Below are 57,671 nucleotides of genomic sequence, written 5' to 3'. Positions count from 1 at the left end.
CCAGGGCCGCCTGGTCGCCGGACTCCAGGCGGCCCACCAGCTCGCGCACCGAGCCGAGGTCGCCGAGGAGGGCGTCCTGGCCCGCGTACACCTCCAGGCAGCCCCGCCCGCCGCAGCGGCAGCCGGGCCCGTCGGGCACGACCACGACGTGGCCCAGCTCGCCGGCCAGCCCGTACGTGCCTTTGAACACGCCGCCCTGCACCACGAGGCCGGCGCCGATGCCGATCTCGCCGGAGACGTAGAGGAAGTCGCTCTCCCGGGGCCCGAACCACAGCTCGCCGAGCGCCGCCAGGTTGGCCTCGTTGTCGATCTCGAACGGCACGTCCACGAGGTCCGACACGCGGACGTCACGCCAGCCGAGGTGCGGCGCGCTGCGCAGCATGCCGCCCTCGACCAGGCCGGGGACGGCGAGCGCGGCGCCGATGACGCGCAGTCCTGCGGCGGCCGCCTCGGCGGTGGTCTCCTTGGCCAGGGCGCGCAGGCTCTCCAGGATGGCGGCGGGGTCGGAGTTGCGGTTGTCGGCGGGGATGATGCGCCGCAGCCGGACCGTACGGGTGAGGTCGACCACGCAGGCGGCGAGGTAGTCGATGTTGATCTCCAGCCCGAGCGCGGCCACCCGGTGCCCGCTGAGGCTGACCGCCACGCCGGGACGCCCCCGCTCCCCGGCCCGCACGGCGCCGCTCTCAGCCACCGCGCCCGCCTCAAGGAGGTCGGCGACCAGGCTGGATACGGTGGTCTTCGTGAGCCCGGTCCGCTCAGCGAGCGATGCCCGGGTGTGAGGTCCTGATCGGTGAATGGTCGCCAGCACTACGGCCAGGTTACGGGCGCGCATGGAATCATGCCTGACCCCTCTTGACGACACGGCATCCACCTCCTCAGGATAAGTACAGATTATGGACTAAAAGTTACAGGGGCCCGAAAATGACCGCATCCTTCACGCCGACTCCCGACGACCGCTTCACCTTCGGCCTGTGGACCGTGGGCTGGCAGGCCCGCGACCCGTTCGGCGACGCCTCCCGGCCGGCGCTCGACCCGGTGGAGAGCGTCCACCGCCTCCATGAGCTCGGCGCGTACGGCGTCACGTTCCACGACGACGACCTGCTCGCCGTCGAGTCCGACCGCGACAAGGCCGTCGCCGCGTTCAGGAAGGCCATCGACGAGACCGGCATGAAGGTCCCGATGGCCACCACGAACCTCTTCACCCACCCGGTCTTCAAGGACGGCGCCTTCACCAGCAACGACCGCGACGTCCGCCGCTACGCGCTGCGCAAGGTCATGCGCAACCTCGACCTCGCCGCCTCGCTGGGCGCGAAGACGTACGTGTGCTGGGGCGGGCGCGAGGGCGCCGAGTCCGACGCCGCCAAGGACGTCAAGGCCGCCATGGACCGCTACAAGGAGGGCCTGGACCTCCTCTGCCAGTACGTCATCGACAAGGGCTACGACATCCGCTTCGCCCTGGAGCCGAAGCCGAACGAGCCGCGCGGTGACATCCTCCTGCCCACGATCGGCCACGCCCTGGCGCTGATCAACGAGCTGGAGCACCCTGAGATGGTGGGCCTCAACCCGGAGGTCGGCCACGAGCAGATGGCCGGGCTCAACTTCGTGCACGGCATCAGCCAGGCGCTGTGGCACGGCAAGCTCTTCCACATCGACCTCAACGGCCAGCACGGCCCGAAGTACGACCAGGACCTGATCTTCGGCCACGGTGACCTGAAGAGCGCGTTCTTCCTGGTCGACCTGCTGGAGAACGGCGGCTACGACGGCCCCCGCCACTTCGACTACAAGCCGCTGCGCACCGAGGACCCGCAGGACGTGTGGGACTCGGCGGCGGCGAACATGCGCACGTACCTGATCCTCAAGGAGAAGTCGCGCGCCTTCCGCGCCGACCCCGAGGTCCAGGAGGCGATCAGGGCATCGCGCGTCGACGAGCTGGCCAAGCCCACGCTCGCCGAGGGCGAGACCTGGCAGGACCTCGCCAAGGACGACTTCGACGTGGAGGAGGCGGCCGCCCGCGGCTTCCACTTCACCCGGCTCAACCAGCTCGCGCTCGAGCACCTCCTGGGGGTACGCGGATGAGCGGACCGATCAGCGTCCAGCTCTACACGGTCAGGGAGGCGCTGGCCGCCGACCGCGACGGCACGCTGCGCCGGGTCGCCGAGGCCGGCTACCGGGCCGTCGAGCCGTACGACCCGCTGAACGACCCGAAGGGCTTCCGCGCCGTCGCCGACGACCTGGGGCTGAGCGTGTCGGGCACGCACGCGGGCGCGGTGCTCCAGCGTGAGCCCGCCGAGGTGTTCGAAGCGGTCGCCACCATCGGCACGGACAAGGTGATCGTGCCGGCCGGCATCGCGCCCGAGGAGTTCACCACCCGCGACGGCATCGCCAGGGCCGCCGACCTGCTCAACGATCTGGCCGTGCAGGCCGCGCGGCACGGCATGCGGATCGGCTACCACAACCACTGGTGGGAGCTGGAGCCGAAGGTGGACGGCCGGCACGCCATCGAGGTGCTGGCCGACCTGCTGGCGCCCGAGGTGTTCCTGGAGATCGACACCTACTGGGCGGCCGTGGGCGGCGCCGACGTGCCCGCGCTGCTCGGCCGCCTGGCGGACCGCGTGATCGCGCTGCACGTCAAGGACGGCCCGGTGGTCAAGGGCGAGCCGCACACCGCGGTGGGCGCGGGCGCCATGCCGGTGCCCGAGATCCTCGCCGCCGCCCCCGACGCCCGGCGCGTGGTCGAGCTCGACGAGTGCGCGACCGACGTCTTCGCCGCCCTGGCGGAGAGCCACACGTACCTCACCTCCCTGGAGGGGCATTGAGCAACGGCCCGGTCGGCGTCGCGCTCGTCGGCGCCGGTGTGATCAGCGGCCAGTACCTACGCAACCTCACCTCCTTCCCCGACGTGCGCGTGCTCGCCGTCGCGGACATCGACACCGGCAGGGCCGCCGAGGTGGCCCGCGAGCACGGCGTCGAGGTGTCCGGCACCCTCGCCGACGCCCTGGCGATCCCCGAGGTGGAGATCGTCGTCAACCTCACCGTCCCGTCCGCGCACGCGGCCGTCGCGCTGGAGAGCCTGCGCGCCGGCAAGCACGTGTACGGCGAGAAGCCGATGGCGATGACCACCGACGAGGCCGCCAAGGTCATGGCCGAGGCGGCCGACCAGGGGCTGCGGGTGGGCGGCGCCCCCGACACGTTCCTGGGCGCGGGCCTGCAGTCGGCCCTGCACGCGATCGCCTCGGGACTGATCGGCAAGCCCGTCGCGGTCACCGCGGCCACGCAGAGCCTCGGGCCGGAGTCCTGGCACCCCAGCCCTGAGTTCTTCTACCAGCCGGGCGGCGGACCGCTGTTCGACCTCGGGCCCTACTACCTGACCGCGCTGGTCTCGCTGCTCGGTCCCGTCGTCCGGGTGGCGGCGGGCACGCGCAGGGCCCGCGACCAGCGCGAGGTGGGCTCGGGGCCCAAGGCGGGCAAGCTGTTCCCGGTGGACGTGCCCACCCACGTCAACGCCCTGCTGGACTTCCCCGGCACGGCGACGGCGTCGGCCACGTTCAGCTTCGACTCGGCGATCAACCGGCGGATGATCGAGGTGATCGGCTCCGAGGGCGCGCTCTCGCTGCCCGATCCCAACACGTTCGAGGGCCCGCTGCTGGTCCGCGGGCTGCGCGACGCCGACTGGCGGGAGCTGCCGATCACCGGCACGACCGCCGGGCGCGGCATCGGCGTGCTCGACATGGCGAGGTCGCTGCGCGCCGGCACGCCGCACCGCGCGTCGGGCGAGCTGACCTACCACGTGCTCGAACTCATGGCGGCCATCACGGAGTCGGGCGAGCGGGCGGAGTTCCGCGACATCGGCTCCGCCCCGGACGCCCCCGAGCCGCTGCCTGACGGCTGGGACCCGCACGCCGCGACGTTGTGAGAGGAATCCCCTTGAGGAGACCGGGCACGATTACCATGAGTAATCGTCCGGTCACAATAACCTCAAGGGGATCCCCATGCGTGTCCTGATCCAGCTTCGGCCCGCCCCCGACGTCGTCGCGTCGGTGATGGACTCCGGTGTCCGCAGCGCGGCGGCCGACGTCGCCGGTGACCTGCCAGGAGTCCTCATCGACCCGGCGTACGAGCCGGTCGCCGTCCCCCGCCCGCTCTCGCTCTCGCCCCACCAGCGCATGCAGTTCTCGCTCGCACCCGAGGACGCCTCGGTGCTGGTCAGGGGCGAGATCTCCGACGGCGAGCTGGCCACCCGCTCGGCGCTGCTGTCCTCCTCCGTACGCGAGGTCGCCGGCATCTTCGCCGACCCCTACATCCAGCCCAACCCCACCTGCGGCGGCGACGGCCCGGTCGGCGACTGGGCGGAGGTCAGGCGGCTGCTGCACGTCCAGGACCTGTGGTCGGCCGGCCACGACGGCGCGGGCGTGACGGTCGCGGTCGTGGACGGCGGCGTCAACACCGACCACGTCGCCGCCCGCATCGGCCACGACGTGACGCTCGACGCGCACCGGAGCTGGAGCCCGCCCGGCGTGCCCGCGCGGCCGGGCCGCCACCCGGTGGGCCACGGCTCGATGTGCGCGTTCGACGTGCTGCTCGCCGCGCCCAAGGCGACCCTGATCGACATCCCCGTCCTGCTCAGCCGGCGCGAGGGCGGCACGCTCGCCGACGGGCTGCTGTCGGACGCCGTGGCCGCCTACGCCCACCTCGACCGTATGCTGCGGGCCATGCCGGCCGAGTCCAGGTCGCTGGTGGTCAGCAACAGCTGGGGGCTGTTCTCGCCCGACATGGACTTCCCGCCGGGACACCCGGGCAACTACTCCGACAACCCGGCCCACCCGTTCAACCTGATCGTGGGCAGCCTGGAGGCGGCGGGCGCCGACATCCTGTTCTCGGCGGGCAACTGCGGGCGCGAGTGCCCCGACGGGCGCTGCGGCTACCCCGACCGGCCCATCACCGGCGCCAACTCGCATCCGTCGGTGCTGTCGGTCGGCGGCGTGGACACGCGGGGCGAGCGGGTCGGCTACTCCTCCCAGGGTCCTGGCCGGCTGTCGGAGCGCAAGCCCGACCTGTGCGCCTACACGCACTTCGCCGGGTCGGAGGCGGTCGGCCCGGCCGACACCGGCACCTCGGCGGCCTGCCCTGTCGCGGCCGGCGTGGTGGCCGCCGTCAGGACCGGGCGTCCGTCGGCCGAGCTGACGCCCGCCCAGCTCCGTACGCTGCTCCACCGCACCGCCGACGACCGCAGCACGGTCGGCTTCGACCACGACTACGGCTTCGGCGTCATCGACCCGCCCGCCGTGCTCGCCGCGCTCGCCCGCCACAACCGCACGCGCGCGGCCTGACATGGCCATCATCCAGATCCGCCTGCCGCCCGAGTCCACCCTCGACGACGCGCTGCGCCTGCTCGGCCTGTCCGACGACGACGCCGACGCCGACTTCGGGCTCGTGGCGGTCGCTCCCGGCCGCCACGTGCTGCGGGTCACCGAGGAGGCGGCCAGGCGGGTCAGTCACGAGCTGGCCGAGGTCTTCGCCGACCCCCGCATCGAGCCGCACGACCCCGGCTGATCTCGTAACGCGTTGGCTTCACCCGCGCCGACCCGCGACAATGCTGCGATGGCTGACAGTAAGGAGACCGACTGGGTCTCCAGGTTCGCGGACGAGGTGATCTCCGAGGCGGAGCGGCGCGCCCCGGGCCGGCCCATCGTCTGCGCCTCGGGGCTGAGCCCGTCCGGCCCGATCCACCTGGGCAACCTGCGCGAGATCATGACGCCCCACCTGGTCGCCGACGAGATCAGGCGGCGCGGCCACGCGTGCGTCCACCTGCTGTCGTGGGACGACTACGACCGCTTCCGCAGGGTGCCCGCGGGCATCGACCCGTCGTGGGCCGAGCACATCGGCAAACCGCTGACCTCGGTGCCCGCACCGCCCGGCAGCCCCCACGCCTCCTGGGCCGAGCACTTCAAGGCTCCGCTGAGCGAGGCGCTGGCCGAACTCGGCGTCGAGGTGCACGCCATCAGCCAGACCGAGCAGTACACGTCGGGGGCCTACCGCGAGCAGATCCTGCTGGCCGTACGCGAGCGGGCCAGGATCGACGCCGTGCTCTCCCGCTACCGCACCAAAGAGGGCGAGCCGCCGCGCGGCGGCGACTACTTCCCGTACAAGCCCTACTGCGACCTGTGCGGGCGCGACCTCACCACGGTCACCAACTACGACGACGAGACCACCGAGCTGGCCTACACCTGCGAGTGCGGCTTCGGCGAGACCGTGCGGCTGGCCGAGCACGACCGGGGCAAGCTGGTGTGGAAGGTCGACTGGCCGATGCGGTGGGCGTACGAGGGGGTCGTCTTCGAGCCGTCGGGAGTCGACCACCACTCGCCGGGGTCGGCGTGGGTCGTGGGCGGGCAACTCGTGCGCGAGGTGTTCGGCGGGCAGCAGCCCATCGGCCCCATGTACGCCTTCGTCGGCATCTCCGGCATGGCCAAGATGAGCAGCTCGAAGGGCGACGTGCCGACGCCGTCCGACGCGCTGCGCATCATGGAGGCGCCGGTGCTGCGCTGGCTGTACGCCCGCCGCAAGCCCGCCCAGTCCTTCAAGATCGCCTTCGACCACGAGATCCAGCGGCTCTATGACGAGTGGGACGCGCTGGGCCGCAAGGTCGCGGGCGGGCAGGCGCAGCCGGCTGAGCTGGCGGCGTACAACAGGGCCGTGTCCACCGCGGCGGGCTCGCTGTCCCCCACGCCCCACCCGGTCGCCTACCGCACGCTTGCCTCGGTGCTCGACATCACCACCGGCCACGCCGAGCAGACCCTGCGCATCCTGCGCGACCTCGACGGCGTCGAGACGCTGGACGCGGCGCGGCCCAGGCTCGACCGGGCGCAGCGCTGGGTGGACGAGCACCTGCCCGCCGACTCGCGCACGCGCGTGCGCGAGTCGCCCGACCAGGAGCTGCTCGACTCGCTCGGCGCCGACGACCGCGAGGCGCTGCGGCTGCTGGCCGACGGCCTCGACGACTGGACGCTCGACGGCCTGACCGACCTGGTTTACGGCGTGCCGAAGCTCCAGGCGGGCCTGCCGGCCGACGCGAAGGCGACGCCCGAGCTCAAGGCGGCCCAGCGGGCCTTCTTCGCGCTGCTCTACAAGCTGCTGGTCGGCCGCGACACCGGTCCCAGGCTGCCGACGCTGCTGATGGCGGTGGGCGCCGACCGGGTGCGCAAGCTGGTGGGCGCTTGAAGGGCGTCGTCGTGATCACCGGGGTCTCGGCCGCGGGCAAGTCCACCGTGGCCCAGGCCCTGGCCGAGCGGCTGCCGCGCGCCGCGCACGTACGCGGTGACGTGTTCCGCCGGATGGTGGTCGGCGGGCGCGCCGAGATGACGCCGGAGGCCGGCGACGAAGCGGTGCGCCAGCTCCGGCTGCGTTATCGTCTGGCGGCTACCACAGCCGACATGTATTTCGACGCCGGATTTACGGCAATTGTTCAAGATGTGATTATCGGCGGCGATTTGCAGCGATTCACGGAAATGATCCGTTCGCGGCCGCTGTATGTGATCGTACTAGCGCCCGATCCGGCCGCCGTCGCGCGCCGCGAGGCCGCCCGCGCCAAGTCCGGATACGGCGGCGGCTGGACGATAACCCAGCTGGACGCCGCTCTCCGGGAGGAGACCCCGCGCATCGGCCTATGGCTGGACACCTCCTGTCAAACGGTCGAGGAGACCGTCGATGAAATCATTTTTCGGGCCAAAGAAGGACGAATTGCCGACCCGCAGGAATAACCGCGATCTATGCAAGGCATTGGCAAGTGACTTGCATGTGTCCGGGGCAATCTTGGGTCCATGAACAAGCAGCCTTTCGCCGCGAGCGTCAGTGTCATCGTCCCCGCGATGAACGAGGCCGAGAACCTTCCTCACGTCTTCGCCACGCTGCCCGACTGGATCGACGAGGTGATCCTGGTCGACGGCAACTCGACCGACGACACCGTCGCCGTCGCGCGCAGGCTGCGCCCCGGTCTCCGGGTCGTCGTCCAGACCCGGCGCGGCAAGGGCAACGCACTCATCGAGGGCTTCCAGGCCGCCCGCGGCGACATCATCGTCATGATCGACGCCGACGGCTCCACCGACGGCAGGGAGATCCGCTCCTTCGTCGCCACCCTCATCAACGGCGCCGACTTCGCCAAGGGCTCCAGGTACGCCCCTGGTGGCGGCTCGGACGACCTCAGCCCGATTCGCTCCCTCGGCAACAGGTTCCTCACCGGCATCACCAACGTGCTCTACGGCACCCGCTACACCGACCTCTGCTACGGCTACAACGCCTTCTGGCGGCGCCACCTGGAGGTGCTCGACCTCGACTGCGACGGCTTCGAGATCGAGACCCTGATGAACGTCCGCGCCGCCCAGGCCGGCCTGGTCATCCGCGAGGTCCCGAGCCGCGAGCGCTCCCGCATCCACGGCACCAGCAACCTGCACGCCGTCCGCGACGGCTGGCGGGTGCTGCGGACCATCTGGCGCGAGCGTTCGCGCGGCTCCGCCGTCACCGCGCACACCCAGGTGGCGCTGGCCAAATGAGGAGTGACATCCTCGGACGATGCGCTACATAGTCATCGGAGCAGGAGCGGTCGGTGGCACCATCGGCGCCCGCCTGTTCCAAGGCGGGCACGAGGTCGTCCTCATCGCGCGCGGAGCCCACTACGAGGCTCTCAAGCGTGACGGCCTGCGCCTGCTCACCCCCGACAGCACCGAGACCCTGCCCGTGCCCGCCGCCGACGGTCCCGTGCCGACCCGCGGCGGCGACGTGCTCATCGTGGCCACCAAGTCGCAGGACACCGTCGCGGCGCTGGCCCCGTGGCCGTCCGACCTGCCCGTGGTCTGCGCCCAGAACGGCGTCGCCAACGAACGCATGGCGCTGCGGCGCTTCGAGCGGGTCTACGGCATGTGCGTGTGGCTGCCGGCCCAGATCCCCGCGCCGGGGACCATCGCGGCGCACGCGTACCCCTACTCGGGGATGCTGCACGTCGGGCGCTATCCCCAGGGTGTGGACGAGCTCGGCGAGCAGATCGTCACCGACCTCGGCAAGCACGGCCTGGTGGCGCACGCGTCCGACGACGTCATGCGCTGGAAATACCTCAAGCTCCTCGGCAACCTGGGCAACGCCGTCGAGGCGCTGGTCGGCCACGCGCCCGGCATGGCCGAACTGGTCGAGCTGGCGCGGGCCGAGGCGCGTACGGTGCTCGACCGGGCCGGCATCGCCTACCGCACGCCCGAGGACGAGGCCGCGGTCCGCGGCCACAAGGTGGACGCCAGGCCCATCGAGGGCGTCGAGCGCGGCGGCGGGTCGTCCTGGCAGAGCCTGGCCAGGGGCAGCGGCTCGATCGAGGCCGACTACCTCAACGGCGAGATCGTGCTGATCGGCCGCGAACACGGCGTGCCCGCGCCGGTCAACGAGACGCTGCGGCGGGAGGCCAACCGGGTCGCGCGCGAGCGGCTCGCTCCAGGCTCGATGACGCCGGAGCAGGTGCGCACGCTCATCGACGCGCGTTCCGCATCCTGATTCCGCTGAACTCCAGGGTGCTGGCCGTCACCTCGTTCCAGAACGGCCAGAGGTTGTCCAGCACCCTGAGCTGGATGCCCGCCTCCTCATGCAGCTCGAACAGGTCACCCACCTGCTCGGGCGGGCCGAGCGGCGTCACGGGGACCGTCGAGACCATGGCGTGCGGCGGGTCGCCGATGGGCTCGAAGGTGCCGGCGGGCAGCCGGTAGGCGTAGAGGCGGACGTCCATGATCGCCTTGAGCCAGGCGTACTCGACGGCGTGCACGCGCGGCCCGCAGCCCGCGCCGAGGATGCGCAGCGCGTCGTGCTCGGTGGTGCGCGGTCCCGTCCAGGCCATCGCCCGCGGGCAGGCGCGCGGGAACCAGTAGTCGGGGCAGCGGTCGTGGCCGACCGCCCACACGTAGGGCTCGCTCTGCCGGCTCGTCGGCGCGACATGCGGCTCGAACCTGTCGATCGCCGGGTCCTCCGAGAAGTGCAGGACCTCCCCTGGCGCTGGTCTCATGAACGTCATCTTCGCGCATACCCCGCCGATCTCCGGGCAGTGGAGAGCCTCTCTTTCCGACAAGGGGTGAGTTGGATGATCGTGTTGGGACTGCTCCTGATCCTGCTCGCCGGTGCCGCCTTCGCCCTGGTGCTCTTCGAGCAGAGCTCCAGGTACATCCTGTTCGGCTACACCTTCGAGTTCGGCCACGTCGAGATGTTCCTCGCGGGGGCCGCCGCCACGGCGCTCCTGCTGGTGGGTCTGTGGCTGATGGGCTCGGGTTCGCGCAGGACGGCCCGGCAGCGGCGCCGGCTGCGCAGCGCCAGGGCCGAGGCCTCCGACCGGGTGGCCCGGCTGGAGGACGAGAAGCGCGACCTGGAACGGCGGCTCGAGCGCGAGCACACGACGACCAAGGGCGACCACCTGGTCGCCGGTCGTGCCGAGGAACGCCGCTAGTCAGGCGTCTGGTCAGGCGCCTGGTCAGGCGTCGGCGTGCGGGCGCGAGGGCAGCAGCCTGCCCTCGCGCCGGCCCGCGCCTCCGGCACCTCGAAACCGAGCATCGTGAGCATCGTGCCGGGCGAGAGCGGCCCGAGCAGACCCAGCGTGAAGGCCGGAACGCCGAAGACGCCGATGGTCCAGCCGGAGAAAGATCGCGGAAGACGCCCGGAAATCCTCTCAAAGGGGGGTGTAATCTGCGAGGCGGTCTCATCATGCACCCGGAGGTCGCATGCCCCCCACGCGTGGCCGCCCCATCACCGTCAAGCTGCTCGTCCTCCTGCTCGTCCCCCTGCTGTCCCTGGTGGGGCTGTGGGCGTTCGCGGCCGGCCTGACCGGCGGCGACGGCCTGCGCCTGCTGGCCGCCAAGGACATGTCGGACAACCTCACCGGCCCGTCCGTGCAGGTCAACGTCGCGCTGCAGAACGAGCGGCTGCTGTCCGTCGGGCTCATGATGAACGGGCGCGGCTCCGACGCGCTGGTCGAGCAGCGCCGCGCCACCGACCAGGCGATCACGCGGTTCCAGACGTCGGCCGCGCGCGTCCGCGACCTGCCGCCCGAGATGCTCGACCAGCTCAGCGCGCTCAACGTCAGGCTTGCCCAGATCATCGACATCCGCCGCCAGGTGGACGCCTCCGTCGTCGAGCCCATCGACGTCATCGACGGCTACAGCGAGATCGCCGACGCCTCCTTCCGCCTGTACGACAGCATGATCCTGGTCCCCGACATGACGCTGTACCAGCAGGCCAAGGCGCTGATCACGATGGGCGAGGCCACCGAGGTGCTCTCCCGCGAGCGGGCGGTGATCGCGGCCGTGCTGGCCAGGGGCCGGGTGGACGGGCGCGAGCGGGAGGCGTTCACCGGCATGGTGGCGACCAGGCGGCTGCTCCACACGCAGGCGATGTCGTACCTGGACGGGGGGTTGCGGGCGTCGTACGAGCGGCTGGCGGCCTCGCCGGTCTACAAGGAGTGGCTGGAGGTCGAGGACGCCGTCAAGGACCAGTCGCCGAAGGACGGCCTGCCCGCGGCGGCGGCCACCTGGCCCATCGACGGCGAGAACCTGTGGGCCGCGGTCCAGCGCAACCAGACCGCGTCCACCAAGACGCTGGCCGATCGGGTGACGCCGGACGCGGTCGGCATGCTCATCAAGATCGGCGTGGCGGCCGGCGCCGGCCTCCTCGCGGTCGTCGCCTCGATCCTGATCTCGCTGCGCTTCCGCAGGCGGCTGGTCCGCGAGCTGGCCGCGCTGCGCGACGCCGCCACCGAGCTGGCCGAGGTGCGCCTGGCCGGGCTGGTCAAGCGGCTGCGGACGAACACCGAGCCGCCCACTGCCGAGGAGGTCGCGCCCCTCCAGGTGGAGGCGGACACCACGGAGGTCCGCGACATCGTGCAGGCGTTCAACGACGTGCAGGCCACCGCCGTGGAGGCCGCCGTGGACCAGGCCAGGCTGCGCCACGGCGTCAGCCAGGTCTTCGTGAACCTGGCCCGCCGCAACCAGTCGCTGCTGCACCGCCAGCTCCTGCAGCTCGACAGCATGGAGCGGGCCGAGGAGGCGCCGGAGACGCTGTCCGACCTGTTCAAGCTCGACCACCTCACCACCCGCATGCGCCGCCACGCCGAGAGCCTCATCATCCTGTCCGACCAGACGCCAGGCCGCGGCTGGCGCAACCCCGTGTCGGTGCACGACGTGCTGCGCGCCGCCGTCGCCGAGGTCGAGGAGTACGAGCGGGTCGAGGTGCTCCAGCCGCCGCCCGTCGCGCTCATCGGCTCGGTCGTCACCGACGTGGCCCACCTGATGGCCGAGCTGATCGAGAACGCCACCCTCTTCTCACCGCCCCGGACCCGCGTGGACGTGCGCAGCGCGCTCAGCCCGCACGGCATGGTGGTGGAGGTGGAGGACCGGGGGCTCGGGCTGCCCAGGGTCGAGCTCGACGAGCTCAACGACCGGCTGACCAACACCCCCGAGTTCGACCTCGCGCAGAGCGACCGGCTCGGCCTGTTCGTGGTGTCCCGGCTGGCGGCCAGGCACGGCATCAAGGTCCGGCTGGTGTCCTCACCGTACGGCGGCCTGACCGCCACGGTGGCGCTGCCGTCGTCGCTCCTCGCGGACCAGCCGGCCATGGCCGGCCGCTGACCTTCCGTGGGAGCGGCCCTTCCGAGGGTGCGGCCCGGCGTTCCAAGCGGCGTCAGAGGCGGTGGAACGGCTCGCTGAAGTGGGCCGTGGCGAGGATCGCCTGCTCCGCCCTGAGCCCGGCGAGCACGTCGGCGCGGGTGCGCGCGGCCGTCTCCTGGTCCTCGTCGTAGAGGTAGCGGATCGCGGGATCGGCGAGCTGCACCGGATGCAGGACCAGGTCGCCGGTCATGGCCAGCTCTCCCGCGCGGGCGATCTGGTGCCCGGGAGTGTGGCCAGGCGTGGCGTGCACGTGGACGCCCGGCGCGACCTCGGTGTCACCCTCGACGACGTGGAGCTGGTCCTTGAGCGGGGTGACGACCTCGTCGAGCATGCGGCCCGCGGCGGCGTCCAGCTCGGCCCGCTGGAGCACGTGGCGCGCGTTCTCGAACACCGGCCTGCCCTCGGCGACCGTGCCGGAGGCGTGGTCGCTGTGCAGGTGGGTGATGATGACCGTGCCGATCTCGGCGGGCGTGACGCCCGCGGCGGCCAGCTCGCCGCTCAGCGTGCCGGGGACCGGCGCCCAGCCGGAGGCCGGGGAGTCCGCGGCGCCGATGCCGGTGTCGACCAGGGTCAGCCGGTCGGCGGCGTCGCGCAGCAGATAGCAGTGGAAGTGCAGGACCCAGGGCTCGTCGGGAAGCCCGGAGCCGGGGAACAGCTCGGCCGGCGGGCGGCGGATCGACGGCCCCATTGGCCCGACGGCGTCGCAGAGGGGTGTGACCTCGACGCCGGAGCCGGTGATGATCGGTTGGTGCGGCATCCGCCCAGACTAGGCGGCGACGGGCTGCCGGGGAACGTACTCGTTCTCGATGTCGGCGGCGTAGACGGCGCGGCGGCAGTTGGCGCAGCGGTAGATGATCGGGCCCTCGTCGAGCTCGTGGTGGCACCGCGGGCAGCGGCTGACGGTCTTCATGGTGCTCCCCCAAGGAGTTTCTTCGTATGTGCCTATGGAACCCTCATCGAGTTGCAGGGATCCTGCATGCCACTTGACACGATGACGCTGCGCCGATGGGGGCTCTGTGCCGTTCGATACACCGGCTGCGGTAATTTCCCTCGCGGGCCGGTGCTACGAAGAACATTGTCACTCGCCAGAGACTTCCGCGCGGGCGAAGACACGAGAACGACCCCGGAATAGCCCAACAGGGCTAGGCGTTGTATGAACCAGATCGTGTGGTATGTTCCCACCAAGCGTTGAGCTTCAGCTCCGCTTCGATCTCTCTCGACTCGGGCTTCGCCCGTTCTCTTCCGGTTTCCACTGGACGGCGGCGGCCCGCTCTTTCACGACCGCCGATCGTGACGCACGATCCGGCGCATCTCCCTCAAAGGGGCCCACCATGTCTGTGCACACCATTCCCGAGCAGCGTTCGTCCGCTCAGGTCCGCCTTGTGAGCGGCCTGCTGGACGTACGCGACAAATCCGCTTTCATCAGGGCGGCTCACCTGCCGGGACCCGGCGACGTCCGCGTCCCGCCCGAGAAGCTCCGCCAGTACGACCTGCGCCCCGGCGACCACGTCACCGCGCGCTTCGCCGGCAACAAGCTGGTCGGCGTCGAGTCGGTCAACGGCCTGTCCGGCTGGCACGACAGGCCCGCCTTCGGCGCCCTCACCCCTATCCACCCCACCGAACGGCTGAGCATCGAGACCGAGTCGCTCAGCACCCGCGTCATCGACCTGTTCGCCCCCATCGGCAAGGGGCAGCGCGGCCTCATCGTGGCCCCGCCCAAGGCCGGCAAGACGATGGTCATGCAGGCCCTGGCCGCCGGGATCGCCCGCAACCACCCCGAGGTGCACCTGATGGTGCTGCTGGTGGGCGAGCGGCCCGAGGAGGTCACCGACATGCGCGCCCGCATCGACGGCGAGGTCTACGCCTCCACCTTCGACCACCCCGACCGCGACCACACGGCGCTCGCCGAGCTGGTCATCGAGCGGGCCAAGCGGCTCGTCGAGGCGGGCCAGGACGTGGTGGTGCTGCTCGACTCCCTGACCCGGCTCGGGCGGGCGTACAACAACGTGGCGCCCAACGGCGGCCGCGTGCTGACGGGCGGCATCGACGCCCGCGCGCTCTATCCGCCGAAGCGCTTCTTCGGCGCCGCGCGCAACGTCGAGGGCGGCGGCTCGCTCACCATCATCGCCACCGCGCTCGTGGACACCGGCTCCCGCATGGACAACAGCCTGTACGAGGAGTTCAAGGGCACCGGCAACATGGAGCTGCACCTGACCCGCGAGCTGGCCGAGCGGCGGCTGTTCCCCGCCGTCGACCTCGACGCCTCGGGCACCCGCCGCGAGGAGATCCTCCTGCACGACCAGGAGCGGCAGATCGTCTGGCGGCTGCGCCGCTCGCTGTCGGCGATGGAGCGGACCCGCAAGATGGAGGTGCTGGTGGAGCGGCTGCGCTCGACGCCCTCCAACGCCGCCTTCCTCCTGGAAGCCGCCGCCGCCTGAGCGTGCACCAGAATGGCCGCATGCTCGCCGACATCGTCGAACACCTCATCTGCCCCGTCTGCCGAGCCGACCTCCGGCTGGACGGCCCCGCCCTGCGCTGCGCGGCCGGGCACTCCTTCGACGTGGCGCGGCAGGGATACGTGAGCCTGCTGGTCGGATCGCGGCCGCCGGGCACCGCCGACAGCGCCGCCATGGTGGCGGCCAGAGCCGATTTCCTGGACAAAGGCCACTATGCGCCGCTCGCGGACGCGGTCGCCGATGCCGTCCGCAGCCGAATCGTTCCAGCAGAACATGAGTCCTCTACCGAAACGAATGACGGCGCGGAGTTGAGGGCGTACCGTGGGGCGGGAGTGGAGGCCGGTGACGGCACGGGGCCAGGAGGTCCCGGGCAGGAGCCGGACATCGTCGACGACCGTGGCGTGGTGGGCAGGATCTCGCCGGTGGTGGTCGACGCAGGCACGGGCACCGGGCACTATCTGGCGGCCGTGCTCAATGCGATGAACGATGGCATCGGGATGGCGTTCGATGTGTCGAAGCACGCTGTACGCCGGGCGGCGCGGGTGCATCCCAGGGCAGGGGCGTTCGTGGCCGACGTGTGGTGCCCGCTTCCGATCAGGAGCGGGGTGGCCGATGTGGTGATCAACGTGTTCGCGCCCAGGAACGGGCCCGAATTCCGGCGCATCCTGCGTCCCGGCGGCGCGGCGGTGGTCGTCACTCCGGCGCCGCATCACCTGAGTCCGCTGGTCGAGCAGCTGGGGCTGCTCTCGGTGGATGAGGAGAAGGAGCGCAGGGTGGCACGCAGCCTGGAGGGTTTCGTGGAGGTCGACCGGCGCTCGATCGAGTTCGAGATGGAGCTGGGGCATGGTGACATCGCCCAGGTCGTCGGCATGGGCCCGAACGCGTGGCATAACGAGCCGGCCACCCTCGATGCGCGAATCGCCGCATTTGTGGCGAAGAATGTCGCCACGGGAAAACAGCGCGTAGTAACCCGTGCGGCGTTTCAGCTGTCTATCTTCGAACCGGCGCCCCGATCAAGACCTGTTTCTTGACGGGCCTGTGCGACTGGTGTTACTGATGGGGCATTTAGTCCGAAATTCCCCCACATTATCGGAGAATTTCCCCGGCACAGGCGCAATACTGGACGACATCCCACGCCCCGGGGCGCGGGACATCAATGGGAGGGGGCGCACCGGATGAAGGCGGAGGAACGCTGGCAGGCCAGGTTCCGGGCGTCGCGCATGACGCTGCCGTCCTGGGCGCGCCAGGCCCCGAACCGCTCCATCTACCGCTCCAACGCCACCGGCAAGTGGGAGGTCTACGCCTGGGACCGTGTCGCCGGCACCACCCGCCAGGTCACCGACCAGCCCAAGGGCACCGCGTACGCGGCCATCGACCCGACCGGGCAGTGGATCTACTGGTTCGCCGACACCGACGGTGACGAGCTCGGCGGATGGTGGCGCCAGCCGTTCACCGGCGGCCAGGGCGAGCCGGTCGCGACCGACCTGGAGCCGGGCCAGCCCAGCGGCATCGCGCTGTCCACCACCGGCGCCGCCGCCATCAGCCTGGCCAGCGGCGACAGGTTCCGCGTCCACCTCGTACGCCCAGGCGCGCCCACTGAGACCCTGTACGAGCACACCGAGGCCGCCTGGGTGGCCGCCATGTCGCTCGACGGTTCCCTCATCGCCATCAACCACGGCGAGTACGGCGACTTCCGCCACCCCGCGCTGCGCGTCATACGCCAGGACGGCCGCGTGGTCGGCGAGCTGCACGACGGTCCAGGCAAGGGCGTGGTCGGCCTGAGCTTCGCCCCCGTCGTCGGCGACCGCCGCCTGCTGGCCCTGCACGAGCGCCGCCGACGCAACGAGCCCCTCGTCTGGGACCCGGCGACCGGCGAGCAGCGCGAGATCTGGCTGCGCGACTCGGGCGAGCTGTCGGCCGAGTGGTACGACGACGGCCGCGGCCTGCTCATCCTGCGCGACGACCGCGCCCGCACCTACCTGCACCGCTACGACCTCAGAGGCGGCGGGCTGACCCTCATCGAGACGCCGCACGGCGTGATCGAGGAGGCCGCGCCGAGGCCCGGCGGCCACGTCGAATACTCCTGGTCGAGCGCCTCGCGCCCGCCGGTCATCCGCTCGACCAGCGGCCAGGTCGTGCTCAACGCCGGCGGCCCGCCCGCGCCGCCGAGCGTGCCCGTCGAGGACATCGACGTCGAGGGCGAGGGCGGGCGCATCCACGCGCTGGTGTCCAGGCCGGAGACCGGCACGGCCCCCTACCCCGCGGTGTTCCTGCTGCACAGCGGGCCGACCTCGCACGACCGCGACGAGTTCTCGCCCGAGGTCGCGGCCTGGGTGGACGCCGGGTTCGCGGTGGTGCGGGTCAACTACCGCGGCTCCACCGGCTACGGCTCCGACTGGCGCGACGCGCTGCACGGCGACGTCGGACACATCGAGCTGGCCGACGTGGCGGCCGTGCGCGAGTGGGTGGTCGATCACGGCATCGTGGACGGCACGCGTACGGTGCTGGCCGGCACGTCCTGGGGCGGCTACCTCGCGCTGCTCGGCCTCGGCACCCAGCCCGGCCTGTGGGCGTGCGGCATCGCCGCGGTGCCGATCGCCTGCCACCAGACGTCGTACGAGGACGAGGCCGAGAGCCTGCGCGCCTACCACCGCGCGCTGCTGGGCGGCTCGCCCGACGAGCAGCCCGAGCGGTACGCGGCCAGCTCCCCGATCACGTACGTCGACCAGATCAAGGCCCCGCTGCTGATCCTGGCCGGCGAGAACGACACGCGCTGCCCGCTGCGCCAGATCGAGAAGTACGTGGCGAGGCTGGCCGAGCACGGCCGCGAGCACGAGGTCTACACCTACGACGCCATCCGCGGCTCGCTGGTCGTCTCCGAGCGCATCGCGCAGACGGCCCTGCAGCTCGACTTCGCGCGCAAGCACGTCGGGTGCCCCTGACGAGAGGGCGGCTTGACCTCTGGTCAGGGAACATGTCAGCATCACGGCACCCTGTTACCCGGCTGGAGAACGTACGTGAGCAGCAAGAACCCGGGCCCGCCATGATCGGGCAGGCGCTAGCGGGCGCGCAGCACCACGATCGCGAGGTCGTCGGCGCTCGGCTCGGAGGCGAACTCGGCCGCGCCCCTGCGGATGCGCTCGGCCACCGCCCTGGCCGACAGGCCCGCACACTCGGCCAGCATCTTGGCCAGGCCGCCGTCGTCGTCGAGCAGCCGCCCGCCGGAGCGGCGCTCGGTCACCCCGTCGGTCACGGCCAGCAACACGTCACCGGGGTCGAGCCGCACGGTGTCGGCCTCGAACATGACCTCGTGGAAGACCCCGAGCAGCGACTGCGGGGTGGTGACCGCCTCGACCTTGCCGCTCGGCTTGAGCCGCAGCGCCTCGGGATGGCCGGCCGAGACCAGGCGCACCTCCAGGCCGCCGTCGGCCACCGGCGTGATGTCGCCGTGCAGCAGCGTGAGGAACCGCGCCCGCTCGCCCTCCTCCAGGATCGCCTGGTTGAGCCGGCCGAGCACGGCGGCCACGCCGTAACCCTCTCTCGCCAGCAGCCGCAGCGTGTGGCGGGCCAGGCCGGTGACGGCGGCGGCCTCTGGGCCCGTGCCGCACACGTCGCCGATCGCGAAGCGCCAGGAGTCGTCGCCGGCCTTGAACAGGTCGTAGAAGTCGCCGCCGACCTCGTTGGCCTCGCCGGCGGGCTCGTAGATGACGCCGTAGTCGAGGCCGGGCACCTCGGGCTCGTTGGGCGGCAGCAGGCTGCGCTGCAGCGCCCGGTTGGCGGCGGCCTGCTGGGCGTAGAGGCGGGCGTTGTCCATGGCCAGCGCAGCGCGCCTGCCGATGTCGTCGGCGAACTGGATGACCTCGTCGGGGAAGCGGTCGGGGCGGCCGAGGCACATCATGCCGAGGCTGCGGCCGCGGGCCATCAGCGGCACCGCCAGCACCTGCCACTCGGCGAGGTGGATGGTGGAGGTGACCCTGGTGTCGGCGGCGGCGACGTCCATCTCCGTGAGCTGCTCGCGCAGGCCGTCGATGCGCGCCTCGTCGGCGTGCCACAGATAGACCGGGCGCGGCGGCGCGTTGTTGTCGGAGGTGTAGACGGCGCACCAGTTGGCCAGCCGCGGCACCACGACCTGGGCGATGATGGCCGGCACCATGTCGGGGTCGAGCGTGCCGGCGAGCAGGTCGCTGGCGTCGGCGAGGAAGCCCAGCCAGTGGGGCCCTCTGCTGCTCTCCTCCATCCATTCGGCTGCCATGCTGTCCGTGGAGCCAGGTAGCGTGAGCCTTGCCCAGTGGACACGGGAATCGCCCGCAAAGGTGACTCCCCACTCCTCGACGTGCACGGAAGGAGCCTTCGGATCACCTTGGGAGAGGTTTCGCTGCCGCAGCTCGACCTGGACTGCGTCCCCGAAATGCTTCCAAATCACCTCAAACGGCTCGTCAGCGGCCTGCGCGGTAAGATCTCCGGCGACCTGCTCGGCGGTGTGGAGCATGCCGCCAGTGGCCCACGCGGTCATCACCTCGCGCGTGAACCTCATCGCAGCCGTCACAGCGGCCTCGCCGGGCGCGAACGTCGCAGCGAGCACCGCATGGGGAGAAGCAGTCATCCTCACGTGCCTACCACACTTCCCGCTGACTTGGGGTAAATCCAAGGACAGGACTACGAGCTACTCATCGTGACAGACTTGAATCACTCGCCGGAGCCAGCCGCGAGTGAAGGAGGCCCCATGACCACGGCCAAGGCCGAGCCAAGCCCGGAGGAGAGGACGTACACCGAGTCGGATCTCGTGCCCATCCTGGAGACTCTGTTCTCTTGGCGTGACGGCGACTTCCGGCGTCGGGTTCCTCATGCTCCTCCCGGCATCCTGAGCGAGGTGCGGCTGCTGCTCAACGAAGTGGCCGACCGTCGCGAACACCTGGCCAACGAGCTGACCCGCGTACGTAAAGAAGTGGTCAAGGAGGGCCGCTTCGGCGAGCGGCTGTCGCCCGGGCCCGGCGTCGGCGCATGGGCGGAGAGCGTCGAGTCGGTCAACCAGCTCATCGACGCCCTCGTGAGCCCGGTGAGCGGCGCGGCCGACGTCATCGACGCGGTCGCCAAGGGTGACCTGTCGCGCCGCATCGACCTCGACAGGTCGGCGCGCGGCGAGGTGCGCCGGCTGGGCAAGGCCATCAACGGCATGGTCGACCAGCTCGCGTTGTTCAACTCCGAGGTCACCCGCGTGGCGCGCGAGGCCGGCACCGAGGGCCGCCTGGGCGGCAGCGCCAACCTGCGCGGCATGTCGGGCAGCTGGCGCGACCTGACGGAAGCGGTCAACACGATGTCCTCGCGCGTGGCGGCGCAGGTGCGCGACATCGCCGTGGTGACCACCGCCGTGGCCAAGGGCGACCTGAGCCGTAAGGTGACGGTCGACGCCGTGGGCGAGATGTTCGAGCTGAAGAACACCGTCAACACGATGGTCGACCAGCTCTCCGGCTTCGCGGAAGAGGTCACCCGAGTCGCCCGCGAGGTCGGCACCGAGGGCCAGCTGGGCGGCCAGGCGCAGGTGACCGGCGTGTCCGGCGTCTGGAAAGACCTCACCGACAACGTCAACTTCATGGCCAACAACCTCACCTCGCAGGTGCGCAGCATCGCGACGGTGGCGACGGCCGTGGCCCAGGGCAACCTGTCGAAGAAGATCACCGTCGACGCCCAGGGCGAGATCCTGCAGCTGAAGGACACCCTCAACACGATGGTGGACCAGCTGTCGTCCTTCGCCGACGAGGTCACCCGAGTCGCCCGGGAAGTGGGCACCGAAGGCAAGCTGGGCGGCCGGGCCGAGGTCAAGGGCGTGTCGGGGGTCTGGAAGGACCTCACCGACAACGTCAACTCCATGGCGGCCAACCTGACGTACCAGGTGCGCAACATCGCCCAGGTCACCACCGCGGTCGCCAACGGCGACCTCACCCGCAAGATCGACGTCGACGCGCAGGGCGAGATCCTCGAGCTCAAGTCCACCATGAACACGATGGTCGAGCAGCTGTCGTCGTTCGCGTCCGAGGTCACCCGAGTCGCCCGCGAGGTCGGCACGGAAGGACAGCTGGGCGGGCAGGCACAGGTAAGAGGTGTGTCGGGGGTCTGGAAGGACCTCACCGAGAACGTCAACTCGATGGCCAACAACCTCACCTCCCAGGTACGCCAGATCGCCGCGGTGTCCTCGGCGGTGGCGCAGGGCAACCTGTCGAAGAAGATCACCGTCGACGCCCAGGGCGAGATGCTCCAGCTCAAGGACACCCTCAACACGATGGTGGACCAGCTGTCGTCGTTCGCCGACGAGGTGACCCGTGTCGCCCGTGAGGTGGGCACGGAAGGCCAGCTCGGCGGCCAGGCGAGGGTGAAGGGCGTGTCGGGCGTCTGGAAGGACCTCACCGACAACGTCAACTCGATGGCCAACAACCTGACGTACCAGGTGCGCAACATCGCCGAGGTGACCACCGCGGTCGCCAACGGCGACCTGACCCGCCGCATCGACGTCAACGCCCAGGGCGAGATCCTCGCGCTCAAGACCACCGTCAATCGCATGGTCGACCAGCTGTCGTCGTTCGCCTCCGAGGTCACCCGAGTCGCCCGCGAGGTGGGCACCGAGGGCCAGCTCGGCGGCCAGGCCCGCGTCGAGGGCGTCGAGGGCACGTGGAAGCGCCTCACCGAGAGCGTCAACGAGCTGGCGGGCAGCCTCACCACCCAGATCCGCGCCATCGCCACCGTGACCAGCGCCGTCGCCCGCGGCGACCTGACCCGCTCGATCGCCATCGAGGCGCAGGGCGAGCTGGCCGAGCTCAAGGACAACATCAACTCCATGGTGGGCAGCCTGCGCGAGACCACGCAGGCCAACCAGGAGCAAGACTGGCTCAAGTCGAACCTGGCCCGCATCTCCCGGCTCATGCAGGGCCACCGCGACCTGCTCGAAGTGGCCAAGCTGACGATGAGCGAGCTGACCCCGCTGGTCTCGGCCCGCTACGGCGCCTTCTACAGCATCGATCCCGAGGGCGACCACGAGCTGATCCTCATCGGCGGCTACGGCGTACGCCCCGACCGGGGGCCGCGCCGGCGCTTCGCCATCGGCGAGGGCATCGTCGGGCAGGCCGCGGCCGAGGGCCGGCACATCGTGCTCGACGACGTGCCGCCGGAGTTCATCACCATCGACAGCGGGCTCAGCCGCTCCACGCCGGCGCAGATCGTGGTGCTGCCGATCCTCTTCGAGAACCGCGTGCTCGGCGTGCTCGAGCTGGCCTCGTTCACGCCGTTCGGCGAGGTGCACCTCGACTTCCTGACGCAGCTCGTCGAGACCATCGGCGTCACGATGAACACGATCATCGCCAACTCCCGCACGGAAGACCTGCTCACCGAGTCGCAGCGGCTCACCCGCGAGCTGCAGGAACGCTCCGACGAGCTGCAGCGCCAGCAGGAGGAGCTGCGCAGGTCAAACGCCGAGCTGGAGGACAAGGCGGCGCTGCTGGCCAAGCAGAACCGCGCCATCGAGATCCAGAACTTCCAGATCGAGCAGGCCCGCCGCACGCTGGAGGAGCGCGCCGAGCAGCTCGCGGTCTCCTCGCGCTACAAGTCCGAGTTCCTCGCGAACATGTCGCACGAGCTGCGCACGCCGCTCAACAGCCTGCTGGTGCTGGCCAAGCTGCTCACCGAGAACGCCGAAGGCAACCTCACCTCCCAGCAGGTCGAGTTCGCCCGCACGATCCACAGCGCGGGCTCGGCGCTGCTGCAGCTCATCAACGACATGCTCGACCTGTCGAAGGTCGAGGCCGGCCGGATGGACATCCACCCGATCCAGGTCTCGCTGCCGAAGATGGTCGACCTGCTGGAGGCCGCGTTCGCGCCGCTGGCCCAGGACAAGGGGCTGGCCTTCCACGTGGAGGTCGAGCCCGACGTGCCGCAGGAGCTGCGCGCCGACGAGCAGCGGCTGCAGCAGGTGCTGCGCAACCTGCTGTCCAACGCGGTCAAGTTCACCCCGCGCGGCGAGGTGAAGCTGCGCGTCTCCACGCCGCCGCCCGGCGTGCAGTTCGACGACGACACGCTGCACGACGCCGACGACCTGCTCGCGTTCCAGGTCATCGACACCGGCATCGGCATCGCGCCCGACAAGCGCGACGTCATCTTCGAGGCGTTCCGGCAGGCCGACGGCACCACCAGCCGCAAATACGGCGGCACCGGCCTCGGCCTGGCCATCTGCCGCGACATCGCGCGGCTGCTCGGCGGCGAGATCCACGTCGACAGCGAGCTGGGCAAGGGCAGCACGTTCACGCTCTACCTGCCCGCCTCCTACACCGGCCCGCTGGCCGCCACCGACGGAGGCTCCGCCTCGCGGCGCCAGCTCATGACGCCGCCGTCGGAGGAGGTGCCCACCGCCGCCGCCACGCCCGAGCCGCCGCTGCCGCTCGACCTGCCGATGCCCGAGCTGGTCGAGCCGCCCGTCGAGACGCCCAGCCAGTGGCAGGGCGACGACCCGCTCAACGGTGCGAAGATCCTCATCGTCGACGACGACATCCGCAACGTCTTCGCGCTGACCAGCGTGCTGGAACGACACGGCTCCACGGTGGTCTACGCTGAAAACGGACGGGAAGGCATCGAACAGCTCGAACGGAACGAGGACGTCGCGCTCGTGCTGATGGACATCATGATGCCGGAGATGGACGGCTGGGCCACGACCTCCGCCATCCGCCGCATGCCGCAGTTCGCCGACCTGCCGATCATCGCGCTGACCGCCAAGGTCATGCGCGGCGACCGGGAGAAGTCCATCGCGTCCGGCGCGTCCGACTACGTGCCCAAGCCCGTCGACGTCGACCGTCTGCTCGAACGCCTGCGCGGCTGGCTCAGCCGAGGGCGTGGCAGCACCTCAGACGCGTCCGCAGCACCATCCGAAGGGTCGTGATCGATGCCGGAGCGTGCCAAGATCCTCCTCGTCGATGACCGCGAGGAGAACCTGATCGCCCTCGAAGCCATCCTCAGCTCGCTCGACCTGGTGCCGGTGCGCGCCAGATCGGGCGAGGAGGCGCTGAAAGCGCTGCTCAACACCGAGTTCGCGCTGATCCTGCTGGACGTACGGATGCCCGGCATGGACGGTTTCGAGACGGCCGCCCACATCAAGCGGCGTGAGCGTACCCGGAACATCCCGATCATCTTCCTCACCGTCGTCGACAGCGCGCCCGACTACGCCTTCCGCGGCTACGCGGCGGGCGCCGTCGACTACCTCACCAAACCGTTCGACCCGTGGGTGCTGCGGGCGAAGGTCTCGGTGTTCACCGAGCTGTACAACATGAACAAGCGGCTCGCCGAGCAGGCCACGCTCCTGCGCGACCGCCTCAGCGGCGAGCTGCCTCCGGGCGCCGGTGATCAGGCGTCGGTGCTGCCCGAGCTGTCGCGGCGGCTGACGGCCGTCGAGGACGAGCTGGCGAGGGTGCGCGAGCTGGCCCGCAAGTCACAGGATCCCGCGCTGGCCGTGCCGCTGGCCGATCTCGCCGAGCGCGTGACCCGCCTGCGCGCCGGCTTCGACGCCCTGTCCTGATCTCTCACCGCCGCGGCGGTGAGAGATCACTGGCGGGCGCGTTCCAAAGCGTCCCAGAAGCCGCGCCGCAGCGCGTGGCGTACCTCGTCGTGCAGCAGGAAGTCGATCGGCAGCGACGAGCCCTGGAGCAGGCGGGCCTCAAGGTCGGACGGCATGCGAGGCTTGCGGGCGAGGACCGCCTCTAGCCAGAGTGCGGGGGCGTCGCGGGCGACGGACTCGCCGAAGTCGTGGCCCTCCCTGTGGGCGGCCTTGACGGCGTCGGCCAGCGTGGTCGCGCCCGCCGTGGCGGCGGGCGGGGCGACCGGCGCGGGCTGGGGGCCGGTGTAGGGGCCGAGCTGCGCGGGCTGGTAGGAGCCGCTCGACTGCCCGGCCTGCTGCTGGTAACCGGTGCTCGACTGGCCGGCCTGGCTCGGCTGCTGGTACGACGTGCTCGACTGGCTCGGCTGCTGGTAGCTGGTGCTCGACTGGCTCTGCTGCTGGTAGCTCGTGCTCGGCTGGGCGGGGAACTGGCCGGTGCCGTTGCCGCCCGACTGCGGCTGCGCCTGGATGGGCCCGGTGGCGGGCGCGGGCGCGGGCGGCTGCTCGGGCTGGTAGTTCGCGTACGTCGGCAGCACCGGCGGCGACTGCTGCTGCCCGCGCCCTGACGAGGACCCGCTGGAGGAGGCGGCCTGGCCGCTCGACGAGGACCCGGCCGCGTGGCTGCCGGTGGACTGCGGCGTCTGGGGAGTCTGCGCGCTCGGCATGGGTGGCAGCGAGGACGCCGGCAGCGACGGCTGCGACGGCTGGGCGGGCGGCAGCGAGTGGGTGGCCTGGCCGTTGCTGAGCGGCTGGTGGTGGCCGTTGGACGCCTCGGTGACGCCGGTGACCAGCGTGACGTAGGGGCGCAGGTGGACCGCCCCCAGCTCGACCAGGTCGTCGCACTCCTGGCGCAGGGACCGCGAGACGGCCCAGCCGCCCTCGGCCGCGATGTGGATGACGCTGACCCTGATGCCGAGGTCCTGCGCGTCGCACACCACCTGCGCCAGGTCCTCGTCGCCGCTGACCACGACCGCGTCGCAGATGGCGTTGTTGCGGGCGAGCGTCATGAGGTCGCGGTGCACCTGGGCGTCGACGCCCTCGCGGCGGCCCGGCCTGATGCGTGAGAGCCGCAGCTTGAGGCCGGGGATGTCGGCCAGCACGTCGTGCTCGGGAGTGCGGCGGCCCTCGACCGTCGCTTCGTACCAGTAGCAGCGCAGCAGCGGCAGGCCGGTGCGCTCGCGTGACAGGCTGGTCATCAGCTGGAGCAGCCCCGGGTAGTCCCAGGCGACCGCTTCGCGATGACGCGTGCCGTGCACGGCCATCGCGCCATCAGCCAGCAGATAGCCAGCGTCCACGAACAGCGCGCAGCGATCCACTGACCCCGCCCCTTTCCTGGTGGTCCGACCTTGCTGGCTCTGCACCGTCAGAGACCGGACTCGGCGGCCCTCTCTCAGGGTAATGAAAGCAGGTGATCGCGCGAGGCTTAATCCCGACGATTCGACTAGCGCTCGCCGGCATGCCGGACCAATCAGGCGAACCGTACCAGTTTGTCCCGTTTGTGGTCACGGCCGCGCCCTCACACTCAGCGCGGCCACCCCGAACAGGACCACGTCCTTGTCCGTGACGATCGTCAGCCCGGGATCGACGCCGAGCTCGGCGCTGACCGTGTCGACGTCCACGCCGAAGGTCAGCTCCGCCACGCCGCCGGCCGAGCCGTCGAAGACGTTCGCGCGGTCGCGGCCGCCGCCCACAGGGGTCAGCGGGCCTGAGCCGAGCGAGACCTTGTCGCCCTGGAGGTCGGCGTCGCCCTCCCAGGCGACCAGCTCCGCTCTGGCGGGCGCGGCGGCGGGCGTGAGGCCGCCGAGCGGGAGGCGTACGCGGCGGGCCGCGCCGCCGACCACGGTGGCCGTGTCGAGCACCATGGCCTGGCTGTACGGCTCCTCCGGGTCGGTCACGATGAGCACCAGGCTCCAACCGGCGTGGCGGGCGGCGCCCTCCCGCATGGGGGCGTCGGCGGCCCACCACGTGCCGCTCCTGCGCACGCCCGCCACGAGGTCGCTGACGTCGGCGAACGCCTGGTAGACCGGACCAGGGGGCAGCTCGCGGACCGCCACGTCGGCGGGCCTGACCGTCACGTAGTGCCGCCGGCCCGGCGGGCGCAGCCTGATCGGCCCCGCCTCCTCACCGGCCGCCGACCAGTAGAGCCCCGCCCACACGATCTCGCCGCCCTTCGGCAACGTCAGCGCCGCGCCGCTCGACGACTCGGTCTCCGGCCGGTCGTCCAGGTCGAGCGCGCTCATCGGCCACAGGTCGTTGTCACGCTGGGTGCCGGCCCTCCTGCGGGCCTCGGCGCAGCTCATGGCGTTACGCGGGCAGCTCAGGAGCGTGTTGCCGATCGCCCTCACACTCACCCGCCCATCGGTGGCGAACCTGGCCGGCGCTCCCGTCGCCCGTACGCCGTGCTCGGCTCTGGCCCGCACCCGAAGCCCCCCGGCCGCGACGAGCACGGAAGGCCCCTTGCTCTGAGGCGCCTCTCCTGCCACCGCCACGCGAAGGAACACCGCCGTGCCCTGGCCGGCCGCCAGCGCCTTCCTGAGACACCTGGCCCCGCCCGCGGCGGGCCGGCAACTCCACCCATCCACCATCCGCACCGGCCCAGCGACGGCGAAGCCCGGGCCGCCCTTCGTGGCGGGGATGAGGGTCACGCCGGCCGGCAAGCGGACGTCGGCGGCCAGGGTGGCGCTCGGGGAACCGCCGTGGTTGTGGAGGCGGAGGGCGATCATGCCGGGCTCGGCGCGGACGAGGGCGCCCAGCGGCTCGATCGTGGCACGCAGTCGGGCGGGGCCCGGTTTCGGTTCGGGGTCGGCCGGCGGTGGCACTCGGGCAGGTGCCTCGCTGGGCGTCGGGGCGCGTACCGGGACCGGAGTCTCGGGGGGCGCCTCGACCTGCACCGGATCGGGCGTGGCGGGCGACTGCGCGACCGGCGTGAACGCGGGCGGTTCGGCCCGCAGCGGTCGCTCGTCGGAGACCAGCAGCAGCCCGGCCGCCGTGGCCACCAGCACCGCCGTGCCGCCCGCCAGCATGGCCTGCTGCTGCCTGGGGGCCCGGCGCAGCCGCCGCACCACGCCCAGCAGGCCCCCGGCGCCGCCGCCCGCCATCACCTTGGCCAGCGCCGCCGCGTAGCCGCCGAACATCGGCCCGGCGATCAGCGGGCCCACCATGACGCGCAGGCCCCTGTCGACGTCGGTCAGCTCGAGCAGCACCCCATGGCACTCCTCGCACGCCTTGACGTGGTCGTCCACCGTCTTGGAGTCGCGCCGCGCCAGCCCGCCGCGTACGTAGGCGCCCATCTTGCCCAGCACAGGACGGCACTCGCGCTGCGGCGGCGCGCCCAGATGCATCTGCAGGTACGCCTGCCGCAGCCCCTCCCTCGCCCGGTACGCCAGCGCCGCCACGCCGTTGGCCGACAACCCCAGCAGCGGCGCCACCTCCACCGGCCTGGCCCGCTCGACCTCGGTGTGCCACAGCACGGCCCGCCATCGCTCGGGCAGCGACAGGTACGCCCTGGCGATCAGCGACTTCTCCAGCCCCACGAGGGCGGGGTCGACGAAAGGCACACCCGGGTCGTACTGCTCGATCTCGCCCGTACTCACCTGGCGGCTCTCGACGCGCGACCGGTCGTGGACCGTGCGGCGCACGACGGTGAGCAGGTAGGTGCGGAACCCCGAGTCGGGCCCGCCGCCCCTGCCGACCAGGTCGAGGATCTTCGTGAACGCCTCCGCCACGACGTCCTCGACCTCGGCGCTCCTGACGAGCTGCCGGGCCAGGGCGCGCGCCGCCGCCACGTGACGCTCGTAGAGCTGCCCGTAAGCAGCGGCGTTGCCCTCTCTGACCGCCTGAAGCAGCTCTGCGTCGCCCTGCGGCGATTCAGTACCCATAGTGACCTCACGATTACGCGGGGTTGCCCGCGCAATCATTCCGCACTCTCCCCAATGACTAAACCGGGTATGCGCCTTTACTCCAGCACCCGTCGGAACCCCAGGCTCGCGCCCGCGCGTGCGGTGCTGGGCGGGCAGGGCCGAGCGGGCAGGGCCGAGCGGGCAGGGCCGAGCGGGCAGGGCCGAGCGGGCAGGGCCGAGCGGGCAGGGCTGGGCCCTCGCGGGGGTGGGGTGGAGCCTAAGCTTGGGCGCATGACGGATCGCGACACCCTCCTGGCCGAGATCAAGAAGAAGGCCATCGTGCACGGCAAGGTCATCCTGTCCTCCGGCAAGGAGGCCGACTTCTATCTCGACCTGCGGCGCATCACGCTCGACGGTGTGGCGGCGCCGCTCGTCGGGCGGGTGATGCTCGACCTGACCGCCGACCTCGGCTACGACGCCGTCGGCGGGCTCACCATGGGGGCCGACCCGGTGGCGGTCGCGATGCTGCACGCTGCGGCGGCGCGGGGGCGGACGCTCGATGCGTTCGTGGTGCGCAAGGCGCAGAAGGCCCATGGCATGCAGCGGCGGATCGAGGGGCCTGAGGTCAAGGGGCGGCGGGTGCTGGTCGTCGAGGACACCTCCACCACGGGGTCGTCCCCGCTGACCGCTGTGGAGGCGTTGCGCGAGGCGGGCGCCGAGGTGGTGGCCGTCGCGACGATCGTCGACCGCGGCGCCACCGAGCGCATCACGGCAGAAGGACTCGAATACCGCACGGGTTACACACTGGCCGATCTCGGCCTCTAGCTCGGCTTGCGCGTCCTGCGCGCCGGCCGGCGCCGGGTTCCGGCCCGGCTCGCGTGCCCGCCGGCCGGCCCCGCCTCTGGCCGCCCCGCCCGTCAGTCGGGGGACGTGACCGTGAAGGCTTCGCGTTCGCCTTGGGTGCCCTGTTCGCGGGGCTTGCCGTTCTCCGTCACGCGGACGGTGCCGGCGTCGGTCAGGACCACGTCCAGTTCCGGCTCGAAGTAGCTGACCTCCTCGCCGCGGCTCATGTCGCGGTAGTGGAGCACGTCGCCGCCCGGTACGCGGACCGTGACCAGGGGGCAGGTCTCGGCGAGGCATTCGATGCGTACGGTGGGCACCCGCGCGGCGCTCGACGGGGTGGCGTCAGAGGTCGCGTCAGGCGTGGCCGTTGCGGTGCCGGTGGCGGGGGCACGCTCGCGCGGGCGCTCGGGGGCGGCCTCGCCGATCGAGCCGACCGAGCCGAGCAGCGCCCGCCCGCCGACGAACAGGAGTGCCACCACCGCTGACGCGCCCAGGACGAGGAGCGCTAATCGGGCGAGGCCCATCGGTTCAGACCTGTGGCGTCCCACAGGGGGCAGCGTACCTGGAGATGATCCGCCCCGCCCGGCTCATGAGCGGCCGGGCGGCGGGCGGTCAGAATTGGCCGTCGAAGCCCGTCGGCACGCGGTGGTGCTTGCCGCTGGGCTCGGGGAGCTGCTTGCCGGCCCTGCGGTGCTTGATGGTCTCGACGAAGATCGGGATCAGCGAGATGAGCACGATGAGGAAGACGCCGGGCAGGATGTACTTGTCGATCTGCTTGGGGTCGACCTGGCCGCCGAGGAAGTAGCCGAGGAAGAGCAGGCCCTCGACCCAGACGAGGCCGCCGATGACGTTCCAGAGGAAGAAACGCTTGGGGCTCATGCCGAGCACGCCGGCGACGGGATTCATGAACGTGCGGACGATCGGTACGAACCTCGCCAGAATGACCGCCTTGGCGGGACCGAACTTCTCGAAGAACTCCTCTGCCCTGACCACGTGGTCCCGCTTGAACAGCCGCGAATCGGGTTTGTCGAACATCCTGCGGCCGAATCGTGCACCCAGGAAATGCCCGAGCTGAGCGCCGGCGATGGCGCAGAGGGGTGTGCCGATCACGAGAAGGGGGAAAGAAAGCGGCTCGATGCCCATCCCTTTCGCGACCTCGGCCGCACTGAAAATCCCCGCCGCCACCAGCAGCGAGTCGCCAGGCAGGAAGAACCCGAGCAGGAGCCCCGTTTCGGCGAAGATGATGGCGAGCACTCCGATAGTGGCAAAAGCCCCCAAAAGGGTCAGCCACCATGTCGGGTCAAGGAGATTCAAGAGCGAGTCCACGGGGGGAGAGCCTACCTGTAGCCGGGATGCGCCAGATGACCATCAAGCGCGCGTTGTCTCTACCACAGCGGGTAGTGAGCCGGGATACTGGGCCCTGGCGCGATGCCGTAACTTCTCAGGGAGATGAATCATGCCTATTGCGACTCCAGAGGTCTACGCTGAGATGCTCGACCGGGCCAAGGCCGGTGGATTCGCCTACCCGGCGATCAACGTGACCTCCTCCCAGACGCTGAACGCCGCACTGCGCGGCTTCGCCGAGGCCGAGAGCGACGGCATCGTGCAGGTCTCCACAGGCGGTGCGGAGTTCCTCTCGGGCGCCACGGTCAAGGACATGGTCACGGGCGCGACGGCGCTCGCCGAGTACGCGCGGGTGGTGGCCGCGAAATACCCCGTCACGGTGGCGCTGCACACCGACCACTGCCCGAAGGACAAGCTCGACGGCTTCATGCGGCCGCTGATCGACATCTCGCTGGAGCGGGTCTCCAAGGGCCTCGACCCGCTCTTCCAGTCGCACATGTGGGACGGCTCCGCCGTTCCGCTCGACGAGAACCTGGAGATCGCCAAGGAACTCCTGGAGAAGTGCGCCAGGGCGCGGATCATCATGGAGATGGAGATCGGCGTCGTCGGCGGCGAGGAGGACGGCGTCGTCGGCGAGATCAACGAGAAGCTCTACACGACGGCCGAGGACGCGCTGGCCACCGCCGAGGCCGTGGGCGTGGGCGACAAGGGCCGCTACATGCTGGCCGCCACGTTCGGCAACGTGCACGGCGTCTACAAGCCGGGCCACGTCAAGCTGCGGCCGAGCGTGCTCAAGGAGATCCAGGACGCGGTGGGCGCGAAGTACGGCAAGGACAAGCCGTTCGACCTGGTCTTCCACGGCGGCTCGGGCTCGCTGCTCGAGGAGATCCAGGAGGCCATCTCGTACGGGGTGGTGAAGATGAACGTCGACACCGACACGCAATACGCCTTCACCCGCCCGATCGCCGACCACATGTTCCGCAACTACGACGGCGTGCTCAAGGTCGACGGTGACGTCGGCAACAAGAAGACCTACGACCCCCGCTCGTACGGCAAGGCCGCCGAGGCCGGCATGGCCGCCCGCGTGGTCGAGGCGTGCCAGAGCCTGAAGAGCGCTGGGACGAAGATCTCCTAGTCATTTGGGCGGCGCGGCGGGTATGACTTGTCCTATGGATAACCTTCTCGCCGGGCCGCCCCCGACTCAGCTGCCGGACCTCCCCGAGGCCAGGCAGGCACTGGAATCCGGTGCCAAGGCCGCCGACGTGGCCGCGCGTTTCCCCGCCTATCCGGCGGCCTGGGCTGCTCTCGCGGAGGAATACTTCGCTCAGGGCCACGCCGTGACCTCCTACGCTTTCGCCCGTACGGGCTACCACCGCGGGCTCGACGCGTTGCGCCGCAGCGGCTGGAAGGGACATGGGCCCATCCCCTGGGAGCATGAGCCCAACCGGGGTTTCCTGCGCTGCCTCTACGCCTTGTTCCGCGCCGCGCAGGCGATCGGCGAGAAGGACGAGGCCGAGCGGTGCCTGCAGTTCCTCAAGGACAGCACGGCGACCGGCTACGACGCGCTGACCAAGGGCTAACTCTTGGGACGAATAGGCACGTTCGGGTAGTCTCTCTACGCAAGAGCCCCTGTCGCGCTTGCGTCAGGGGTTTTCGTTTTGTGCTCGGGAGACTGAACCATGCCGGCTGCCGTTCTCGTGGGTGCCCAGTGGGGCGATGAGGGCAAGGGCAAGGCCACCGACCTGCTCGGTGGCGACGTCGACTACGTCGTCCGCTATCAGGGGGGCAACAACGCGGGTCACACCGTGGTCATCGGTGATCAGAAGTACGCGCTGCACCTGCTCCCCACGGGGATCCTGTCGCCGGAGGTGGTGCCGGTGATCGGCAACGGCGTGGTGATCGACCCGGGAGTGCTGCTCAGCGAGATCGACGGGCTGGCCGAGCGGGGCATCTCCGCCGAGCGGCTGCTGATCTCGGCGAGCGCGCACCTGATCATGCCGCACCACAAGGCCCTCGACAAGGTGACCGAACGCTACCTGGGCAAGGCCAGGATCGGCACCACCGGACGCGGCATCGGGCCAGCGTACGGAGACAAGATCGCCCGGATGGGCGTGCGCGTCCAGGACCTGCTCGACCCGGGCATCCTGGCGAAGAAGATCGAGGTCGCGCTCACCGAGAAGAACCAGGTGCTGACCAAGGTCTACAACCGCCGCGGCATCGACCCCGCGGCGGTGCTGGACGAGTACCTCGCCTACGCCGAGCGGCTCAAGCCGCACATCGCCGACACCTCGCTGGTGCTGTCGAAGGCGCTGGACGAGGACAAGTTCGTGCTGCTTGAGGGCGGCCAGGGCACGCTGCTGGACATCGACCACGGCACGTACCCGTTCGTCACCTCCTCCTCCCCGACCTCGGGCGGTGCGTGCGCGGGCGCGGGCATCCCGCCGAACCGGCTCACGAAGATCATCGGCATCCTCAAGGCGTACACCACGCGCGTCGGCTCCGGTCCCTTCCCGACCGAGCTGACCGACGAGGTCGGCGAGTGGCTGCGCAAGACCGGCGGCGAGTACGGCGTCACCACCGGCCGCAACCGGCGCTGCGGCTGGTTCGACGCGGTGATCGCCCGCTACGCGACCAGGATCAACGGCATCACCGACTACTTCCTCACCAAGCTCGACGTGCTGTCGGGCCTGGAGCGGATCCCGGTGTGCGTGGCGTACGAGGTGGACGGCGTGCGGCACGACGAGATCCCGATGACGCAGACCGACTTCCACCACGCGAAGCCGATCTACGAGGAGTTCCCCGGCTGGCAGGAGGACATCTCCAGCGCCAAGTCGTTCGAGGACCTGCCGCCGAACGCGCAGGCGTACGTGCGCACGCTGGAGGAGATGAGCGGCGCCCCGATCTCGGCCATCGGCGTGGGCCCTGGCCGCGACCAGACGATCGTGGTGCGCCCGCTGGTGTGACGGATCATGAGTACCGCGCGGAGATCTCGGCGGCTGCCGTGACGATCTCCGCGCGGGCCTCGGGCGGGGCGACGACCTCGACGTCCGGCCCGAACTGCCTTCGCGAGGGAGTCGATCGTCACTATCTGAACAACTATCTGAGCCATCCCGCGGTCCTGGACTGGTTGACACGCAACTCCGTGCGAAGCCCGATCCCCAGCATCAGCACCACCGTCCTGGGCACCTTGCCCGTGGCGCTCCCTCCTCAGGAGGTGCAACGGTCAATCGGCCACGCGCTCCACACCTTGAGCGAGAAAATCGAGGCACACGAACGGATCGCGGAGGCGACCGCCGCACTTCGCGACACGCTGCTTCCGCTTCTGATCTCCGGAGCTGTGATCGCCCCTGGCGAGGAGGAGTGACGCCTCTCAGGTGAGGACGGCGGCGGTCATCGGGGTGTGCAGCCGCCAGCCGAGCGTCTCGTACAGTGCCCGGCCCTCGGCGGTGGCCACCAGGACGCCGGTGCGCGCGCCACGCAGCGCCGCCGTGGCGGCGATCGTGCGCATGATGGCCGTACCCAGTCCGCGTCTGCGGTGGCCGGCGCCGGTCTCCACCTGGTCCACCACGGCGGTGGTGCCCGCGACCGCGAACTGGCCGCGCGCGGCGACCTCGCCCGCGGGCGTCAGCAGGCGCACCGCCGTGACGCCCGCCCTGGTGGTGACGGCCAGGTGGTAGCCGGCCGGGGCCGGTGGCGCGGCGCCCCCGAGCCGGGCAGCCGGGGTCAGTGGCATGCTCCCGAGCCGGATGGTCATCATGAATTCCGGGTCCTGGACCGACCAGCGCTCAGGCAGCAGCGGGGCGACGGCCTCGGCGGGGGCGCAGAGCTTGAGCCAGGTGCCGGGCGTGCGGATGGTGGCCGTCAGGCGGCGGAGGATCTCGGGGGTCGGCGCGGCCACGATGTGGCGGGCCACGTGACCGGGCAGTCCGACGTCCACGCGCAGGCCCCAGGGCTCGCGTACGGGCCTGGGAGCTTTGCGGGAGATGACCCACCCATCAACCCATGCCCGGACTGTCGGGAAATGGGCTGCTTTGAGAACCTCCGTCATGAAGAACAGCCTATTGTCTGACCCGATCCGCCCGACCGGGCGTACCCGGATAAAAAGGACACGGCGTGGCACTGCCTGAGAGGGCCCCCGGCCAGGTAGGGTCCCGGTTGTGCGCGTTGAGATACATGGTCACCGGGGGGCTCGCGGCCTCTGGCCCGAGAACACCCTGCCCGGGATGAGCCGCACGATGGAGCTGGGCGTCCACGCGCTGGAGCTCGACGTCGCGCTCACCGCCGACCGCCGGCTCGTGCTCACGCACGACCTCACGGTCTCGGCCGTCACCAGCGCCGACCGGCGTCCGGCCCACCCCGGCGATCCCCTTTATCCCTACGTCGGCAAGCCCATCAACTCCCTGACGCTGGCGCAGCTGCGCACGCTCGACGTGGGCGTACGCCTGCCGCGCCACCCCGACGACCCGTTCGCCCTGACGCAGGTCCCCATGCCCGAGACCCGCATGCCGACGCTCGGCGCGGTGCTGGGGCTGATCAACGCCTACGAGGCCGACGGCGTCCGCGTGCACGTCGAGCTGAAGTCCGACCCCACGCGACCGCACCTGACGTCCGACCCGCGGCTGTTCACCGAGATGGTGCTCGAAGAGCTCGACAGGCACCGCAGGCTCGACAACGCGGCCGTGCTCAGCTTCGACTGGCGCATCATCAGGCACGCCGCCGAGCTGGCGCCGGGCACCCGGCGCTTCGCGCTCATCGAGCTCGACACCCTCCACTGGAACGAGGGCGTCGGCGACGACGTGCCGGCGGCGGCGCGCGACGCGGGCGCCACCACGCTCTCGCCCGAGCACATCATGGTCGACGAGACGCTGATGGCTCAGGCGCGGGCCGCCGGGCTCGACGTCGCGGTGTGGACCGTCAACGACCCGGCCCTGGCGGCCAGGATGCTCGATCTGGGCGCGGCCGGCATCGTGACCGACTACCCCGACCGGATGCGGGACCTGTGGCGGGAGCGGGGGCTTGAGCTGCCCGATCCGGTCGGCCCGCTCAAGCCGGTGGGCGTCTAGCTAGAGCCAGCCGTTGCGGCGGAAGCCCCGGTGCAGCAGCACGCAGGCCGTCGCCATGACGGCCAGCACCGCCGGATAGCCCCACACCGTCTGGGTCTCGGGCATGAAGTCGAAGTTCATGCCGTAGATGCCGGCGATCATCGTGGGCACGGCCAGGATCGCCACCCAGGACGAGATCTTGCGCATGTCCTCGTTGGCGAGGGCGTTAGAGCGTGCCAGCGCGGCCTGCAGGATCGAGCTGCACAGCTCGTTCGACGACTCCACCTGCTCGCACACCCGCGACAGGTGGTCGCCGACGTCGCGGAAGTATTCGCGCATCTCCGAAGGGACGACGCGGCGCTGCGGCAGTGCCGACAGCGGCGCCTGCAGCGGCGTGACCGCCCGCTTCATCTCCAGCATCTCGCGCTTGAGCTGGTAGATCCGGTTGATGTCGCGGGAGCTGACGTCGGCGAAGACGGTGGCCTCGACCTCCTCGAGCTCCAGCTGCATCAGGTCGGCCACCTGCAGGTACTGGTCGACCACGTGGTCGGCGATGGCGTGCAGGACGCCTGCCGGGCCGCGGTTCATCAGCTCGGGCCGGTCCTCCAGGCGCTCGCGGACGCCGCTGAGCGGGCAGTGCCGGCCGTGGCGCACGGTCACCACGAAGTCCGCGCCGAGGAACACCATGATCTCGCCGGTGGCGATGATCTCGCTGTTGCCGGTCAGCTCGTCGTGGTCGAGGTAGGCGATGGTCTTGAGCACCATGAACAGCGAGTCGCCGTAGCGCTCGACCTTGGGACGCTGGTGGGCCTTGACGGCGTCCTCGGCCGCGAGGGGGTGCAGGCCGAAGACGCCGGCCAGCCACTCGACCTCGGGGGCGGCGGGCTCGTGCAGGCCGACCCAGACGAAGGCGTTGGCGCCGCCCTCAGAGGCGGCATTGTGCCCGCGTACGAGGTCGAGCGCCTCGTTGATGCCGGTGGCCGGCACCTTCTTGCCCTGGACGTAGGCGCCGAACTCGACGACGGAGTCGCCGGGCGGCACGTGGACGTGGGAGGCGGGCTTCACGTGCTGGCGGGGAGCACGCGAGGGTACGGAGGAGTGTCGGTTGATGCGACGGAAAAGGGTGGACGAGCGCATGGCAGTCCCTTTCCGCCCGACCAGGCACGCTCCACGCGCGACGAAGTCACCTCAATCAAACACGGATGCGTGGAGGCACGATCAGGCTGCCGAGTTGGAGTGGTCGGGGGTATGCACGGCGTACGTGTGCGAGCACGTACTGCTGGGATCACCAGGATTCATCCCGGACCACCTCCAATCACGCGAGACGCCGCAAAGCCGCCCTAACCTACCACAGGCGGGAAGAACCTCTTCGACGATACTCGTCCCCAGGCCCCCGCCTAGGGAGAACTCCACAAAGTTTCTTGCCTATTCCGGCATTCCGTGTCATCGCGCCGTCATCACCGCTGTCATCGCGACCGGCGACCCGCGTCAGGCGGCGGGCCTGCGACAATGGAGCCCGTGCGCGTTCTAGTCATTGGATCCGGAGGGCGTGAGCACGCCCTGTGCCGTTCACTCAAGCTCGATCCGCAGGTCAGCGAGCTTCACTGTGCGCCAGGCAACCCTGGCATCGAGGAGGTCGCCACCGTCCATCCCGTCGATCCGCTCGACCCCGAGCAGGTGGCCGAGCTGGCCAGGCGGCTGCGGGTCGATCTCGTGGTGATCGGGCCGGAGGCGCCGCTCGTGGCCGGGGTGAGCGACGCCGTACGCGAGGCCGGCTTCGCCTGCTTCGGCCCCTCGCGCGACGCGGCCATGATCGAGGGCTCCAAGGCGTTCGCCAAGGAGATCATGACCGCCGCCGACGTGCCGACCGCGCGCTCGCGCACCTGCACGACCGAGGCCGAGGCGGCGGCGGCGCTCGACGAGTTCGGCGCCCCCTACGTCGTCAAGGACGACGGGCTCGCGGCGGGCAAGGGCGTCGTCGTCACCGACGACCGCGCCGCGGCGCTCGCCCACGCGCTGGCCTGCGAGCGGGTCGTCATCGAGGAATACCTCGACGGCCCCGAGGTGTCGCTGTTCGCGCTGTGCGACGGCAGCACGGCGGTGCCGCTGCAGCTCGCCCAGGACTTCAAGCGCGCCTACGACGGCGACGAGGGCCCCAACACCGGCGGCATGGGCGCCTACACGCCGCTGCCGTGGGCGCCCGACGGGCTGACCGAGCAGGTCATGCGCGAGGTCGTGCACCCGACGATCGCCGAGCTGACCCGGCGCGGGCTGCCCTACCAGGGCGTGCTCTACGTCGGCCTCGCGCTCACCGCCAAGGGGCCGAAGGTGGTCGAGTTCAACGCCCGTTTCGGCGACCCCGAGACGCAGGTGCTGCTCGACCGGCTGGAGACGCCGCTCGGCGGGCTGCTCATGGCCGCCGCCACCGGCGAGCTGGGGCTCGACCCGGTCTTCAAGGACGGCTCCGCCGTGTGCGTGGTGATCGCCTCCGAGGGCTACCCCGAGTCGCCGGTCAAGGGCGACCCGATCACCGGGCTCCAATCCACCGACCGGGCCTACGTGCTGCACGCCGGCACGGCGCGGAAGGACGGCGCCGTCGTGTCGGCCGGTGGGCGGGTGCTCAGCGTCGTCGGTCACGGGCCCGACCAGGAGAGCGCGCGGCGGGCGGCGTACGAGCTGGCCGGGCGCATCGGGCTGCGCGGCTCCCACCACCGCACGGACATCGCGCCCGTCCGCTGACCGCAGGACGACGACGCGAGGCGGCCGCTTCGCCGGGAGGGCGGGGGCACTCCGCCCCCGCCGGACGGCGCACGCCACCCCTCACCCGGTGACCGGCCGCCCGGTGGCACACTTGACCCCGTGAAACACGTGCACTCTGGCAAGGTCCGCGATCTCTATCAGACCGCCGACGGCCTGCTGGTGATGGTCGCCTCCGACCGGATCTCGGCCTTCGACCACGTCCTTGAGCCCGACATCCCCGACAAGGGGGCCATACTCACGCAGATGTCGCTGTGGTGGTTCGACCAGCTCAAGGACGTCGTGCCCAACCACGTCGTCAAGCGCGGCGACGACGCGCGCAGCGTGGTGTGCAGGCCGCTGCGCATGGTGCAGGTCGAGTGCGTGGCCAGGGGCTATCTGACGGGCGGCGGCCTGGCCGAATACCGCGCGAGCGGCACGGTGTCCGGGGTGCCGCTGCCCGCCGGGCTGCAGGACGGCTCACGGCTGCCCGAGCCGATCTTCACGCCGTCCACCAAAGCGCCGCAGGGCCGGCACGACGAGCCGATCTCGTACGAGCGGGTCGTGGCGGAGGTCGGCGCGGAGACCGCGGAGGAGCTGCGCCGCATCACGCTGGCCGTCTACGCGCGCGGCGCGGAGATCGCGGCCGAGCGGGGCATCATCGTCGCCGACACGAAGATCGAGCTGGGCTGGGACTCCGACGGCGTGCTGACGCTGGGCGACGAGGTGCTGACGCCCGACTCCTCGCGCTTCTGGCCGGCCGACGAGTGGCAGCCGGGCCGCAGTCAGCCGTCTTTTGATAAGCAATTCGTACGAGATTGGCTGCTATCGCCCGAATCCGGATGGGACAAATCAACCGGAAACCCCCCACCGCGCCTTCCCGACCACATCGTCGAACGCACCCGGCAGCGATACCTAGAAGCGTATGAGCGCATCACGGGGGCTTCCTTTAGCGGATGATTCGGCTGGGTCATGTGGTGTGAGCGACTACTGTTGGCCCGATCGAGCCTCACCGCCAGAATTCAAGGAGCCGCACGAATGGTCCGTTACCGCGTGCGCGGTGGCAACGCACTGCGTGGAACCGCGTTCATCCAGGGCGCGAAGAACGCCGTGCTCCCCATGATCGGTGCGGCTCTGCTGGCCGCCAAGGGCCGCACGGTCCTGCGCAATGTGCCGATCATCGAGGACGTCCGCCGCGCGGTCGAGCTGGCCGAGGCGATCGGCGCGTACGTCGAGCTGCACGAGTCGGAGCGCACGCTGGTCATCGACGCCTCCAAGGTCAGCAGCCCCGTCCTGCCCGCCGAGATCGCCAGGCGCTTTCGCGGGTCGGTGCTGTTCACCCCCGCCCTGCTGCACCGCCTCGGCGAGGCCGTGGTCGAGGGCGTGGGCGGCTGCAACCTCGGCAGCCGCAACCTCGACTTCCACTACCTCGGCTACAAGCGCCTGGGCGCGATCGTCGACGAGGGCGAGACCGTCATCCACGTCAAGGCGGCCGGGCTGACCGGCGCCACCCTCTATCTCGACACGCCCTCCCACACCGGCACGGAAAACCTCATCATGGCCGCCTGCCTGGCCAAGGGCACCACGGTCATCGAGAACGCCGCCCTTGAGCCCGAAGTGCTCGACGTCATCGACATGCTGAGCAAGATGGGCGCCCGCATCAGCGGCGGCGGCACCGGGTTCATCACCGTCGAGGGCGTCGACGAGCTGCACGCCGTCGAGCACACCGTGATGCCCGACCGGCTCGACGCCGGCGTCTTCGCCATGGCGGCGGCGCTCACCCAGGGCGAGGTCAGCCTCGTCGGCACCGGCCTCGACCTCGGCGTCGTGCGCTACAAGCTGGAGCAGATGGGCGTCGAGTTCCACCGGCAGGGCGCCGTGCTCCACGTACGCTGCGACGGCCCGCTGCGGCCGATCAACATCATCACCGACACCTACCCCGGCTTCGCCACCGACCTGCAGTCGCCGATGATGACCGTCGCGGCCCTCGCCGACGGCACCAGCTACATCCACGAGCGGATCTTCGACGGCCGGTTCGCGCTGGCCGGCGAGCTGAACAAGATGGGCGCCAACGTCGAGGTGGAGGGCAGCAGGGCCATCGTCCGTGGCCGCACGCCGCTCACCGGCACGCAGGTGACCGCCCACGATCTGCGCTCGGGCATCGCGCTCGTGCTCGCCGGCCTGGCCGCCGAAGGCGAGACGGTGATCGACTCGGGTTACCTCATCGACCGCGGCCACGCGCATCTCGCGGCGCGAATGCGGGCTCTCGGAGCGGACATTACACGAGAGATTTCTGAACGCTAAAAATCGCCAGAAAAGTGGCGATGAGCTGCATCAACACGTAGTCGGGCGGTCAACCAGAACGGCTTTCCGGAAAAGTCGGGCGTGACATTACGGCCCCCGCGAGCGATCGTTCCAAAAGAGAGCACTGCAACGGACGGCAGGATGGGACGAACATTGGTCGAGAGGGCCGAAGAAACTCCCCGAGTGTCACGCCCGGGCGCTATGACACCGGACCTCACCATCGGCGTGGTCGGACCCCACGACCTGGTCGAGCGAGTCATGCTGATGGGTCACGCCGCGGCGCCGCTGCCGTGTCGCCTGGTCGCCGCGGCCTACCGCGACGAGCAGGAGGCGCCCGACAAGGTGACGCGGCTCGGTCCCGGTGTCGACGCGTGCCTGTTCGCCAGCCCGGTCCCCTATGACCTGGCCAGGCGTTCAGGCGTGCTGACGATGCCCGCGACGTACGTGCAACTCGGCGGAGCGGCACTGGTGGCGGCGCTGGCCAAGGCCGCGCTCGACACCCGCATCGACCCGAAAAGGGTCAGCATCGACGTGGTCAGCAGGGCCGATGTCGAGGAGGCGTACACCGACCTCGGCATCCCCGCGGCGGACGTGCACAGCCGCGACGAGCCGGGAGCCACCGGCACGATCGCGGCCTATCACGAACGCCTGGCCCGGCAAGGCGCTACCACGGGAGCGCTCACATGCCTGCCCGCGGTGGCCGAACGGCTGCATACGGCAGGCGTACCGGTCATCAGGATCAGGCCGACCTCGGCGGCGGTCCGTACGGCGCTGCACACCGCGGCGCTGCTCGGGGCGCACCACCGGCTGGAGGAGTCACAGCTGACCGTCGTGCTGGTGGAGGTGCCGACGCTGCGCGAGCCCGTGCGGCGCGCGGCCCCCCGCTACTGGCGCGACGAGCTGCGGCTGTCGCTGCACCGGCTGCTGGTCCAGGAGGCGAACAGGATCAACGCCACCGTCTGGCCCATCGACGATCACAGCTACCTGGTGACCGCCACCAGGGGCTCGATCGCGGCGGCGACGGACGGATTCAGGGTGTTGCCCTTCGCCGCCAGGATCAGGGACGAGCTGGGGCTGGCGGTCGAGGTCGGTGTGGGCATGGGTCGCACGACGCACGACGCCGAGTCGCACGCACGCGCCGCGATGGCGCGGACGCAGGCGGGCAAGCAGGCACAGGGCTTCGCGGTGGACCGCGAGGGGCGGGCGCTGATCCCGGCTCCGCGGATGCCACCGACCGGGGCCACCGCACTGAAACCGAAAGGAGTGGAAGTACTGGCCCGGCTGGCGGCCAAGCTCGAAGGCGGCGACACGGTGGTCGACGCCGAAGGAGCGGGCAAGATGCTCGGGGTCACGCCGCGTACGGCACGGCGGTTGCTGCGCACGTTGGTTGACGAGGGACTCGCGTGGCCGCTTCCGCCCAACCGCACGCCGCAGCCGGGGCGTCCGCGCCAGCTCTACCGGCTGATCGTGGAGAAGCTCGGGCCCCGCTGAGCTGGGGTGACAGGGCCGGCCCGCCGCAGGTTTCGCGGCGGGCCCGGCTCGCTCGTTGACCGAAGCGTGTCCGCTTGGGGAACATTGCGGGCGCACTCTTGTGAACTCATTGGTTGACCCGTGTAGATGCGGGTATGTTCTCCGTCGCCCCCGATCGACGGGATTCGGACGGGGGCACCAAATCCTTTCGGCACCGGCCGTCCGTGGTGACGATCCCCCTGCGTAGCGTGAGGTTCGACGGGCCCCGCGGACCTTTTCGGGCATGGTTAGGGAATGGGCCGTGTGTCCGCCCGCACGAACGGTGCCAGGCGGGGCTGTGCGGCGCGGTGAGCGCCTTTCACCCGCAGGTCGGCCTCCTTCCCCATGACCCGCGGCACCGGCCCTGTCAGCGCCTCCGCGCCCCGAGTTCAAGGACTGATATTCGTGGGTGTTCTGTCGGTCTTGCGCTGTACAGTCATGAGCCATGAGTGCCAACGCTCCTGACAGCCGCTCCCCTCTCCTCATCTGGGGCGCTCTGGCGATCGTCTACGTCGTGTGGGGCTCGACGTACCTCGGCATCAGGATCGCCATCGAGACGATGCCGCCGCTGCTGCACGGCGCCTCCCGGTTCGTCACCGCCTCGCTCCTGCTGGCCGCGTTCCTGCTGATCAAGAAGGGCAGGGCCGCGTTCAGGATGACGCCGCGCCAGTTCGGCGGCGCCGCGCTCGTCGGGCTGTTGCTGCTGACCGGCGGCAACGGCATGGTGGCCGTCGCCGAGCAGCACATCTCCAGCGGTCTGGCCGCGCTGCTGGTGGCGTCGGTGCCGCTGTGGCTGGTCGTGTTCCGGATCATGGCCCGCGACCGGCCCGCGCTGCTGACGATCGGGGGCGTGCTCGTCGGGTTCGGGGGCGTGGCCGCGCTGTCGCTCAACGGCGGCGGCGAGTCGGCCGGCACCACCGGCATCGTGGTGATCCTGCTGGCCTCGCTGTCGTGGTCGATCGGCTCGTTCCTGTCCGCCCGCATCCCCATGCCGCCCAACGTGTGGACGGCCAGCGCGGTCGAGATGCTGGCCGGCGGCGCCGGGCTGGCGATCGTCAGCACCTCGATCGGCGAGCACGTCGACCTCGCCGCGATCTCCGGGCGGTCGTGGGCGGCGCTGACCTACCTGGTGCTGGTGGGCTCGCTCGTCGGGTTCACCGCGTACACGTGGCTGCTCGGCAACGCGCCCATCTCGCTCGTCTCGACGTACGCCTACGTCAACCCGGTCGTGGCGGTCATCCTGGGCGTGCTGGTGGTCAACGAGCACGTGACCGTGCAGATCGTGCTCGGCGGCGTGGTGATCCTCATCGGCGTCGCCCTGGTGGTCTCGACAGAGCGACGCGCGAAGAGGACACCGGCACCGGCGCCGGCCGGCGAGGCCACGGCGCCGCAGAAAGCCTGATCAGCCGCGGAAGCGCGCGGCGGCGGCGAGGAAGACGTCGTTCGCCTCGGGCGAGCCGATCGACACCCGCACGCCCTCGGGCTGGAACGGCCGCACCGCCACCCCGTCCTTCGCGCACTCGGCGGCGAAGTCGAGCGTGCGCTCGCCGAGCCGCAGCCAGACGAAGTTGGCCTCGGAAGGCGGCACCGTCCAGCCCTGCCCGATGAGCGTCTCGCGGACGCGGGTGCGCTCCTTGACCACCCGCTCGACCCGGTCGAGCAGCTCGTCCTCGGCGGCCAGCGAGGCGATCGCGGCCACCTGGGCGAGGCTGTTGACGGCGAACGGGATGATCGTCTTGCGCACGGCGGTGGCCACGGGCTCCTGCGCGATCATGTAGCCGACGCGCAGCCCGGCCAGCCCGTACGCCTTGGAGAACGTGCGCAGCACGGCCACGTTCGTCCGGTCGCGGTAGAGGGTCAGGCCGTCGGGCACGTCCTCGTCGCGGACGTACTCGCGGTAGGCCTCGTCGAGCACGACCAGCACGTCCTCGGGCACCCGGTCGAGGAACGACTCAAGCGCGGCCCTGCGGATGGCGGTGCCCGTCGGGTTGTTCGGGTTGCACACGAACACCATGCGGGTGCGGTCGGTGATCGCCTCGGCCATGGCGTCGAGGTCGTGGTCCTCGCCCGCCAGCGGCACGCGTACGGACATCGCCCCGGCGAGGTCGGCGAGCAGCGGATACGCCTCGAACGACCGCCACGCGTAGACCACCTCGGCGCCCGGCTCGCTCACCGTCTCGAACAGCTGCTGCGCCACGGTCACGGACCCGGGCCCCAGCGCGACGTGGGCCTCCGGCACGCCGAAGCGCTCCGCGACGGCCTCGGTCAGCTTGACCGCGCCCGCGTCGGGGTAGCGATGGATGTTCCTGGCCCCCTCGGCGATGGCCTCGACCACGGAGGGCAGCGGGTCGTACGGGGACTCGTTGGACGACAGCTTGTACGACCGCCCGTCGGGCGCGGCGACCGCCTTGCCCGGCGTGTAGGGGGCCATGGTGTCGAGAATCTGGCGGAAACGAGGCATGGCATCACCTTAAGAGCAGCGGCCGGGTGGGACATCACCCGCCTGTACTTGTGAAGGGGCCTTATTCCTTGAGGCTGCGCAGCATGGGCGGGTGGAGCAGCTCGGCGGGCCCGCGGCGGTAGAGCTTCGCGGGCCGCCCGCCGTCGCGGGTCGTGGTGGCGCCGGTCTCGACCAGGAACCCCTCGGCCTTGGTGACCTTGCGGTGGAAGTTGCGCGGGTCGAGGCTGCGGCCCCAGACGATCTCGTAGACCCGCCGCAGGTCGGCGACCGTGAACTCGGGCGGGCAGAACGCCGCGCCGAGCGAGGTGTACTCCAGCTTGCCGCGCGCCCGCTCGACGCCGTCGAGCATGATGCGCCGGTGGTCGAAGGCCATCACGGCGAGCGAGCCGACCGGCTGCCAGCTCATGTGCGCCTTCTCCGAGGCCGGCAGGTCGGGGGCGAGGCCGAGGTAGGCGACGCTGAGCACGCGCTGGCGCGGGTCGCGGTCGGGGTAGCCGTAGGTCTGGAGCTGCTCCAGGTGAACGGGCGCGCCCGGCAGACCGGCCCGCTCGGCGAGGATGCGGGCGGCGGCGGCCGGCAGGTCCTCGTCGAGCTGGATGAAGCCGCCGGGCAGCGACCAGCGGCGCAGGAACGGCGGGTTGTCGCGGCGCCAGACGAGCACGCTGAGAGCCTGGTTGCGCACGGTGAGCACGACCAGGTCGACGCTGACCGGGATGCTCGGGACCATGCCCGGCACGTTACACGCGTCCTGTGGAGGCGGCGAACCGTGCGGCCCTGCTGACGACGCCGGTTGACGACGCCGGTTGACGATGCCGGGTGACGACGCCGGGTGACGACGCTAGGTGACGATGCGGACGTGCAGCGGCTCGGTCGTGCTCTGCCCCGAGGGGAGCTTCACCCCGATGCGCACCCATTCGCCGGCGGGCACCTTGGTCCAGTCGAACGGCACCCACGCCGCCTGCATGCCCTCCGGCAGCTCCTCCTCGATCGGGTCGGTGTCGAGCCAGCCGACGCTCGCGATGTTCATCTCCTCGGTGCCGCCCGACCACTGGACGGTGACGGTGCCGAGGTCGAGGTGGTAGCCGCGGACCTCAACGCCGTCCTGGACGTCGCGGGGCCGCCTGATGGCGTCCACGGCGATCGGGCGCTGCCAGTCCTTGACGATCTCCTCCTCGACCGACGGGCTGCCGCACGTCATGAAGTCGCTCCACATGTAGGAGACGATCTTCTGGACGTACCGGCCGGCCATGGTGACCGCCTGGTCGAGGCGCTCCTTGTCGGTCTTGCCGCGGGTGCCCGTGGGGGCGCAGGGCCTGTCGCCCGACGGCTCGAAGACCTCCACGTTGGCCCAGAGCTGCACGTGGTAGCCGGAGTCCATCATCTCCTCGCGGGCCTCCGACATGGCGCGGTAGTAGTCGCGGGTGGAGCCGTGGTAGGCCGTCTCGTACGTCGACTCGCCCACCACCGGCCGCAGCCGCTCGTCCACCTCGTCGCCGCGCTCGTCGGGCCAGAACAGGCCGACCTTGCCGGTGCCCCGGCTGTCCTGCGGCGCGATGATGCCGACCCCCGTGCGCACCAGCGCCTTGAAGCCCTCGGCCACCTGCTGCGGCGTCTGCCCGAACGCGACCCGCTTGCGGGCGTCGAGGTAGGGGCTGATGAGGATCGGCTTGCCCGACAGCTCCTGCTGTACGATGCGGTGCTGGTCGGAGTAGACCTCCAGCGTCGGGTTGTCGGCCAGCGTGGCCGACATCTGCACCTCGAACGGCTGGTAGACGCCGCCCAGCGACTCGCGGTCGGCGAAGCGGGCGCCGTAGTCCTGCACGATGCGCCTGGTCAGCGTGGTGAGCGTGCCGAGGTGCCGCTTCTCGGCCCTGATCGGCGTCTTGTGGTCGCGCGGGGCCAGCGGCAGCGCGGGGAAGATCCGCATGCCGAACTGGTCGCCCAGGTCGAGCAGTTCCTTCAGGCTGTCGCGGGGCGAGCCGGCCACCAGGATCATGTCGTACGACTGCGCCTTGCTGCTGAAGTCGCAGGTGGCGTCGTCGGAGCCGTCGGCCTGGGTGATGAGCCGGTAGTAGACCCGCTTGCCGACCTCGATGGCGTGCTCCATCTCGGGGCAGCGGTAGAGGTCGGGTCCGAACGCCTCGTCGGTGCGGTAGACGTACATGCGGCCGATGCGGTTGCCGGGGTTGGCCTGCTTCAGGTCGCGCTCGGCGGCGTCGTGGCAGCTCAGGCCGTCCTCGACGCACGGCTTGTAGAGCGAGTCGATCGTGCCGTCCTTGGCACGCACCTGCCCTGAGGCGGTGACCGTGCGGAACTGCAGGCCGTAGCCGATCCTGATGATCGTGTCGCCGCCGACGCGGTGGATCTCCTGGAGCTGCTTGCGCCAGGTGCACGGGTTCGACTTGGGGGTGATCCAGTAGCCGGTCACCGCGTAGGGGGCGATCTCGCCGGTGTCGAACGTTCCACAGGGGTCGGTGAACTCGCTCACCTTCGGCGTCGGCAGCGTGGCCGACCGCTTGGGCGCCGGTGACGTCGCGGCCGTCGGCTCGGAGTCGCCGGGGCGCAGCACGATGACGACGGCGGCGATCACGGCCAGGACGGCTACGCCCACGACCAGTAAGAGCCAGCGCACGTTCAGGAACCTACCCGCCCTTGTCGATGACAGCTGTGAGTTACGGCTTGACCCCGGCCCAGGACTCAAGCTGTGACACGAACCGCTTGGCGGAGTTGGGCCAGTGGTGGTTGGCGCGGGCCGCCGCGTAGCCGCGCGCTCCCTGCGCCCGCCGCTCGCGTACGTCGTCCCGCAGCGTGAGCACGGCCTGCGCGACCGCCTTCGGGTCCTCCCACGGCACCACGACGCCGCTGTCGTACCGCTCGACCAGCTCGACCGCGCGCGGCGAAGGCGTGGTGATGACGGGGATGCCGTGCGCCATGTACTCGATGATCTTCGTCGGCATCGAGTGCCGGTAGTTGGGCTCGTCGTGCAGCAGCGACAGGCCGGCCAGCGCGCCGTCGAGCCGCTTGAGCGCCTCGTCGTTGGGCATGAAGTCGCGCCACTCCAGCAGGCCGTCGGTGACGGCCTGGTTGAGCAGCGGGCGGCTCTGCGGGTCCGCGTACCCGATGAGCTCCACCACCACCCGGTACGGCTGCAGCAGCTTGGCCACCTCGATCGCCTCAAGCACGCCGCGGGCCCGTGACAGCCACCCGAGGTAGACCACCCGGTCGTCGCCTGGCGGCGTCACCGAGTCGGGCACCCACGTCTCGTTGGGCACGATGAGGTGGGCGTGCTTGAAGCGGCCCGCGTACGCGGTCTCGGCCAGCAGCAGGTGCATGTGCCGCTCGGCGGTGCCCTCCAGCATGCGGGCGAGGAAGCGCACGGGCGGGCGCAGCGGCGCGGGCAGCCACGGCTTCAGCGAGAGCGTGGCCGGGGTGTCCTCGTGGACGTCCCACACGATCGGCGGCCTGTTGCGCAGGCCCCAGACGGCGAACAGCAGCTCGGGGTCGTGGATGAGGACGAGGTCGACCTTGTCGCGCATCTTCTTGAACAGCCGGCGCGCGGCCAGCACGGCCGCCACCCGCTTGCGCTGGGCGGCCCTCGGCAGGTCGACGCCGTTCACCCAGGGTCGCGGGACGACTCCGTGCGCGGTGTACGAGGCGGCGTACGTGACCTCATGACCGGCATCCACAAGGGCACGGATCTGCCGATGCAGAATTCTCGCGTCCTCGGGGTTATGCACCACCGTCATGACGAGCACGTGCACTGCGCGCAGCCCTCCGTCGCTACAGCCGCTCGACGCGTTCACCCTCGGCGAGCACGCCTCGGGTGTCCAGCACGAGCTTGGCCTTCGCCTCGACCATGTCGAGGTCGAACGCGGCGTGCTGCTGCAGCAGCAGCGTCACGTCCGCGTTGGTCACGGCCTCCGCCAGATCCTCCTCGCGCGGCACCGCGGTGCCGTCTACCGACCACTCCTTGACGTAGGGGTCCGCGAACGAGAGGTCGGCGCCCAGTTCCAGCAGCGCACGCGCCACGGGGAGGGCCGGGGTCTCGCGTTCGTCGGCGATGTCCGGTTTGTAGGTGACGCCGAGCAGGACGACCTTGGCGCCGTTCACGGCCTTCTTGTGCCGGTTCAGCAGGCGCTGTACGCGGGCGACCACGTACGAGGGCATCCGTTCGTTGATCTCCTGCGCGAGCTCGACGAACCTGAAGGGGTAGCCCAGCTTGCGCACGGTGTACGACAGGTAGGACGGGTCGACCGGGATGCAGTGGCCGCCCACGCCGGGCCCCGGCAGGAACTTGTGGAAGCCGAACGGCTTGGTGCCGGCGGCCTCGATGGCCTCCCACAGGTCGATGCCCAGCTCGTCGCAGAAGATCGCCATCTCGTTGACGAGGGCGATGTTGACGTGCCGGTAGGTGTTCTCGAGCAGCTTGGCCATCTCGGCCTCGCGGGTGCCGCTGACCGGCACGATCCGCTCGATGAACCGCCCGTAGAACGCGGTGGCCCGGTCGCGGCAGGTCGGCGTGAAGCCGCCGACGACCTTGGGCGTGTTGCGCAGGCCGAACTTGGCGTTGCCCGGGTCGATGCGCTCGGGCGAGAAGGCGAGGTGGAAGTCCTCGCCCGCGATCAGCCCCGAGGCTTCGAGCAGCGGCCTGGCCACCTCGTCGGTGGTGCCGGGCCAGGTGGTGGACTCCAGCACGACGAGCGTGTCCCTGCTGAGGTTGCGGGCGACGGCCTTGGTGGCGCCCTCCACGGCCGACAGGTCGGGCCGGTGGTCCTCGTCGAGCGGGGTGGGCACGCAGATGACGATCGTGTTGCTTCTGGCCAGCACGGTCTCGTCGAGCGTGGCGCTGAACCCTCGGGACAGCATGTGCTCGAGGTCGGCGTCGGTCAGGTCGTCGATGTAGGAGCGCCCGGCGTTGAGCGCGTCGACCTTGACGGGGTCGACGTCCAGGCCGACGACTCGCAGACCGGCGGCCACCGCCTCCTTGGCGAGCGGCATGCCGACGTAGCCCAGGCCGATGACAGCCAAGTCTATTTCTGTCACAGCTGTGCCTTAGAGAGCCGGAAACAACACTTCATGGTGGCAAAGGTTATCTCAAGTCCACCTAGCTCACGCCTAATGCGAGCGAACCAGTCACAAGAGACAGGCATCTGAACGGTCATCGATCGGCAAGGGAACGGTATAGAGCTTGATAAGTCTCGGCAACGCGGCTCCAGGTCCGCTTCGCCGCGACCTCCGCCCGGCCCGCCTCGCCCATCTCGGCGCGCTTGGCGGGATCGTCCCTGAGCCCGCCGATCGCCTTGGCCAGCGCTTCCGGATCGCCTGCGGGCACGAGCTTCCCGGCCCCGTCGGAGCCGACCAGCTCCGACAGCGCGGGAAGGTCGCTCAGCACGACCGGCTTGCCGAGCGCCATCGCCTCGACGGGTTTCAATGGCGTAACAAGTCGGCACACCCGCAGGTCCTCACGCGGGCAGGCGAAGATGTCGATCGCGTCCTGGGCCTGCAGGGCCTCGTCGGGCCCCACCCGGCCGGGCAGGATGGCGTCCTTGAGGCCCAGCTCCTCTACCAGCGCGAGCAGGTTCTCGCGCTCGGTGCCGTCGCCGACGATGAGCACGCGTACGGGAGAGCCGCCGTCGCGCAGCAGCGCCGCCGCCTTGAGGAGTGTGGCAAATCCCTCATAAGCCACGATGCTCGACACCGAGCCGACGACGATCTCGCCTTCCTCGATGCCGTACGCGCGACGGAAGGCGGCCCCGTCGTAGTGGGCGGTCAGCAGCGAATCGTCCACGGCGTTGGGCGCGAGGTGGATCTTGTCCCTCGGCACGCCGCGCTCGACGATCTCCGCGGCCATCGTCTCGGCCAGCGTGACGACCGCGTCGGCCTCGCGCATGAGGAACGCCTCACGCTCGCGCTGGAGCACGTGACGCTGGCTGCCGATCCTGATCGGGTCGCGGGAGGCCCACGTCTCCTCGAGGAAGCCGCGGACCTCGTAGACGAACGGCGTGCCCGTGCGGTCGCGCACGGCGTGGGCGATCGAGCCGTTGCGGTGGTCGGTGGCGGCGTGCAGGAGCTGCGGGCGCAGCTCGGTGACGAGCTTGGTGACGCGGTCGGCGCCCCTGATGATGCGGCCCTGCGTCTCGAACGGCATCTCGCCGTGGGGCTCGGGCAGCAGCCGGTGGTAGGGGATGCCGTCGATCTCGTCGTACGGCGCCGCGTCGGCGTGCCCCTGCAGCATCGGCCAGCCCCAGCTCGTGACCACGTGCGGGTCGATGCCCGCGACCTTCTGGGCGCTGACGATGCGGTGGGTGCGCACGGTGTAGCCGGCCTGCGTGTACGGCAGCGCGTTCGTGACGACGTGCAGGACCCGGTTCTGGACCCGCTCCAGGATGGCCACCTTGGGCGCGGGCGGGATGGGGTCGGGGCTGATCGCGGCCAGTTCGCCCCGGTAATAGGCGGCCCTGCGCTTGACGAACGGGTATTTGGTGTGGGCCTCCAGGACGGCGGCGGCCTCGCTGACCCGCCCGGCGTCCCAGTGGAGCTTGGCCTCGTTCCACGGGCCCTTGACCACGCGCATGCCGAACTTGCGCACCATGCGGCGGGCCCGGCGGGCGGCCGGCCAGGCGACGCTGCCCACGACGGGGCGCAGCCGGGGCGGGAGCGTGTCGGCGGCGGCCTGGGCCACGCGGACCGGGTCGGACTTGACCTTCGTCCACACCACGCGGGAAACGATGACCGGGTGGTTGACGAAACCCTTGAGAAGCCCACCGACGCCGGCACGGGCGGACTTCGCGGAGACCCGGTCGGAGGTACGGGAGGAGTCTTGACGACTGGCGTCGGATGCCACGGTGGGACCGTACCATAGGCAGCGTTTTTTCCCTTCCGCTATGAAAGGCGAGGTCAATGAGGGAGAACCCCCTGGTCCTGCACGTTTTGGGTGCTCGTCCCAATTTCGTGAAAGCGGCCCCGGTGGTGCGGGCACTCGGCGAGCTCGGCGTGCGGCAGGGCATCATCCACACCGGTCAGCACTACGACGCGCTGATGTCGGACGTCTTCTTCGCCGACCTCGGACTGCCCGAGCCGGTGGCCAATCTCGGCGTCGGCTCCGGCAGCCACGCCAAGCAGACGGCCGCGCTGCTCGTGGGCCTGGAGGAGGTCGTGCAGGAGCACGATCCCGACCTGGTCGTGGTCTACGGCGACGTGAACTCGACGCTGGCCGCCATCCTGGTCTGCGCCAAGCTGGGCGTACGTACCGCGCACGTCGAGGCGGGGCTGCGCTCGTACGACAGGGGCATGCCTGAAGAGGTCAACAGGGTCGTCACCGACGCCCTGGCCGACCTGCTGTTCGCGACCTCGCCCGAGGCGCTGGCGTACCTCGCGTCCGAGGGGATCCCGGCCGACAAGGTGCACCTGGTCGGCAACCCGATGATCGACAGCCTGTTCTCCGCGCTGCCGTCGCTCGACCCGGCCCCGATCGTGGCCAGGCTCGGCCTGCCCGAGCGCTACGCGGTGGCCACCCTGCACCGCCCGGCCAACGTGGACACCGCCGAGGCGGCCAAGGAGCTGGTGGACGCGGTGGTTGAGGTGTCGCGGCAGGTCCCGGTCGTGGTGCCGGTGCATCCGCGCGGCAAGGCGCGGCTGGCCGACGCGGGCCTCGTGGACGGCGAGTCCGTCAAGGTCATCGACCCTCTTGGGTATGTGGACTTCCTCTCACTCGTCCGCGGCGCCGCGCTCGTCGTCACCGACTCGGGCGGCGTGCAGGAGGAGACGACCATGCTGGGCGTCCCGTGCCTGACGGTCCGGCCCAACACCGAGCGGCCGATCACGGTCACGCACGGCACGAACCGCCTGGTCACGCCCGCGCTGCTGCCGGTCGCGGCGGAGAAGGCGCTGGCCGACGGCGCCGCCACGCCGGCTGGTGAGCTGCCGGTGCTGTGGGACGGCAAGGCGGGGCCGCGCATCGCGACGGTGATCGCGGCGTGGTTGAAGGGGGACAACCTGGCTCCCGCATCTCACGGCAAACGCCCCGAATAGCGGCCATACCCCCCGTAGTATGAATCACCTCCGCTGAGCGATAGGCGTACCACCATGGCCGAAACCCCCGAACAGCCCGCTTTCCAACGGCTCGGGCCCGTCAACTGGCTGCCCGAGGAGCGCAAGCTCATCGAGCGCTACGAGGCCGAGGTCAAGGAGCTGCGCAGGCGGCTGGAGATCGCCGAGGCGAAGGCCGCGTACGCGTCGTGGAAGCTGGAGGCGACCCAGGCCAAGCGCACGTTCAAGCTGGGTGAGGCCCTGGGGTCGAAGAAGCCGGCGAAGATCGTCGAGGCCGTGCGGTCCAGGGAGCGCGCGCCCAAGCCGCCGATGCCGGTGACCGAGGCCGTCGAGCTGGCGAACAACCGGCCGCCCGCGGTCGAGGTGCCGCCGGCGAAGTGGCCGAAGGGCCCGGTCAACCGGCCTGACCTGAAGGTCGCGGTGATCCTCGACGACTTCTCCAGGATGGCCTTCCGCTACGAGTGGGACCAGATCGAGTTCGGGCTCAAGGACTGGCCGGAGATCTTCGCCGATAAGCGGCCCGACCTGCTGTTCTGCGAGTCGGCCTGGCACGGCAACCAGGGCCGCTGGCGCTACCAGATGACCGGCACGAACGCCCCCAAGGAGCCGCTGCGCGACCTGGTCGCCTGGTGCCGGCAGGAGGGCATCCCGACGGTCTTCTGGAACAAGGAGGACCCGCCGAACTTCGACTTCTTCATCGACACGGCCAAGCTGTTCGACTACGTGTTCACCTGCGACGGCGACATGCTGCCGAAGTACCGCGAGGTCCTGGGCCACGACCGGGTCGACGTGCTGCAGTTCGCCGCCCAGCCGCGCGTGCACAACCCGATCCAGCAGAACAAGGGCCGCCTGCACGACGTGGTCTTCGCCGGGATGTACTTCCGCGATAAGCACCCCGAGCGCCGCGAGCAGATGGAGACCGTGCTCGACCCGGTCAGGGAGCTCGGCCTGCACATCTTCGCCCGCAACGGTGAGGTGGACGAGAAGTACGCCTGGCCGGAGAAGTACCGGCCGCACATCGTGGGCGAGCTGCCCTACGACCAGATGCTGGCCGCGTACCGGATGTACAAGGTCTTCCTCAACGTCAACTCCGTGCTCGACTCGCCCACCATGTGCGCGCGGCGGGTCTTCGAGCTGTCGGCCTGCGCCACGCCCGTCGTCTCCGGGTGGTCACGGGCCATCGAGGAGACGTTCGGCGACCTGATCCCCATCGCACGGGAGCCGGTAGAGTCGTACAACCAGGTGCTGCACCTGATCAACAGCCCCGAGCTGCGGGCCAGGATGGGGCACCTCGCGATGCGCGAGGTGTTCGACAAGCACCTGTTCTCCCACCGCGTGGACCAGATCCTGCAGAACCTCGGCCACCAGGTGGCGCCGCGCTCGCGCTCGATCACCGTCGTGCTGCCCACCAACCGGGCCGCGCAGATCGAGCACGCCATCTCCTCGGTGGCCAAGCAGCGGCACCGGCCGCTCCAGCTCGTCATGGTGCTGCACGGCCTGGACATCGACCCCGTCGTGGTGGCCGACAAGGCGCGGATGGCCGGCGTCACCGACGTCGTCGTGCTGCCCGCCGACGCCTCGCTGACCCTCGGCGCCTGCCTCAACCTGGGCATCGCCGCCGCCGAGGGCGAGCTGATCGCCAAGATGGACGACGACAACCTGTACGGCGAGCACTACCTGTCGGACCTGGTCAGGGCCTTCGACTACTCCGACGCCGAGCTTGCGGGCAAGGGCGCGCACTACGCGTACTTCGAGGGCTCCAACACGACCATGCTGCGGCTGCCCGGCCTTGAGCACCGCTATTCGTGGCTGGTGCAGGGCGGCTCGTTCCTCGGCAAGGCCGGCCTGTTCCGCTCGTATCCGTTCGCGGACATCACCAGGGGTGAGGACACCCATCTCGTACGCCGCCTCAAGGAGGACGGCGTCAAGATCTACTCGGCCGACCGGTTCAACTTCGTCTACTGGCGCAGCGCCGACACCAAGATGCACACCTGGCAGGCCGACCACATCAAGCTGACCAGGAACGCGCAGTTCTCTTTCGTCGGCCGCCCCGACGACCACGTGCTCATCTGAGATCTCCCGGCGCCCGCCGGGAGATCCACATGTGCGTTCTCAGCGGCTCGCTTTCGCGAGGTTCTGGTCGGCGAGGTTGGCGAGCTCGTACAGGCCCTTGGGCTTGACCTGCTGGCCGACCACGAGCATGGACATGATCGTGGTGCCGCGCCTGATCATCACCGAGCCGATCTGCGCGTTCTGCTTGCCGCCCGCCGCCGTCGTCAGGTAGGCCCGCGACTGGTCGCCCTTGGCGGGCATGTCGAGCGTGCGCGTCTTGTACGTGACCGGCGTGCCCCCGACGTCGGCCGTGTAGGAGGCGCACTTCTCGGGCAGCGCGGCGGGGAAGTCGGGCTTCGGCAGCGACACCACGGCCTGGCTGATCGAGCCGCGCTCGGCGGAGAAGGCGATCACCGCGGCGGGCGACTTGGCGACGTCGGTCCTGGCCGCGTCGAGCTGGGCCGCGCCCGCGCACTCGGGGTGCTGCAGCTTGGCCTGGCGGACCGCCTCCAGACCCTGCTGGGTGGACTTGAGCGAGCCGAACGCGCCGGTCTCAGGGCCGTACGCGACGCTCATGCCCTTGGGTACGGGCAGCAGCGCAGCGCGCAACCTGTCGGTCTCGGCCGCCGACGGCGCGGACGGCGCCGAGGCGGCCGGGGCCGCCGGCTTGTCCTCGGTGGCGGAACATCCGGCCAGGACGAGAGTGCCCAGAAATATGCCGGAAACTGCTTGACGCATGGGTTCTCCATTTCACTCCAGCGGCATTGTGGAAACGTTAGAGGACGCGACGACTGAGGGGCCGCACAACGTCGCTATTCGCGGTTATGGCGGCTTCGGGAGCGATTTACCGTTCGCCCGTCGCAGCGGGCTCTACCTCGGCGTATGTGCCGCAAAACGACATCAGCCGTATTGGTCTGGGCAAAATGTTCGCCGATGTCCTGCGCGTCTCTGTGCGGCTTTTCTCCTGCCTGTTGATGATCGCGGCATGAGCCTGACCCCGCGCGATCTCGGTATGGATGTGCCCATTTCCCGCCGCGACTTCTTCGACGGGATCGCCGTCTCCTGCGTGGCCGGCGCCACCACTCCGTCCACCACCGCATCCATCACCGGGCCCACCACCGCGTCCACCAGAACGGCCCTGGAGCCCGCGAGAGCGCCCGCCGCCCTCACTGTGCTCGGGGACACCGGTGAGGCGCTCAGCGTGCCGCACGCGCTGCGGGACGGGCGGTTCTGGGAGCACGCGGGCGCTCCGGTGCCGACCGGGGAGCGCTACGGGCTGGTCGTCGTCGGGGCGGGCCGCAGCGGGCTGAGCGCCGCCGCCGAGTGGTCGCGGCGGCGCCCGCACGACCGCGTGCTCGTCCTCGACAACCACCCCGAGGGCGGGGCAGGGCGGGAGCGGCTGCGCAGGGGCACCGCGTTCGACGCCGTGATGTGCGACAAGGAGAGCTTCGGCGCCGACACTCTCCTCACGCTCGGCTCCCCCGGCTGGATCGACCGGCTGCCCATCGCCGAGGAGGCGCGCGCGGACCTGCGCACCCTGTACGGCTCCCCGCCCGACTGGCTGCCGGGGCTGTCGCCCGAGGCCAAGGAGGAGCGGCTGGCGGAGCTGACGTACTCGGCGTTCCTGCGCGAGGTGTGCGGGGGGCACCCCGACGCGGAACGGTTCCTGCGGACCATGTCCGCGCCCGAGTGGGGCTACGACACCCGGGCGTTCGGCGCGATCGACGCCTGGGGGACCGGCTACCCGGGCTTCGCCGGGCTGGGGCTCGACCGGTCGCGGCCGTCCCGGTACAACTCGGCGACCGTACGCGCGGAGTGGCACGGGCAAGCCCCCGAGCCCGCCCCGCCCGTGGCGCGGCACGTGCGGTGGTCGAGCCCGGTCGTGTCCGTGCGCGACGGGGCAGGCGCGGCGACCGTCGGCTACTTCGACGGGCACCGGGTGCGCACGGTCGAGGCCGGGGCCGTCGTCCTGGCCTGCTGGAGCGCGGCCGTGCCGTACCTCGTGCCCGGCCTGCCCGAGGAGCGGCGGCGGGCGCTGAGCAGGGCCGTACGCGTGCCGCTGCTGCGGGCCGAGGTGCGGCTGAGCGACCCGGCGGCGTGGCGGCGGCTCGGCGTGCGCCGGGTGCGGTGGACCGGCGCGTACTGGTGCGCCGCCGAGTTCGCGGCGCCCGACCTGGTGCGGCTGCTGGCCACGCCGTGCCGGTCGGAGCTGGGGCCCGACGCGGGCTCGGCGGCCGGGCGGCGCGAGCTGTTCAGGACGCCGTACGAGGTGCTGGAGCACACCGTACGCGACCAGCTCACCCGGCTGCTCGGCCCGGCCGGCTTCGACCCGGGACGCGGCGTCGCGGCGATCACCGTGCACCGCTGGGGGCACGCGCTGGCGCCGCAGTACTGCCGCCCCTGGCACCCGTTCCACCCGGACGGCCCGTCACCCGCCGACGCGGCGCGCGGGCGCTTCGGCCGCATCGCCATCGCGGGATCGGACGCGGGCGACGACGCCGCCGTGCGCGCCGTCGAGGAACTGTCATGAAGACGCTGTGGCTGCGGATCTTCCTGACCGGTCTCGTGCTGTGGCTGGCGACCGTGGTGGTCACCGGCTGGACGGGCAACTCGAACCTGGTGCCGACGGTGGTGCTGTTCGGCAGCTTCCTGGTGCCGGTGACGTTCGTGGTGTGGGCGTACGGGCGGGGGCGCTCGCCGGTCGTCACCGTGGAGCTGCTGTTCCAGGCGTTCG

General features: G+C 70.7%; 48 protein-coding genes and 1 pseudogene (1 of these 49 running past the window's edge). 31 read left to right on the top strand and 18 right to left on the bottom strand.

Annotated elements, in window-relative coordinates; all coding sequences use genetic code 11:
• On the bottom strand, nt 1-832 hold the 5' portion of the coding sequence (locus ABZW11_RS11600) for an ROK family transcriptional regulator (RefSeq protein ID WP_355415289.1). It extends 281 nt beyond the left edge of the window; 832 of the gene's 1,113 nt are visible here — the first part of the coding sequence; it begins with the start codon at nt 830-832; its stop codon lies beyond the left edge, outside the window.
• An 89-nt stretch (nt 833-921) separates the two neighbouring features.
• Between ABZW11_RS11600 and xylA the strand changes: the two genes are divergently transcribed.
• The 9 genes from xylA (at nt 922) to ABZW11_RS11555 (ending at nt 9,525) form a co-directional block, all read left to right on the top strand.
• Complete coding sequence (xylA, locus tag ABZW11_RS11595) at nt 922-2,076, top strand: xylose isomerase (RefSeq protein WP_355415287.1); 1,155 nt, start codon at nt 922-924, stop codon at nt 2,074-2,076.
• Nucleotides 2,073-2,816, top strand: coding sequence for a sugar phosphate isomerase/epimerase (locus ABZW11_RS11590; protein ID WP_355415285.1), 744 nt, complete (start codon nt 2,073-2,075; stop codon nt 2,814-2,816). The genes xylA and ABZW11_RS11590 overlap by 4 nt, the downstream gene beginning before the upstream one ends.
• Nucleotides 2,813-3,913: a Gfo/Idh/MocA family oxidoreductase gene (locus tag ABZW11_RS11585; protein WP_355415283.1), complete on the top strand. Its 1,101-nt coding sequence runs from the start codon at nt 2,813-2,815 to the stop codon at nt 3,911-3,913. Before ABZW11_RS11590 ends, ABZW11_RS11585 begins: the two co-directional genes overlap by 4 nt.
• 76 nt (nt 3,914-3,989) lie before the next feature.
• Nucleotides 3,990-5,327, top strand: coding sequence for a S8 family serine peptidase (locus ABZW11_RS11580; protein ID WP_355415281.1), 1,338 nt, complete (start codon nt 3,990-3,992; stop codon nt 5,325-5,327).
• Between the two features lies 1 nt (nt 5,328).
• Nucleotides 5,329-5,550: a hypothetical protein gene (locus ABZW11_RS11575; RefSeq protein ID WP_355415279.1), complete on the top strand. Its 222-nt coding sequence runs from the start codon at nt 5,329-5,331 to the stop codon at nt 5,548-5,550.
• Nucleotides 5,551-5,598: 48 nt separating this feature from the next.
• Nucleotides 5,599-7,215 (top strand): lysine--tRNA ligase, encoded by a 1,617-nt coding sequence (gene lysS, locus ABZW11_RS11570; protein WP_355415277.1) that lies wholly within the window; start codon nt 5,599-5,601, stop codon nt 7,213-7,215.
• A complete protein-coding gene (locus ABZW11_RS11565) occupies nt 7,212-7,754 on the top strand; it encodes an AAA family ATPase (protein WP_355415275.1) in 543 nt (180 codons plus the stop codon). The genes lysS and ABZW11_RS11565 overlap by 4 nt, the downstream gene beginning before the upstream one ends.
• Nucleotides 7,755-7,814: 60 nt before the next feature.
• The gene (locus tag ABZW11_RS11560) at nt 7,815-8,543 is read left to right on the top strand and encodes a glycosyltransferase family 2 protein (protein ID WP_355415273.1); all 729 of its coding nucleotides are present in this window, start codon (nt 7,815-7,817) and stop codon (nt 8,541-8,543) included.
• Nucleotides 8,544-8,562: 19 nt separating this feature from the next.
• Nucleotides 8,563-9,525 carry a 2-dehydropantoate 2-reductase N-terminal domain-containing protein gene (locus ABZW11_RS11555; RefSeq protein ID WP_355415271.1) on the top strand — a complete coding sequence of 321 codons (963 nt, stop codon included), beginning with the start codon at nt 8,563-8,565 and terminating at the stop codon, nt 9,523-9,525.
• On the opposite strand, the gene ABZW11_RS11550 is transcribed toward ABZW11_RS11555, so the two are convergent.
• On the bottom strand, nt 9,500-10,027 hold the full coding sequence (locus tag ABZW11_RS11550; RefSeq protein ID WP_355415269.1) for a DUF6886 family protein: 528 nt from the start codon (nt 10,025-10,027) through the stop codon (nt 9,500-9,502). The two genes, ABZW11_RS11555 and ABZW11_RS11550, sit on opposite strands and share 26 nt — an antisense overlap.
• A gap of 75 nt (nt 10,028-10,102) precedes the next feature.
• Here ABZW11_RS11550 and ABZW11_RS11545 point away from each other — a divergent pair, with 75 nt between their 5' ends.
• Nucleotides 10,103-10,462 carry a hypothetical protein gene (locus tag ABZW11_RS11545; protein WP_355415267.1) on the top strand — a complete coding sequence of 120 codons (360 nt, stop codon included), beginning with the start codon at nt 10,103-10,105 and terminating at the stop codon, nt 10,460-10,462.
• A gap of 271 nt (nt 10,463-10,733) precedes the next feature.
• Nucleotides 10,734-12,635, top strand: a complete 1,902-nt coding sequence (locus ABZW11_RS11540) for a nitrate- and nitrite sensing domain-containing protein (RefSeq protein ID WP_355415265.1) — start codon at nt 10,734-10,736, stop codon at nt 12,633-12,635.
• Nucleotides 12,636-12,687: 52 nt separating this feature from the next.
• On the opposite strand, the gene ABZW11_RS11535 is transcribed toward ABZW11_RS11540, so the two are convergent.
• The gene (locus tag ABZW11_RS11535) at nt 12,688-13,431 is read right to left on the bottom strand and encodes an MBL fold metallo-hydrolase (protein ID WP_355415263.1); all 744 of its coding nucleotides are present in this window, start codon (nt 13,429-13,431) and stop codon (nt 12,688-12,690) included.
• A 9-nt stretch (nt 13,432-13,440) separates the two neighbouring features.
• Nucleotides 13,441-13,584 (bottom strand): hypothetical protein, encoded by a 144-nt coding sequence (locus ABZW11_RS11530; protein ID WP_355415261.1) that lies wholly within the window; start codon nt 13,582-13,584, stop codon nt 13,441-13,443.
• Nucleotides 13,585-14,005: 421 nt separating this feature from the next.
• On the opposite strand from ABZW11_RS11530, the gene rho reads away from it, so the two are divergent.
• The 3 genes from rho to ABZW11_RS11515 all read left to right on the top strand — a co-directional run bounded on the left by rho (nt 14,006) and on the right by ABZW11_RS11515 (nt 18,072).
• The gene (gene rho / locus ABZW11_RS11525) at nt 14,006-15,112 is read left to right on the top strand and encodes a transcription termination factor Rho (RefSeq protein ID WP_355415259.1); all 1,107 of its coding nucleotides are present in this window, start codon (nt 14,006-14,008) and stop codon (nt 15,110-15,112) included.
• 20 nt (nt 15,113-15,132) lie between these two features.
• Nucleotides 15,133-16,161 carry a putative RNA methyltransferase gene (locus ABZW11_RS11520; protein WP_355415257.1) on the top strand — a complete coding sequence of 343 codons (1,029 nt, stop codon included), beginning with the start codon at nt 15,133-15,135 and terminating at the stop codon, nt 16,159-16,161.
• Between the two features lie 144 nt (nt 16,162-16,305).
• On the top strand, nt 16,306-18,072 hold the full coding sequence (locus ABZW11_RS11515) for a prolyl oligopeptidase family serine peptidase (RefSeq protein WP_355415255.1): 1,767 nt from the start codon (nt 16,306-16,308) through the stop codon (nt 18,070-18,072).
• A 116-nt stretch (nt 18,073-18,188) separates the two neighbouring features.
• Here the strand turns inward: ABZW11_RS11515 and ABZW11_RS11510 are convergent, their stop codons facing one another.
• Complete coding sequence (locus tag ABZW11_RS11510; RefSeq protein WP_355415253.1) at nt 18,189-19,382, bottom strand: GAF domain-containing SpoIIE family protein phosphatase; 1,194 nt, start codon at nt 19,380-19,382, stop codon at nt 18,189-18,191.
• Between the two features lie 471 nt (nt 19,383-19,853).
• Here ABZW11_RS11510 and ABZW11_RS11505 point away from each other — a divergent pair, with 471 nt between their 5' ends.
• A complete protein-coding gene (locus ABZW11_RS11505; RefSeq protein ID WP_355415251.1) occupies nt 19,854-24,047 on the top strand; it encodes a HAMP domain-containing protein in 4,194 nt (1,397 codons plus the stop codon).
• A 3-nt stretch (nt 24,048-24,050) separates the two neighbouring features.
• Nucleotides 24,051-24,680 (top strand): response regulator, encoded by a 630-nt coding sequence (locus ABZW11_RS11500; protein ID WP_355415249.1) that lies wholly within the window; start codon nt 24,051-24,053, stop codon nt 24,678-24,680.
• 26 nt (nt 24,681-24,706) lie between these two features.
• Here the strand turns inward: ABZW11_RS11500 and ABZW11_RS11495 are convergent, their stop codons facing one another.
• Together ABZW11_RS11495 and ABZW11_RS11490 are read right to left on the bottom strand one after the other, a co-directional pair.
• Complete coding sequence (locus tag ABZW11_RS11495) at nt 24,707-26,074, bottom strand: NYN domain-containing protein (RefSeq protein WP_355415247.1); 1,368 nt, start codon at nt 26,072-26,074, stop codon at nt 24,707-24,709.
• A gap of 186 nt (nt 26,075-26,260) precedes the next feature.
• Nucleotides 26,261-28,636 (bottom strand): sigma-70 family RNA polymerase sigma factor, encoded by a 2,376-nt coding sequence (locus ABZW11_RS11490; protein WP_355415245.1) that lies wholly within the window; start codon nt 28,634-28,636, stop codon nt 26,261-26,263.
• Between the two features lie 252 nt (nt 28,637-28,888).
• Here ABZW11_RS11490 and pyrE point away from each other — a divergent pair, with 252 nt between their 5' ends.
• Nucleotides 28,889-29,422, top strand: a complete 534-nt coding sequence (gene pyrE / locus ABZW11_RS11485) for an orotate phosphoribosyltransferase (RefSeq protein ID WP_355415243.1) — start codon at nt 28,889-28,891, stop codon at nt 29,420-29,422.
• A 92-nt stretch (nt 29,423-29,514) separates the two neighbouring features.
• On the opposite strand, the gene ABZW11_RS11480 is transcribed toward pyrE, so the two are convergent.
• Both ABZW11_RS11480 and ABZW11_RS11475 read right to left on the bottom strand, forming a co-directional pair.
• On the bottom strand, nt 29,515-29,988 hold the full coding sequence (locus tag ABZW11_RS11480) for a hypothetical protein (RefSeq protein WP_355415241.1): 474 nt from the start codon (nt 29,986-29,988) through the stop codon (nt 29,515-29,517).
• 64 nt (nt 29,989-30,052) lie between these two features.
• Nucleotides 30,053-30,766 carry a VTT domain-containing protein gene (locus ABZW11_RS11475; RefSeq protein ID WP_355415239.1) on the bottom strand — a complete coding sequence of 238 codons (714 nt, stop codon included), beginning with the start codon at nt 30,764-30,766 and terminating at the stop codon, nt 30,053-30,055.
• A 130-nt stretch (nt 30,767-30,896) separates the two neighbouring features.
• On the opposite strand from ABZW11_RS11475, the gene fbaA reads away from it, so the two are divergent.
• The 4 genes from fbaA (at nt 30,897) to ABZW11_RS11455 (ending at nt 34,148) form a co-directional block, all read left to right on the top strand.
• On the top strand, nt 30,897-31,919 hold the full coding sequence (gene fbaA, locus ABZW11_RS11470; protein WP_355415237.1) for a class II fructose-bisphosphate aldolase: 1,023 nt from the start codon (nt 30,897-30,899) through the stop codon (nt 31,917-31,919).
• A gap of 34 nt (nt 31,920-31,953) precedes the next feature.
• Complete coding sequence (locus tag ABZW11_RS11465; protein WP_355415235.1) at nt 31,954-32,364, top strand: DUF3151 domain-containing protein; 411 nt, start codon at nt 31,954-31,956, stop codon at nt 32,362-32,364.
• Nucleotides 32,365-32,463: 99 nt separating this feature from the next.
• The gene (locus ABZW11_RS11460; protein WP_355415233.1) at nt 32,464-33,747 is read left to right on the top strand and encodes an adenylosuccinate synthase; all 1,284 of its coding nucleotides are present in this window, start codon (nt 32,464-32,466) and stop codon (nt 33,745-33,747) included.
• The gene (locus ABZW11_RS11455) at nt 33,744-34,148 is read left to right on the top strand and encodes a restriction endonuclease subunit S (protein ID WP_355415231.1); all 405 of its coding nucleotides are present in this window, start codon (nt 33,744-33,746) and stop codon (nt 34,146-34,148) included. Before ABZW11_RS11460 ends, ABZW11_RS11455 begins: the two co-directional genes overlap by 4 nt.
• 6 nt (nt 34,149-34,154) lie before the next feature.
• Here the strand turns inward: ABZW11_RS11455 and ABZW11_RS11450 are convergent, their stop codons facing one another.
• Nucleotides 34,155-34,832, bottom strand: a complete 678-nt coding sequence (locus ABZW11_RS11450; protein ID WP_355415229.1) for a GNAT family N-acetyltransferase — start codon at nt 34,830-34,832, stop codon at nt 34,155-34,157.
• A 109-nt stretch (nt 34,833-34,941) separates the two neighbouring features.
• On the opposite strand from ABZW11_RS11450, the gene ABZW11_RS11445 reads away from it, so the two are divergent.
• Nucleotides 34,942-35,847, top strand: coding sequence for a glycerophosphodiester phosphodiesterase family protein (locus tag ABZW11_RS11445; protein ID WP_355415227.1), 906 nt, complete (start codon nt 34,942-34,944; stop codon nt 35,845-35,847).
• Here ABZW11_RS11445 and corA read toward each other — a convergent pair whose 3' ends face one another.
• A complete protein-coding gene (corA, locus tag ABZW11_RS11440; protein WP_355415225.1) occupies nt 35,848-36,891 on the bottom strand; it encodes a magnesium/cobalt transporter CorA in 1,044 nt (347 codons plus the stop codon). It abuts the gene before it with no gap.
• A gap of 453 nt (nt 36,892-37,344) precedes the next feature.
• On the opposite strand from corA, the gene purD reads away from it, so the two are divergent.
• The 5 genes from purD (at nt 37,345) to ABZW11_RS11415 (ending at nt 43,777) form a co-directional block, all read left to right on the top strand.
• Nucleotides 37,345-38,565: a phosphoribosylamine--glycine ligase gene (gene purD, locus ABZW11_RS11435; protein WP_355415223.1), complete on the top strand. Its 1,221-nt coding sequence runs from the start codon at nt 37,345-37,347 to the stop codon at nt 38,563-38,565.
• Between the two features lie 120 nt (nt 38,566-38,685).
• Complete coding sequence (locus ABZW11_RS11430; protein ID WP_355415221.1) at nt 38,686-39,522, top strand: phosphoribosylaminoimidazolesuccinocarboxamide synthase; 837 nt, start codon at nt 38,686-38,688, stop codon at nt 39,520-39,522.
• Nucleotides 39,523-39,600: 78 nt separating this feature from the next.
• Nucleotides 39,601-40,866, top strand: coding sequence for a UDP-N-acetylglucosamine 1-carboxyvinyltransferase (gene murA, locus ABZW11_RS11425; RefSeq protein WP_355415219.1), 1,266 nt, complete (start codon nt 39,601-39,603; stop codon nt 40,864-40,866).
• Between the two features lie 201 nt (nt 40,867-41,067).
• Nucleotides 41,068-42,357, top strand: coding sequence for a transcriptional regulator (locus ABZW11_RS11420; RefSeq protein ID WP_355415216.1), 1,290 nt, complete (start codon nt 41,068-41,070; stop codon nt 42,355-42,357).
• 463 nt (nt 42,358-42,820) lie between these two features.
• Nucleotides 42,821-43,777 (top strand): EamA family transporter, encoded by a 957-nt coding sequence (locus ABZW11_RS11415; protein ID WP_355415214.1) that lies wholly within the window; start codon nt 42,821-42,823, stop codon nt 43,775-43,777.
• Here ABZW11_RS11415 and hisC read toward each other — a convergent pair whose 3' ends face one another.
• From hisC to ABZW11_RS11385, 6 genes are all read right to left on the bottom strand, one after another.
• Nucleotides 43,778-44,836, bottom strand: a complete 1,059-nt coding sequence (hisC, locus tag ABZW11_RS11410) for a histidinol-phosphate transaminase (RefSeq protein ID WP_355415212.1) — start codon at nt 44,834-44,836, stop codon at nt 43,778-43,780.
• A gap of 61 nt (nt 44,837-44,897) precedes the next feature.
• Nucleotides 44,898-45,563, bottom strand: a complete 666-nt coding sequence (locus ABZW11_RS11405; protein ID WP_355415210.1) for an NUDIX domain-containing protein — start codon at nt 45,561-45,563, stop codon at nt 44,898-44,900.
• Between the two features lie 111 nt (nt 45,564-45,674).
• Nucleotides 45,675-47,468 (bottom strand): DUF4434 domain-containing protein, encoded by a 1,794-nt coding sequence (locus tag ABZW11_RS11400; RefSeq protein WP_355415208.1) that lies wholly within the window; start codon nt 47,466-47,468, stop codon nt 45,675-45,677.
• A gap of 40 nt (nt 47,469-47,508) precedes the next feature.
• Nucleotides 47,509-48,597, bottom strand: coding sequence for a glycosyltransferase (locus tag ABZW11_RS11395; RefSeq protein WP_355415206.1), 1,089 nt, complete (start codon nt 48,595-48,597; stop codon nt 47,509-47,511).
• A gap of 19 nt (nt 48,598-48,616) precedes the next feature.
• On the bottom strand, nt 48,617-49,870 hold the full coding sequence (locus ABZW11_RS11390) for a nucleotide sugar dehydrogenase (RefSeq protein ID WP_355415537.1): 1,254 nt from the start codon (nt 49,868-49,870) through the stop codon (nt 48,617-48,619).
• A gap of 124 nt (nt 49,871-49,994) precedes the next feature.
• Entirely contained in the window at nt 49,995-51,680 is a 1,686-nt protein-coding gene (locus ABZW11_RS11385; protein WP_355415204.1) for a glycosyltransferase family 4 protein, read from the bottom strand.
• 56 nt (nt 51,681-51,736) lie between these two features.
• Between ABZW11_RS11385 and wecB the strand changes: the two genes are divergently transcribed.
• Together wecB and ABZW11_RS11375 are read left to right on the top strand one after the other, a co-directional pair.
• Nucleotides 51,737-52,867, top strand: coding sequence for a UDP-N-acetylglucosamine 2-epimerase (non-hydrolyzing) (gene wecB, locus ABZW11_RS11380; protein WP_355415202.1), 1,131 nt, complete (start codon nt 51,737-51,739; stop codon nt 52,865-52,867).
• Between the two features lie 54 nt (nt 52,868-52,921).
• The gene (locus tag ABZW11_RS11375; RefSeq protein ID WP_355415200.1) at nt 52,922-54,958 is read left to right on the top strand and encodes a glycosyltransferase; all 2,037 of its coding nucleotides are present in this window, start codon (nt 52,922-52,924) and stop codon (nt 54,956-54,958) included.
• A gap of 39 nt (nt 54,959-54,997) precedes the next feature.
• Here the strand turns inward: ABZW11_RS11375 and ABZW11_RS11370 are convergent, their stop codons facing one another.
• Nucleotides 54,998-55,675 carry a hypothetical protein gene (locus ABZW11_RS11370; protein WP_355415198.1) on the bottom strand — a complete coding sequence of 226 codons (678 nt, stop codon included), beginning with the start codon at nt 55,673-55,675 and terminating at the stop codon, nt 54,998-55,000.
• A gap of 247 nt (nt 55,676-55,922) precedes the next feature.
• Here ABZW11_RS11370 and ABZW11_RS11365 point away from each other — a divergent pair, with 247 nt between their 5' ends.
• Both ABZW11_RS11365 and ABZW11_RS11360 read left to right on the top strand, forming a co-directional pair.
• Nucleotides 55,923-57,467: a hypothetical protein gene (locus tag ABZW11_RS11365; RefSeq protein WP_355415196.1), complete on the top strand. Its 1,545-nt coding sequence runs from the start codon at nt 55,923-55,925 to the stop codon at nt 57,465-57,467.
• Nucleotides 57,464-57,671, top strand: a pseudogene (locus ABZW11_RS11360) (PrsW family intramembrane metalloprotease); the annotation flags it as partial. The gene ABZW11_RS11365 and the pseudogene ABZW11_RS11360, both read left to right, overlap by 4 nt.

The sequence above is a fragment of the Nonomuraea sp. NPDC004580 genome, assembly GCF_040609855.1.
Classification (GTDB): Bacteria; Actinomycetota; Actinomycetes; order Streptosporangiales; family Streptosporangiaceae; genus Nonomuraea; species Nonomuraea salmonea.
Note: the sequence above shows the minus strand (reverse complement) of the source record. Positions and strands in the feature narration are given on the sequence as shown.

Bases quoted from the DNA above. Each gene is read 5' to 3' on its own strand.
- xylA (WP_355415287.1), top strand. From the start codon at position 922: ATGACCGCATCCTTCACGCCGACTCCCGACGACCGCTTCACCTTCGGC.
- ABZW11_RS11590 (WP_355415285.1), top strand. From the start codon at position 2,073: ATGAGCGGACCGATCAGCGTCCAGCTCTACACGGTCAGGGAGGCGCTG.
- ABZW11_RS11580 (WP_355415281.1), top strand. From the start codon at position 3,990: ATGCGTGTCCTGATCCAGCTTCGGCCCGCCCCCGACGTCGTCGCGTCG.
- ABZW11_RS11575 (WP_355415279.1), top strand. From the start codon at position 5,329: ATGGCCATCATCCAGATCCGCCTGCCGCCCGAGTCCACCCTCGACGAC.
- lysS (WP_355415277.1), top strand. From the start codon at position 5,599: ATGGCTGACAGTAAGGAGACCGACTGGGTCTCCAGGTTCGCGGACGAG.
- ABZW11_RS11560 (WP_355415273.1), top strand. From the start codon at position 7,815: ATGAACAAGCAGCCTTTCGCCGCGAGCGTCAGTGTCATCGTCCCCGCG.
- ABZW11_RS11555 (WP_355415271.1), top strand. From the start codon at position 8,563: ATGCGCTACATAGTCATCGGAGCAGGAGCGGTCGGTGGCACCATCGGC.
- ABZW11_RS11550 (WP_355415269.1), bottom strand. From the start codon at position 10,027: ATGAGACCAGCGCCAGGGGAGGTCCTGCACTTCTCGGAGGACCCGGCG.
- ABZW11_RS11545 (WP_355415267.1), top strand. From the start codon at position 10,103: ATGATCGTGTTGGGACTGCTCCTGATCCTGCTCGCCGGTGCCGCCTTC.
- ABZW11_RS11540 (WP_355415265.1), top strand. From the start codon at position 10,734: ATGCCCCCCACGCGTGGCCGCCCCATCACCGTCAAGCTGCTCGTCCTC.
- ABZW11_RS11535 (WP_355415263.1), bottom strand. From the start codon at position 13,431: ATGCCGCACCAACCGATCATCACCGGCTCCGGCGTCGAGGTCACACCC.
- ABZW11_RS11530 (WP_355415261.1), bottom strand. From the start codon at position 13,584: ATGAAGACCGTCAGCCGCTGCCCGCGGTGCCACCACGAGCTCGACGAG.
- rho (WP_355415259.1), top strand. From the start codon at position 14,006: ATGTCTGTGCACACCATTCCCGAGCAGCGTTCGTCCGCTCAGGTCCGC.
- ABZW11_RS11520 (WP_355415257.1), top strand. From the start codon at position 15,133: ATGCTCGCCGACATCGTCGAACACCTCATCTGCCCCGTCTGCCGAGCC.
- ABZW11_RS11515 (WP_355415255.1), top strand. From the start codon at position 16,306: ATGAAGGCGGAGGAACGCTGGCAGGCCAGGTTCCGGGCGTCGCGCATG.
- ABZW11_RS11510 (WP_355415253.1), bottom strand. From the start codon at position 19,382: ATGGCAGCCGAATGGATGGAGGAGAGCAGCAGAGGGCCCCACTGGCTG.
- ABZW11_RS11505 (WP_355415251.1), top strand. From the start codon at position 19,854: ATGACCACGGCCAAGGCCGAGCCAAGCCCGGAGGAGAGGACGTACACC.
- ABZW11_RS11500 (WP_355415249.1), top strand. From the start codon at position 24,051: ATGCCGGAGCGTGCCAAGATCCTCCTCGTCGATGACCGCGAGGAGAAC.
- ABZW11_RS11490 (WP_355415245.1), bottom strand. From the start codon at position 28,636: ATGGGTACTGAATCGCCGCAGGGCGACGCAGAGCTGCTTCAGGCGGTC.
- pyrE (WP_355415243.1), top strand. From the start codon at position 28,889: ATGACGGATCGCGACACCCTCCTGGCCGAGATCAAGAAGAAGGCCATC.
- fbaA (WP_355415237.1), top strand. From the start codon at position 30,897: ATGCCTATTGCGACTCCAGAGGTCTACGCTGAGATGCTCGACCGGGCC.
- ABZW11_RS11465 (WP_355415235.1), top strand. From the start codon at position 31,954: ATGGATAACCTTCTCGCCGGGCCGCCCCCGACTCAGCTGCCGGACCTC.
- ABZW11_RS11460 (WP_355415233.1), top strand. From the start codon at position 32,464: ATGCCGGCTGCCGTTCTCGTGGGTGCCCAGTGGGGCGATGAGGGCAAG.
- ABZW11_RS11450 (WP_355415229.1), bottom strand. From the start codon at position 34,832: ATGACGGAGGTTCTCAAAGCAGCCCATTTCCCGACAGTCCGGGCATGG.
- murA (WP_355415219.1), top strand. From the start codon at position 39,601: ATGGTCCGTTACCGCGTGCGCGGTGGCAACGCACTGCGTGGAACCGCG.
- ABZW11_RS11420 (WP_355415216.1), top strand. From the start codon at position 41,068: ATGACACCGGACCTCACCATCGGCGTGGTCGGACCCCACGACCTGGTC.
- ABZW11_RS11415 (WP_355415214.1), top strand. From the start codon at position 42,821: ATGAGTGCCAACGCTCCTGACAGCCGCTCCCCTCTCCTCATCTGGGGC.
- hisC (WP_355415212.1), bottom strand. From the start codon at position 44,836: ATGCCTCGTTTCCGCCAGATTCTCGACACCATGGCCCCCTACACGCCG.
- ABZW11_RS11405 (WP_355415210.1), bottom strand. From the start codon at position 45,563: ATGGTCCCGAGCATCCCGGTCAGCGTCGACCTGGTCGTGCTCACCGTG.
- wecB (WP_355415202.1), top strand. From the start codon at position 51,737: ATGAGGGAGAACCCCCTGGTCCTGCACGTTTTGGGTGCTCGTCCCAAT.
- ABZW11_RS11375 (WP_355415200.1), top strand. From the start codon at position 52,922: ATGGCCGAAACCCCCGAACAGCCCGCTTTCCAACGGCTCGGGCCCGTC.
- ABZW11_RS11370 (WP_355415198.1), bottom strand. From the start codon at position 55,675: ATGCGTCAAGCAGTTTCCGGCATATTTCTGGGCACTCTCGTCCTGGCC.
- ABZW11_RS11365 (WP_355415196.1), top strand. From the start codon at position 55,923: ATGAGCCTGACCCCGCGCGATCTCGGTATGGATGTGCCCATTTCCCGC.